Below are 54,903 nucleotides of genomic sequence, written 5' to 3' on the forward strand. Positions count from 1 at the left end.
GGAACAGGGCGGACATCGATTTGAACTCACGCAGAAACCCACTGCGCAATTTCAAATTCGAGTCTTCTTCTAGCCCGGGAAATTCGCCCGGACAAGAAGAATTTCGCCCTTGAGCATTGTCAGCCGGCCCCTACAGTCGGAAACCCGCTCGAATGGCGGATGAACGGCCACCTATTTGGGTGCAATTGACCACTTAATATTAGGTGGCTTGTCCTTCCAGAAAGCTCTTAATCGGTATCGATGATGATTTATGGCATTTAGTTACTGAGAAGATTATCTAAATATTATTCGCCCATCGCAAGATTACAAATTTCAATGTTAACTAGTGTTGAAATTTGTAGATAAAATGACCTTCGTTTAGAATTCGAGACTTTCCTATCTCAGGTGACTAGAGAAAATTCTGACAATTTCAGTGAAACTGCGTGTCCGAAGTATTAAATCATGGTTTAGGAAGCTGAGCAATCGGTAGAAACCATTCTGATTGTTGAATGTCAAAATGACTGTCTACTGAGAACCAACGACCATGTCATCAAAAGTTGGGTCCACACATGTCTGCCTTTCGAATACCATCCCGGCTGGAAGGTGTTTCTGACAATGCTAAGCGTTTTTCAGAGTGTGAGGTTCAGACGGGTTGGGACTGAGGATTAGCCTAGCTAGAGCGTTAAGCGGTGAACTTCCGCTTGGCGTTCTGGCGTAGCTAACCGGAAGTCCCAGTTTGACCCGAGCACGTTTCATCCATACTGCAGCTAACGTGAAAGACCAGTATTTAAGACGTGGTTTGTCGGCTTAAATCTGTGTCCACCACGTTCCAGCGTTGTCAGAAATGCCTGTAAGCCGGTGTAGGACGCATCCACCACAGAAAGTTTACGGGAACTCGCACCGTTTTCAGCGGTCTACAGCTGGTAGCATTTGAACTTAGAAAATAGCATGATTTAATCATGATTCAGGTCAAATTTGCCTGGCACAATATAATATAAATCGTCATTAGCCGTTTCAAGTGTCCTATTCATTGTTAGGGGTGTATTCGTATTTCGGACCATCGTTTGCTTCGTCAAAGTCGACGGTTAGATCATAGCCCGTAAAGAACCACTCGTCACGGTCATTGACATAGTAGTTGACACCGTCTTTTTCGGTAATTGCAATCGGTTGGTGAGGTTCGTCGTCGCGCATGATACCAATGGAGAAGCCACTGTGAACCGCCGTTTTGCCATAAGTTTTGCCATAGAAGCGGACCCCGTTTCCAGTCGTCACACCCATGTCATCATGAAACCACTTGCTTGCTGCATCCGTAATCGTTATTTTCATATTTGCCACCTCATTATTGGAATCGTTTACAATCATTGTGCCCGTTTTAGCGACAAAACGCAACATTGACAGTCAGTGAGCAAGGTAAAAACCACTTGCGCCGACAAAATGACCACTGGGGGAATTTTGATTTACAGCACGTAAGGTTTGTGGTGTACTTAGATTACTCAAGGAGGTGAAACCCATGAAGGTGCATCTTATCCAGAACTCAGAAATCGACGCACCCAGGATCACGTTAGAAATTCCTGATGACTATCCTGATTCTGATGCGTTGCTGGCGGCACTAGAAAATCTAGTCTCGACGGTGGTCACGTTAACCGTTTCACAACGTGGTCAGTTAATTCAACTGCCAGTCACCGACATTCTATTTATCGAAGCCACGGGTCACCAGGTCGCGGCGCATACGCGTACCGGTGTCTACCGCGTCAACCACTCCCTAACTGCGGTTGGTGACAAATTGCCCAGCGAATTCATGCGAGTCTCAAAATCCGCCATCGTGAACACCCGCCAAGTTTATGCCCTAACGAAAACGTTGACTGGCAACCTGATTGCGTTTCACGATTCTCCCAAACAATTGTATGCCTCACGTCGATACTATTCCCCTCTGAAGTATCGGCTTGAACAGAAAGGACTGTTATAAATGCGAAAAAATTGGTTTTGGCCGATCTTTCTGATTGCAAGTGCGGTGATTCTAATCACCAGCCAACTGGGCCTGTTCAGTTATCATCTCAGCCTGTTGACCGTCTTCTTCACCTTGATTCTGGTCGCCTGCTTAGGAAGTAGTTTACGATACTTAAACATGTCCGGAATCGTCTTCTCAGTGGCGTTTCTCGCCATCATCTATGCCCGACCACTGGGCATTACACGGTTAGTGCCTTGGACGATTCTAGGCGCCGCCCTCCTGCTTAGTATTGGGCTCAGCATGTTGATTCGTCCCCGGTACTATCGTTATCATCGTAGCCATTACCACCATCATGAGCATCATCGAGACACCGAAGAGAACGTCGGGACCATCAATGACGACCACGTCAATCTGGATATCTCGCTGGGCAACAGTATCCGCTACATTCACAGCGAGCATTTCAAGTCAGCAACCTTAAACGTCTCAATGGCGGGTGCCAAAGTCTACTTCGATGATGTCAATATCCAAGACAACCAAGCCACAATTTCAGTCGATGTCTCACTAGGGAGTTTGGAACTCTACCTACCAAAAACTTGGCAAGTCCAAGAAGCTATTAGCAATTCAATGGGCCACGTCTCCACTGAAGGCACCCCCTTAACAGCTGGGCCAGGTGTGACAATCAATGGGAGCGTCTCGCTGGGTGAATTACGGATTATTTATATCTAGCTCGTTCATTGATCTGGCTTCATGAATAAAACGGTGAGCTTACGTTCGCTAGCTAGCACACGTAAGATCCTACTGGTAGGCGTTAGAGATAACATTAATCAAGCTAACCGATACGTGCTCGAACAATTGTCAATGAGGCTATGCTAGTCGCTTTTGGGGGTTAAAACCGACAATTAGTAACTGATTCTTCGTTCATACAATCGAATTGCCGCAAGCTTTCAGTCGGCAAAAAGTCTTAATACAACAACATATTGCGATTACCAACTAATTTTCGCTCCCGCTATTTTGAGTAAGTTGCATGTACCAAGCATCCAGACAAACTGTCCAGAGCATTATTCTGCAATTACGACCGCCTCGTACAGACTTATCTGTGCTAGGCGGTCGTTTCGTCACTAACGCTTCATTCATATGCGACCAGAATAACTGTTAGCCGCTTATTCTGATCTTTTGGTTCCCGAGTCAAAAAAATTCCCAGTGCCCGCCAATCATTGGCTTGCACTGGGAATTTTACGCATTAATTACGCGTTTTCAACTTTTAAAATCTTGACCGTCATCGTACCAGCAGGGATATTGATGGCCACTTCTTCATCGACGTGGTGACCAATTAGACCCTTGGCAATTGGTGAGTCGTTTGAAATCTTACCCACCATTGGGTCTGCTTCAGCGGCACCCACGATGGTATATGATTCTGGTTCTTCATCCGGTAATTCTTTGAAAGTCACAATCTTACCAACTGAGACTTCAGTTTCATCAATCTTATCGCTATCAATGATTTCAGCGTATTGAAGCATGTGTTCAACCGTCTTGATCCGGTTTTCTAACAAACTCTGTTCATTCTTAGCAGATTCGTATTCAGAATTTTCGGATAAGTCGCCGTAACTCCGAGCAATCTTGATCCGGTTGATAATTTCTGGACGTTGGTTAATCCGAAGGTCTTCAAGCTCCTTTTCAAGCTTGACCTTCCCTTCTTCTGTCATTGGATATGTTTTTTCTTCAGCCAATGTGTTTCACTCCTCGAATAGAAAATATAGTTATCAAAAACCAGCCTACCATTTCGAATTTTAAATGTAAACGTTAAAATTCGAAATGGTGCTGGTTTAGACGTTATTTTTATAAAATAGAACGGACCTTAGTCGTCAGCAAGTCAATCGCGACTTCATTTTCCCCGCCTTCAGGGACAATTAAGTCTGCGTAACGCTTAGTTGGCTCCACAAACTGATGATACATTGGTTTGACCGTTGCTAGATACTGATTAATAACTGAATCAAGGGTTCGGCCACGTTCCTTAATATCGCGCTGGATCCGACGAATGATTCGAATATCATCGTCGGTATCAACGAACACCTTAATATCCATCAAATCACGGAGACGTTGGTCATCTAAAATCAGCACGCCTTCCACGATAATCACATCACGCGGTTCTTGATGAATCGTCTTCGCGCTCCGCGTGTATTGTTCATAATCATAAACCGGCTTTTCAATCGGTTGATAGTCTAGTAACTGTTTGATTTGCTTAATCATCAAATCAGTGTCAAAGGCCAAGGGATGGTCGTAGTTGACAGCGTGGCGCTCGGCCATTGTCATCTCACTCTGATCATTGTAGTATGAATCTTGCTGTAAAATCAGCAATGATTGACCAGATAATTGATTGTAGATTGCGTTACTAACCGTCGTTTTGCCACTACCTGAACCACCCGTTACCCCGATGACTACGGGGCGGCGATGTTTATTTTCCGTCATTTAAGTGTCGCCTCATTCTTAGTTTTCAGCGGCTTCGTTGTGTTTCGAAACCTTTTTGATATTTGCTGCATGCCCAGCTGCGGTCTTCGCGTAGTAGACGTCACCGGTCTTCAAATCAGCGACAAAGTACATGTAACCCTTACTACGTTGCGCAGGATCAAGCACATCCTTGATTGAAGTCAAGCTTGGACTGTTGAATGGTCCAGGACCGTAACCCAAGTGTAGTCGCAAGTTATATGGTGAATCATTTTGCAAGTCCTTGTTCGTTAACGTCGACTTGTTAGAATTAATCGCATAGAACACGGAAATATCTGAATCAAGTCGCCATTTAGCGGCTAATCGATTCAAGAAGACGCCCGCAATCAAACGGCGATCCTTCGTCGTACTACCTTCACGCTCAACCAATGAAGCTAACGTCATCACTTCTTGCACGGACATCTTCGACTTCTTGATCTTCGCATAGTATGGTTCTAGCTCGTCATTAGTCTTAGAAACCATTTGGGTGACTAACTGCTTCAACGTGGTCTTCTTACCCACCACGTAAGTTGCAGGGAACAAGTAGCCTTCAAGGCGATAACGTACTTTTTTAGCACTCATCGCTGAGCCCAACAGTTGCGGATATTTCTTAGCCAATGATTTGATGAATGTTTCATTCTTCATCAAGGCCAAAAATTCTGCCGACGTGAAGTCAGTTTGCTTCTGAACCGTCTTGGCAATCGTCTTAATCTGACTACCTTCGACAATTAAGACCTTACCGCTGGAACTTTGCAGTGGTTCAGATGAACCACCCTTGTTCAGTGCCTTCGCAATTTGCGACAGCGACATTGATGGCTTCAACTGATAATAGCCGGCGTGGAAGTTCGACAAGTTATGCGCTTTGGTCCAATATTCAAACACAAAGCCACTCTTGATCACTTTGTCACGCTGGAGGATATCGGCAATCTTCTTACTACTTGCGCCGTACGGGATATCAACTTGGACGACCCGATTATCCTTGCTATTGTAAGGTTGCGTTGCATTATCAAAATACCGGTAACCCAGCACCCCGATAATGACTAACAACGCGATTAAGATACCAACGACACCACCAATAACGCGCTTGGAGAACTTTTTACGTTCTTCTTGATCGACACGATTTGGCTCACTTACCCCATGATCCTGTTGATCATTTTGATCTTTTTGATCCTGGTTATCCTGGTTGTTATTCAAGACTCGCCCCTCCATTTATTGATTAATCCTATCAATTATACAAAACTGACGCCCAGTTTGCACTAGTTCGCGACTAGTTTTATATTTTTTTAGGTTCTGCACCTGTGTTGTGCTCGTTATTATTGGGTATTAACGATGATTGAAAGGTGCCATTTAGCCGAATTACTGTTTGTCAACCAAGCGCGTCGTTCTATTCCGACCTCCGGGGGCTGGCTGACAATTGCTGGAACGTAAGCCGAAAGTAGCCCACTTCCGACTAAGAATAATTTGGCTACTGAGCATTGTCAGCCACCCCCTCCAGTCGGGAAGCCGGCCGAATGGCAAATGAACAGCCACCTATTTAGGTACAATTAACCATTGACTATTAGGTGACGGATTCTTCATGCCAACTTAACCATCGGAATACGTTCTCCTGAATCACGAAACGCCGAATGACCTTAAATCATTCGGCGTTTCATCGCTTGAGCAGCTAACTAACGAATCTCGGCACCGAGTTCATCTGTCAGTGCGTTCAGCACTTTTTCAAAAGCAGTCGTGACGTCATCATCGACCAAAGTGGCATTCTGGTCTTGATACGTCAACGTATAGGCCAACGACTTCTTGCCAGCTGGTACGTGGCTGCCATGATAAACATCAAATAGCTGTACTCGCCGCAAGTGTGCGCCGCCCTTCTTGTTGATCAAGGCAACTACCGCAGCGTTGGTGACATCATCATCGATCAACATCGCCACGTCACGCGTGATACTTGGGAACTTCGAAATTGGTTGATATTGTTGCCGCGCCTTTGGTAAGGCAATCAGCGCCGTCAAATCCAATTCAAAGACGTACGTTTCACGAATCTTGTAAGCCTTAGCCGTCGTTGGGTGAACTTCGCCAACGAACCCAACCAATTGATCACCAACATAGATGTCAGCGGTCCGACCAGGGTGCATCTCTGGATGGTCAGTCGTTGCGACGTAACTCACAGCATCTTGTAAGGCTAATGACTTCAAGTAGCCTGCCACGATACCTTTAATTTGGAAGAAATCAACGGGCTGTTCGGCCACGCCCCAGCTCTTTTGAACCATTGAACCAGTAATGGCACCCGCAATATGCTCAATTTCCTTAGGCCGGACTTCCTCAGGTTGGCTGTAGAAGACGCGTCCTTCTTCGTATAACGCCACATTATGTTCTTTACGAGCATTGTTGTAAGCTAAGTCATCTAACAAGCCAGAAACCAGGCTTAACCGCAGCGTCGTACGTTCTGAACTCATTGGGAAGTCCAGCTTGGTCACATCACTAACATGTAACGCAAAGGCACGCGCTTTGGTTTCAGTCGTCAGTGAATAACTGATGGCTTGCGTCAAGCCGGCACTTTCCATTAACTTGCGTGAATCCCGAATCACTTGTTGAGTCTCATTGAGTTTACCAATCGTTGGTTGACCAGTTGGTAAGGTGGCTGGCAAGTTATCATAACCATAAAGCCGAGCGACTTCTTCAATCAAGTCAGCTGGAATATGAATATCCCACCGCCGTGAAGGAATCGTCACCGTGAAGGTCTCGCCATCAACGGTCGTTGGGAAATCGAGGCGTTTGAAGATGTCAGCAACCGTTTCAAGGGACAACTCAGTGCCTAAAACATGGTTGATACGAGCCAAATCAATTTTGACCGTTTCAGGTTGAACGTCTTCATCACGCCCAATCACCATGCCACTAGCAACCGTTCCGTCGCCCAATTCAGCAATCATCGCAGCGGCGGCATCCAAGGCCGTCGCAGTCATACCGTGGTCAATGCCGCGTTCATACCGCATCGAGGCTTCACTATGCAAGTCGTGGTTATGCGCAGTTTTTCGAATCTTAACTGCATCAAACACGGCCCCTTCAAGAGCGATCGTCGTGGTTTGATCGGTTACTTCGGTATCCAAACCACCCATCGTCCCTGCCAAACAGATCGGTTGGTCGTCACTACAAATCAACAAATCGGTTGGCAACAATTCGCGGTCTTCGCCGTCGAGGGTCGTCAAATGTTCCCCGGCTTTGGCTAACCGCACGTTGATGTGACCGTTGTTTAATTGGTCAAAATCAAAGGCATGTAGCGGTTGACCGTATTGCATCAAAATGTAGTTGGTGGCATCGACCACGTTGTTGATTGGCCGCATACCAGCATTCCAGATGCGAATCTGAAGCCATAGTGGACTTGGTTTGATCGTCACATTTTGAATCAGACGCATCTTATACATTGGCACGTCATGTTCATCCGCATCAACGCGAACCTGCAATGCGTCTGCGGCAGGATGAGCCGTGTCTTCATGCAAGTCGACCGTTGGCATCGTTGGTTGTTGGTCGTAAATCGCTGCCAGTTCATGGGCCGTCCCGTTCATACTCAGCATGTCACCGCGATTAGGCGTCACTGACATATCGATGATCTCATCGTCCATTCCCAGGTATGAGAAGACTGGTTCGCCCGGTGTGGCATCAGCTGGCAAAATAAAGATACCATCTGCGACTTCCTTAGGCACTAATTTTTCATCAAAGCCTAATTCGTCTAACGCGCACAACATCCCGTTTGACGGTACCCCGCGCATCTTGCTCTTCTTGATCTTGGTGTGGCCACCGATCCAAGAATTAGGTAAAGCAACGATGACCTTCTCACCCGCAGCGACGTTGGGTGCACCACAGACGATTTGCAAGGGGTCGTCTTCACCGACGTCAACCTGACAAACGTGCAGGTGGTCGGAGTCTGGATGGGGTTCACACGTCAATACATGCCCCACCACGACTTTTTTCAAGCCTTCGCTCGGACGAATCACACCGTCAACTTCAACGGCCGTCCGTTCAATTTTTTCTGCTAATTCATCGACTGGAATGTCCAGCTTCAAATAATCGCGTAACCATGTCGTAGAAATTCTCATGTGAACGCCTAACCTTTCCTATAGAACTGTGACAAGAACCGCACATCATTGAGATAGAAATTGCGGATATCGTCAACACCGTACTTCAGCATTGCAAACCGGTCTGGTCCGAGACCAAAGGCAAAGCCACCGTATTCTTCAGGATCAATCCCAGACATTTCTAACACGTGGGGATGCACCATCCCTGCGCCTAAGACTTCGATCCAACCCGTTTGCTTACAGATGGCACAGCCCTTGCCGTTACAGTTGAAGCAGGTCACATCAGCTTCAACGGACGGTTCCGTGAATGGGAAGAAGCTTGGCCGCAGTCGTACATCAAACTGGTCACCAAACAACGTTTTGGCAACTAAAATCAAGGTGCCTTTCAAGTCAGCCATCGTGATATGCTTATCGACTACTAGCCCTTCAATCTGATGGAATTGATGGGAATGGGTCGCATCATCCGTGTCACGCCGATAAACGCGGCCTGGTGAGAGCACTTTTAATGGGCCCTTTGAGAAATCATGATTTTCAAGTGAACGTGGTTGGTCCGCAGAAGTTTGCGTCCGTAAGAGCACGTCCTTGGTAATGTAAAAGGTATCCTGCATATCACGTGCGGGATGGTCCTTTGGTAAATTCAAGCGTTCGAAGTTATAGTAATCCTCTTCAACTTCATCACCATCAACGATTTGGTAACCCATTCCCATGAACAGGTCTTCCAATTGGGTGATAATTTGCGTAATCACGTGTGGTTGTCCTTGTGGGACTTCACGACCTGGCAAGGTCACATCCAACTTTTCAGCGGCCAATTGTTTATTGACTGCTGCTTGTTCAAGTTCTTCTCGGCGTTCGTCAATTGCAGCTTGCAGACGGTCACGAACTTGGTTGGCATAGGCCCCAACCTTAGGCCGTTCTTCTGGACTCAAGTCGCGCATCCCACGCAAAACTTCCGTAATTGGTCCTTTTTTCCCAAGCAAATCAACTTTAACTTGGTTAACCTTCTTCAAAACGTCAGCTGATTTAATATCAGCCAAGCCTTGATCGCGTAATTCGGTTAATCGATCTTGTAAACTCATATGCTACCTCCAATTTATAATCACGTTGTGGACAAAAAAAGACCCCATCCCAAAAAAGGGACGAGGTCATCGCGGTACCACCCTTGTTTGCATCGCCGAAGCGACACACACTCATACCCGTCATAACGGTCGGGATACCGGAAAATTATTTGTTTTCACAAACGCCCAATTTCAGCTCGGAGAGTGAATTCATTAATCTTGGTCGTCGGGGTGCTTTCAATCGGTGACACCCGTCCCTGTGACGCCATAATCAACTACTATTTCTCGTCAAGGCTTTTATCTACATTGTCAGTTTATGGCAAAGTTACGAGCACGTCAACCCCGTGATTAGGATTCAGCTGGACTAAACCACTTATCCGACCAGTCATGAACCGTATCCATCACTTGCCGTAAATCCTGACCCTTAGTGGTCAAACGGTACTCGATCAGTGCCGAATCACAATGCGTGACCCGACTAACAATGCCGTTTTCTTCCAATTCCTTTAAGCGAACGACCAAGACCCGATCGCTGCACTTAGGAATCCGCCGTGCCAGGTTCTTAAACCGTTGCGGCCCATCCTCAAGTAAAACGTCGATAATCAGTCCATTCCACTTCTTACCTAGAATTGAAAACGTCTTTTCAAATTTTGGACACAGCTCAAAATCCACGTTGGATTCTGTTACCGTGTCAGCTAGCATTTCTGACATGCAATGACCCCCAATTATTGAATTAACCGGCGGAGACCTTGCCTCGGAACCGATCTAGTTGTTTGGCCACCTTCATACGTAATGGTCCAAAAAATTCATGTTCTGCTTCATAATCATCAACCAAAGAGACGAGCAAACTTTCCCGATATTTCGGCATCGCTAACGTTGCGCCGAACATATGCTTCAAAATGATATCCTTTTCCATTGGCGTCAATTTCGTCAACTTTTCGGCGTTACGTAACGCAACCCGTGGATGGATGAATGCGTGTGATCCGAGATCAAACTTGGTTTCACGCCAGTCATAATAAAACAAATCATGCAATAATCCACCACGCGCCACTGCCGTCGTATTAAGATGCCATTTCTTCGCTAAAACATAACTATCATATGAAACTGCAATCGAATGATCCAATCGATTCGAATGGTGGTGTTGTGTGAATTCAGCTAACCGCTGAACAGCTGGCTGTGCTAATAAATCTTCGACAATTGCCACGTATTCGGAATCTTGTTGCCACGCATTATTAGTTTTCATCAAAAGCTCCCTTTGCTAATATCTACGGATATTCTACTAAAAAGTAAGTGAATTTGAAAGTATTTTACCTGGATTTTAGCATTTTCTTACTAAATGTAAGTCAGCGATACAAACCAAACATCAAGATTCCCGCCGCTACTGCAACGTTCAGTGACTCAGCTTGTCCTTTGATTGGAATATATAAATTTTGGTCCGTTTGTGCCAATAATTCTGGACTCATCCCATTACCTTCGTTGCCCATAATCAAGCCAAAGGCGGCTGGCGCATCGACATCTAAGTATTGCGCCGCTTGTGGGTTCAGTTCCGAACCGTAGACCGGTGCGCCCTGTGCTTGCAATTGTGCGACTAACGCCGTTAAATCCGTGCTAATTAGTTGCAAGTGAAATTGGCTGCCCTGCATCGATCGTTCGACTTTCGGTTGATGAATGTCAACCGTCCCAGTCCCAAAAGCGACACCAGTAAAACCCGCGGCATCCGCTGTCCGGACCATTGTTCCAATATTACCAGGATCTTGCACGTTGTCCAACAATAACCACGGGCGTGTCAAATCAAGTTGGGCCAAATCTTCAACGACTGCTGGTAAAGTCGCTACGGCAAAGACGCCTTGGGGGGTAACGGTCGCACTAATATGCTTGGCGACTTCCTCTGAAATTTCGATTACCGCCGGAAAGTGGGTCAAATCCGGCTCAGTCGCCAACTGTTTGCTCGTAATCAGCAATGTTTGAATGGCCACGTGTGCTTTGACTGCTTCATTGACTAAGTGCCAGCCGTCCAATAAATATTGGCCCTGTTGTTTGCGGCCCTTCTTCGTCTGTAACTTTTTCCACGCCTTGACGTGCGCGTTTTGTAACGAATTTATTTTTTCCATTTTGAACTTCCCCATCCTGTCTGCAGGTTATTGATTCCAAGTATAGCATATCGCTGAATGACTAGTTCCATGCTATGATAAGGGGTGAAGATTGTTGTGAGCGGTTTCGATTGCGTTGCCGGCTGAATCAGGTGCCGGCTCAAAATCTGGTACGGCTAGGATTTAAATTGCCGGTAGTCGTCTCAATTTTAGAAGCCAACATTAACGAAGCTCGCATCCTGGTCCATTTGGATGCAAACGGCTTCGGATGAAGCTACCGTCTGTCGGGATTCCAGTTTGACTCAAACGGTCGCAAATTCAGTGGTCGTTTGCTCGTCTCAGCGGACATCCAGCCGCTCGCAACGCAGAAAATAAGAGGAAGTGATTTTATGCGTGCAGTCACGTTAAAAGCAACCGGTCGCGTTCAGGGCGTCGGCTTTCGGTGGGCAACCAAGGTCGCAGCGGATAAATGCGGCGTCAATGGTATTGTTCGCAATCTGATGGACGGCTCCGTGTTCATTGAAGCAGAAGGTGAAGACCAGCGCGTGCAAGTCTTTATTGACGTTGTCCGCCAGTCGCCCACTGATTTTGGCAAAGTTAAGCACCTCGAAGTCCATGAAGTCGAGCCACAAAACTATCACGATTTTCGGATAACCAATTGAATTCCCCCGACATCTTTAGTATCATCATCATTATATGAATTTTGCAAAGGGGATTAATAACTAGTGAAATCAAAAAAAGGCCTTACGCTCACGGTCACCCTGGGAACGCTCGCGCTATTCTTGAGCGGCTGTGTGCAAACGACCAAATCTGGTAAACCATACGGGTTTGTCTACGACTATTTAGCCAAACCTGGTCAAACGGTGATGGAATGGCTCTCACAATTATTTGGTAACAACTATGGCTGGGCCATCATCGGTTTGACTGTCATCGTGCGGTTAGTCCTATTGCCAATGATGATCAACCAACAACGTAAGTCGACGTACCAACAAGAAAAAATGTCGGCCGTTCGACCACAGATGACTAAGATTCAGGAACGGCAAAAAGCAGCGAAGACACAAGAAGAAAAAGCAGCCATCAGTAACGAATTGATGCAACTCTATCGTGACAATGGCATTAGCATGACGGGTGGGATTGGCTGCCTGCCCCTGTTGATTCAATTACCAATCTTCTCGGCGCTGTATTATGCCATCCGTTACTCACCTGAATTATCCAAAGCCACCTTCATGGGTATCTCACTAGGGAAATCTAGTTTGATCCTAGCGATTTTAGCCTTCTTGTCTTACCTGGCACAAGGTTACTTATCCATGATTGGCTTGCCAGAAGAACAAAAGAAAACGATGCGCTTGATGCTGATCATGAGTCCGGTCATGATTTTGTTCGTCTCCATGTCAGCACCCGCTGGATTGGGCTTGTACTTCTTCGTTGGTGGGTTGTTTGCCTGCTTGCAAACTTTGATTATCAACTTCTTCCGACCACGTATTCGCCGGGAAGTGGAAGCTGAACTCAAGAAACACCCCATCAAGACACCGACTCCAGCTGCAGCACAACCAAAGCCGGTCAAGGCCACGGAATCCCATCCAACTAACCGACCACGTAACAACAACGGTGGTCGCGGACGGAATGCTGGTAAACAACAACGGCATCGTCACTAACATCAGCTTGTAAACTGGTTTTAAAAAATAATCCGAGCCATGAAATCAACATGATTTCTGTGGCTCGGATTTTTTATTTGTCGTAATTCGGATCAGCCCTACCCTTGAGCTGAAAATAAGTGTACAAACAATCGGTCCAATTTGTACGGCACCGTGAAATTCTGCGTGACATTGCGCTGACCTGACTACTTCCACACACCTTTACAACAATTTCCGGCTTAAACGATAAGAGTAGCCAAAAACAACCAATGTTGACAATATCAGTAGGGTCAGAAATACGGTGAAGAACAATGCTTGATTGGCTCGACCGAAGAATAGCAACGTCAAATAGCTCATCGCTGTCAGCAGCCGTGCACCAAACACATTCGTCTTCCGCCAGTTTTCATCCGACGCGAAAGTCAAAGGAATACGGACCCCAATCAAATTATTACGCGGCACATAGGCTTCTGGCACCCCGACGATTGAGACGATTAACGCAATCGTCAGAATACCGGGCGTGACGATCAAATTGAAATCCACCAACAATAAATAGCAGAACACCACTAAGTTCAAGTCCAGACCAGACTGCACTAATGCTGGATTGACACTTAATCGCCAACCGCTCACAATAAGCAAACAGCTGATTAGAAATAGCCCAGTCAAACTAAGTAGTGTCATGTTATTCATGGCCCAAACTGGGCGTGAACTAGCAACATATCGTGCGAATAACACTAGCAAATTAATAAAATTAACCAGCACCAACCATTTTAACGCTGAATGCGTATACCAAGTTTTCGGTAACATTCGTGATTTCCCCATTCCACCGGGCCGTGTGCCCGTCGTAGCTTGTATCGTTTCATCCTCAAATTAATGTTTTAATGACAACGCTGAAAATTGACTTAGCCCACTGGTAGCCGCTGTTTGGCATTGGTTGACTAAGCTAAGGTGATTATAGTGCGTTTGGCTGGTAAGGCGTATATGTTGTCTTAGTCTGGTTATTATCCTTACTAAGTGAGATTGCGTGACAATAAAAAACTAGTACTACATGCAATTCACATGCAGCACTAGTTGATTTAGAAAAAATATATGTTAATACGCGTTGTGCTATTTAATTTGTCATGAATCCTGATTAAATCGTGCCAGTTGTTGGATTCCTGTTCGTCAGTCGATGTGCGCCTTATTCCGACTTCCGGGGCCGGCTGACAACGCTGGAACAGGGCGGACATCGATTTGAATTCACGCAGAAACCCACTGCGCAATTTCAAATACGAGTCTTCTTCTAGCCCGGGAAGACCACCCGGACAAGAAGAATTTCGCCCTTGAGCATTGTCCGGCAGTCCGGACAGTCGAGAACCCACTCGAATGGCGGATGAACCGCCACCTATCTGGGTGTAATTGACCACTGTATATTAGGTGACTGGTCCTTCAGATAAACTCATAATCAGCAATGACGCTGATTTGTGGCATGTAAGTCCTGTGAAGATGGTCTAGAGATCATTGATAGGTATTACTGGTAACTAGCTTTAAAATTCACCGATAGTATTGCCTTGCATCTAGGAATCAAGGTTTGTAATTTCGGTCGACTAGAAAAATAACAATGCTCAGTGATGCTATTGGTTTATAACGTTCAAATACAAGTTAGGATAACTTAGTGAAAATCAGTAGCTCACCTTACAGTTTGACTGCTCAAAATAACCGTATGTTAAGAATCAATGACCAATCTATCAAAAATTGAGTTCGCACATGTCCGCCTTTCGAATACCATCCCAGGCTGGAAGGTATTCGGGGCAAGGCCCAGTGCTTCTCAGAGTGTGAGGTTCAGACGGGTTGGGACTGAGGATTAGCCTAGCTAGAGCGTTAAGCGGCGCATTTCCGCTTGGCGTTCTGGCGTAGCAAACCGGAAGTCCCAGTCTGACCCGAACACGTTTCAGCAATATTGTATAGAACGTGAAAGACCAGTATTTAAGACGTGATTTGTCGGCTTAAATCTGTGTCCACCACGATTCCGGCCATTGCCCAGAATGCCTGGAAGACGCCACCACTGCAAGTTTGCGGTAACTCGCATTGTTTCCAGCGGGTCTCAGCTGGCAGCTCTTGAACTTAGAAAATAGCATGATTCAAACATTTTTAATGCTAAATCATGACTATCACAACGCGTATATTACTCAATCCCAGCTAACTTCTTACAAGCTTCTGTGTAATGCTAAATTGTGGTGAGACCTTATCACGTTGTTACTTTAAGTGCCGGATCCAACTTTCTATCTCTGGCTGTGTCTTCAAATCACCATTTACAAATCGACCAATTTCTTGGCCATTATTAAACGCAAGAAAACTTGGCAAGCCACGAATGTTCAAATCCAAACAAAGCTGGGTGTTATCGTCACGGTCTACTTTGATGAAACGATACTGTGAGAAGTTATTTTCAATTGCCGGGAGCTTTGGACGGATATACTGGCATTCTCGGCACCAATCAGCGCCGAAGTAGATAATAAAACGACCGACGCTAAGTTTTTTCAAAAATTCATCTTTAGTTTGTGTTTCAGCTTTTTTCATCAGTTATGAACTCCCCTTTTATTTAAAATAAGCCCTGGTATAGTCGGTTTCGCCAGCTACATGATAAGCAACACCCTTTAATTTGTGGTTGACCAGATGTGTTTCGCGAACATAGTATAACGGAATTAAGCCTGCTTGACTGTGTAACCGTTTGGCAGCCTTTCTTAAATACTGCCAATACTGTGTTTGACTGCTCGTTTGATTGGCCTGAGTGAGCAGACGGTCATAGGTTTTATCATTAAATTGACCACTGTTCATACTATTGGTAGATTGAAGCACACCCAAGTAATTAATTGGATCGGCAAAATCTGCAAGCCAGTACCATTGACTAAGCGCAAACTTCCCACCACTTTTCAGACTTTGCAACCCTTTATCAGGAACGTTTTTAATGCTGACTTGGACATGACTCAGATGTTGTTGCACTTGTTGTTGAACAAATTGCGCGACATTTTTGGTGACATCCTGATCATCACCAATCAAGGTCAAGTGTACTGTTCCCTTGATGTTGGCTTCTTTTAAGCCAGCAGTCCATAACTGTCTGGCCTTGGCAATATCTACCTTGGTAGAGAAACTAGTCTCAGCACTAAAATCACGATTCGTGGTGGGGTCAACGGCAGTTCCAGGGCTAACAAAACTCGACGCTGGCTTTGAGCCGTCTGCTAAAACAGTCTTGGTCAGTTGTTTTCGATTGATAACAAGTGAGAGTGCTTGCCTTAATTTCTTATTCTGAAGCGGCTGACCTGAACGTTGATTCACTTGTAAATAATAAGTCCATGCGCGGTCGACATGTTTGACATTGGCATTATGCTGCAAACTTGTTGCTGTTACACCGGAGATAGTCGCGTCATCCAACTTCCCATCAGCAAACAAATTATGTGCCGTATTCGCATCCTTAACGGTTTGATAACGAATCTGTTTTAATTTGATTGCCTGCTTATCCCAATAATACTGGTTTCGTTTTAAGACATAAGAATCGTTAGAGCCACTCCAGCCGGTCACTTTAAAGGCACCGTTCGAAACCGTCGTTGCCGAGTTAGTACCATACTTGTCTGTTCCGACTTTAGTCACAAACTTTTCATCCTGTGGTAAGAACACCGGTACGGTCACAAGCTTGTTAAAATAAGTCATCGGGTGATCTAACTGAATTCGTAAGGTTCGTTTTCCAATCGCCTTAATTCCCAAGCTCTTATAAGACTTCTTTCCGTTATTGATGGCATCCGCGTTCTTGATACCACTAAAATTGTAAGTATAAACTGGCTTGTTAGCTGGATTCATCGCACGCTTCCAAGCATACTCAAAGTCACTTGCTAAAACGGGATCCCCGTTACTCCACTTGGCATTTTTTCGAATATGAAAGACATATTGCGTGCCGTTTTTGGTCGGTTTAACAATCTTAGTCGCCATCGCGGGAACTGGTTGATCCTTGCTGTTCAAACGATAAAGGCCTTCAGTCGTGTTGACCAAAGTATTAAATTCAGGTAGCGTCGCTTGATTCGTACTGTCCAGTGTCGTGAGCGTTGCTGTCTGCATCAGATTCAAGGTTCGTTTATTTTGATCAGAAGCCCCACTTGAGTGTCCACATCCTGATAACATTAGCAGTGCCCCACCAACAATTAGACTAAGTTTCAATACCCTTTTTTTCACATTTCCGCCTCCCGACAAAAAAATAATCCCGTCCTTAACATAAGGACGAGATTTCCCGCGGTACCACCTTTTGTTGAGCTACTAGCACATAGCCCCACATACAACATGGTCGTTAACGAGACCAGCCGTAGTTTCAACTTTCACCAAAACGATGCTCCGAGTTCATCTTCACCAGTCATCGAATTCCATGCTTTCACTATCCATGGTCGCTTTGAATTATATTCCTGGCTACTCTTCTCATCATCGCTTAATTCTATAATTTAATATTAATGTTAAGTATCGAAGAATGCAACCCTGAATTTATCTGATTCGCATAGGCTAAGATTTATCTTTTTTGGAAACCAATCATCGCTTTAAAAATCCACAAAGCGTCAGTAACAGCCTCTGGCTAACTTTATGGATTTGATTAATTATTAATTTAGCGTACTCATGTCAATGACAAACCGGTAATGCACGTCACTATTTAAGATTCGTTCATATGCTGTTGGGACATCATCAATGCCAATCATTTCAATTTTGGGGTGGACCCCATTTTCTGCAGAAAAGTTTAGCATTTCTTGAGTTAATGCAATCCCACCAACATTGGAAACTGTTAATGTATTTTGACGATTAAACATTGATTGCAAGCTGAATTCTTGATTCTCCAGTGGCAACCCGACACTGCAAGCAGTCCCTTTAACATCTAATAATTTGAAATACTGATTCCAATCCAGCTTAACCGCCACAGTACTAAGTAGAAAGTCAAAATGGCCATTCAAACGATCAAAATCTGCTGGTGTTTTAAGAATTTCGTAGGCTTTAGCCCCAAATTGTTTAGCTTCATCAGCCTTTGATTCAGAATGACCAATCACAGTCACCTCAGCACCCATTTTGCTGGCAAATTGAGTTGCGATATGACCTAATCTACCTAAGCCCACAATAGCCACTCTTGATCCTGCTTTGATGCCATAGCGTTTCAACGGATTATAGGTCGTGATACCGGCGCACAGCAAAGGACTGGCTTCAGCTAAGTCTAATTTATCAGGAATTGATAAAACAAACCGATCTTTCACAATAATTGATTGGGAATAGCCACCCTCTGTAGGATTACCATCATAATCGTCACCGACAAATACCGAAATAACACCCTTTTCACAGAACTGTTCTTCGCCGGCCCTGCAATATTTACACTTACCGCATGAATCAATAAAGCAACCGACACCCACTCTGTCGCCGACCTTAAAGTTATTCACATTCTGACCAATGGCACTAACCACCCCGGATATTTCATGACCTGGAACGAGTGGACGCTTAAACAGCGTATCTATCCCCTCGACAATAGAAATATCTGAGTGACAAATACCACAATACTTAATATCAATTGCAACATCATCTGGCCGCAACTCACGACGTTTAATAACCGTACGGTGAAAGGTGCTGAAATCTGATCCTGTTGCTTCTAGTGCCTTAACTTCTGTTCTTGCCATTTTCCTTCCTCACTTTCGATTTTTAAATCTCATGTTCTGATACAAAATCATAATTCAGTGACTGCAACACGCCTCAGTGATATCTTCTAGTGCTAATGACTAATTTCGGTAACTTTATAAACAGCACAACCTGTTGGTAAATCAGTAACGACAGCTTTTAGCTAATTTTCAGAACGAACACCTAGTACAAATTTGGCACCTTATCGCACCAAGAAGTTGATCGTCACTGCACCGATTCCGCTAGACGCGCCTGTAATTACAACGACTCTATTTTCAAAACGTATTGCGACGTATTGCTATTATTCATCACCTCTTTGTGACTGCCTATAGTTTAAGTCTACTATTGACTTTCGACCAATACTAAAAAGCTATCTATTGTCATAACTTTTTAGTATGGTCCATGATCAAACCGGCCTATAAATTCTTTTGGCTGGCGTTCTTGCAACGACCCTATTTGACGGAACATCCCGTGTATTCGTAGCCCTACTTTTGATGAGCTAGTCGTTGGTCCTTACTATCAGTCATGTTGGCATCCAACTGGCAGACTTATTTTCACTAATCTCCAAGCTGCCTTACTCGTGTTTTAATTTTGCGGACCATCAGCGTCACTGAGCTTGTCAGAATTTTCTTGAGTATATCAAGATAGCAAAGCCTGGCATTAGCAAAGTGGCAATTTTATCGTTCAAGTTCAAGGGTGACCATCTATGAAACTTCCAAGACCATTTTTCTGTATTTAAACGTCAGAATTTTTATCGTACTCGATAATTAAAAGCTTGCTCCAGGATTCAGTCTCTTAATATCCAATGAGCCATTTTACTTTTAAAATGTACTCGTTCATCTGCCATTCATGTGAGTTTCTGACTAGAGGGCCTAGAGTATAGCACGCACTAGCGAATGAACAGTAGGCCAACTAATGGACACGTTTTGATCATAATTGATGACAACTGAGCTACCACATATGATGCGGCCGCTTTTACGTTAATCAGTTTTGACCGTTCTACCGCGTTCCCGACCCACGTATTTTTACCAAAATATGCGATAATAGAACTCAATGATTCAATCATTTAAGGGAGGACCTCACATGAAGTTACTACATACGGCTGATTGGCATATCGGTCGCACACTTAACGGCTACTCGTTGCTGGACGAACAGGAGGCCGCATTCAAACAACTCTTGGCGATTGCACTCGCTGAAAAGGTGGACGGAATCGTCATCGCCGGCGATATTTATGACCGGGCGGTTCCGAGCACCGATGCGGTCACGTCGCTTGACCACATGTTGCAAGCGATCAATATCGAACATCACCTACCGATTTACGCGATTGCTGGGAATCACGACGGCGCCAAACGCCTCAATTACGGACGTGAATGGCTAGCGTACACCAATTTCCATCTCAATACATTACTCGCTGAGGCCTTTACACCGATTGAAACCCCTGAGGCCCAGATTTTCATGTTGCCATTTTTCGACCCGATCGATGCGCGGGTCTATTATCAGCAACAAGGCTTACCCGAAAAACAAGTCAAAGCGATTCATACGATCAATGACGCCATGCAGTTGGTACTCGCAGACTTGGCTGCCCAATTTGACCCAACGAAACGCCACCTGCTGATCACACATTTCACAGTCACACCGAAAGCCGACGACGACTTGGAACTGACAAGTGAAACGACGTCCAAGGTCGGTGGTTTGGCAACTTTAACGACCGATTTATTCAGTGATTTTGACTATGTCATGCTCGGGCACATTCACACTCGGCTGGCCTCGCCGGACCCCGACCGCATTCGTTACTCCGGGAGTCCCGTGAAGTTTAACGTCAAGGAAGCTAATCCTAAGTTTCATGGAAAAGGTGTCGAAATTATCACCATCACCCCAGACGATATCACCCACGAGTTTAAGCCCATTCAACCTAAGACGGATTTAGTGAGTCTAAAAGCACCGTGGGAAACCCTACTCGACCCGGAATTCTATCAACAGCAGCCTTTAAAACAGGCGTGGTTCGCGATTACGGTCCAGGACTTCGACCGTAGCAAACATCTCAACGTCCGGGCTCAGCTAGAACAAATTTATGGGACGATCGTCGAACTTGATTACGAAACACACCATCAAGCCGCAATGATGAACCATGCACAAGCGCTCGACACGTTATCGCCGGATGCGATTGTCGGTCAGTTTTTCAATGATATTACTGGTCAGCCACTTTCGAAAACGCAACAGCAGCTTGTCGATCAAATTTTTGTCAATTTAAGAAAAGAGGATTAGCCGTGAAACCCGTCTACTTAGACATGACCTATTTTGGTCCCCACGAACACTCCATTATCGATTTTAGTAAACTTGAAAGCACCCCGATTTTTTTGATCAGCGGCGATACTGGCGCTGGTAAATCAACGATTTTTGACGCCATGACCTTCGCGCTGTTCGGGACGACAACTAACGATGGCACCGATGGCCGCGCCGCTAAAGACATGCGCAGTCAGTTTGCCCCGGCTGACCAGCCGACTAAGGTCATCTTCTACTTTGAACAAGGCAATCAGCTTTACAAAATCAGCCGGACGCCGGAGCAGTCACTAGCTAAAAAACGTGGCTCCGGAATGACCCAGCGGGCTGCGACTGCCAAACTGGCAGTAGTTGACCGCGTTGGTGGCGTAGAAATCAATTCAATTGCGACGAAACCAGCCGACGTTGGTCCGGAAATCGGTCAAATTCTAAACTTGACTGCCGACCAATTCAAAAAAATCATTCTATTACCACAAAACGATTTTTCAGAATTCTTGAAATCTAAGACCGACGATAAGGAAAAAATTCTGAAGAAGATTTTTGGAACCCAGCTTTACAGTGACTTTAGTGCGGCCCTTAAAACCGAATACCTCGCCGCTCGCAAAACTGGCGAACAGTTTATCACGGATTTACGGGTCGCTCTATCATCGACCACTTGGACTGACGATGAACAAGCGCAACTCAAGGCCACGCCCGATGATCAAAAAGTGTCCCTGTTGACCCAGTTCGTTGCCACTCGTCAAACGCGCCTTGAACAAGCGCAACAGGCCACTGAAGCACTTGATAAGACCGTTAAGCAGGCAGAAGCTGTCAACCAGGCCGGCCGTGACCGTCAGCAGCAATTCAAACGGTTAGCGGATGCCCAAACAGAGTACCAGACTCAGGTCCAACAACCAGCAACCGAAATGACGGCGATGCGGCAGCACATTCAAGCCCTGACTTGGTCCGAGGGCTTGCAGTCGACTGCTCAAGACCTGCTTCGGCGCCAGCAAGAACACAAACAGCTGTCAGAAACCCAAGCCCGGATTGCAACCAACGTCAAACAGACTGAGGCTAAGGCTAAAACTGCTCAGGCCGCCCTTAAACAGTTGGCGGCACAAGGTGAAGACAACCAGAAACAGCAACAACGCATCACCCAACTGACGACGTTGATTCCACAAGCAAACCGGATTGAAAGCTTGACGACCCAACTAGCAACGTTGACCCCGGAATTTGCTAAACTCCAGCAAACAAAGCAGCAACAACAACAGCAGCTTACTGATTTAGATGAGCAAATTAAAGCAAAGCAAACCGAGTTGCCAGAAGTCGAACAATTGCGGGCAACCAAGGATCAGTTAAGCCAGCAACGGTCCACGTTTATTGAAACGCTAACGCCGCTTGACCATCAGTGGCATCAAGCCAAAAAAGCGGCCGCCGACGCAAATGGTCTGCTGACGAAGCACAAAACTGCACTCACCGACGCACAACAAAAATTCGAAGCAGCCCAACGTTCGTTTGCCCAACAACGGGGCCGTCGCCAAGAACTCATGATTGCCCAGTTGCAACAAGAACTGGTCGACGGTGAGCCCTGTGCCGTCTGTGGTTCAACCGACCACTCGCACATGGTCGCAACCATCAGCGCGAGTGAAACTGAATTGCGACAATCAATGACTGCCGTGGATGATGCCCAGAACGCCGTTGCCAGTACCCAACAAGCGGTCAAGTCGGCACAACAACAAGTTGAAGCTGCGCAAAAAAGCGCTGAAGAAGCCGCGGCTCAAGTTGAAGTGGCTGCCAATGAGATCAAAATCAACTATCAACAATTGGTGGTAAGTGCTGGACTAGAATCAATTACCACCTACAATTTAAAGAAAATTACAGTCAATTTTGACACACAGCTACACGAAATCAGTCAACAATTGACGGCCGCTCAAGAACTTAGTATCGCGATTGATAAACTTAAGACAAACCGGCAAGCGCTCCAAGACCAAGTCACGGCCACCAAACTTGCGGTCACGCAAAAGCAGACCCAAATCGACGCCAAAACGACTGACCTGCAGCACGCCCGAACAGAAACGCAACTTAAGGCTGATGAGACCAGCCAAACGCTACGTCATGAAAAGCAACAACTTGAAAAAGCTGTTGCGGATTATCAAAAGCAAGTTGATGCGGCCAAGGACGCGGTTCAAGCCAGTGAAGTGGCCCTATCAAAAGATCGGATGCAACAAACTGATTTGGCAGAACGCTTAGACGCAAATCAACAAGCAACGGTCGAACTCAATCAGACGTTAACGACTGCGCTAAACGCCGATGACGCGCCCACCCATGACACCGCCGTTTTAAACGCTTGGTTAACGGAATTGTCAGCTGGACAACTCAGCAAATTGCAGGTCACGGTTGCTAAATACGACGAAACTAAATCACGTTTGACCCGCGAGATTAAAGAATTACAAGCCGCACTCGCTAACGTTGAACAGCCCGATTTACCGGCACTTCAAGCCCAGCTGGAAGCACAGCGGCAACTGCGTGACCAAGCCATTCAGCAACAAACGGTCGCTAAACAAGCGTTCACAGATGGCGATTCCTGTTTGCAACGTGTCCAGAAAATCATGCAGCAACAAGGTAATTTTGCCAAACGATTCGCCGAAATCACCGGCTTATATAACATTATCACCGGTAAAGACGGCAATGAATCCAAGCTCAAGCTGGAGACCTATGTCGTTCAACATTACCTCCAGCGAGTGCTCAACTATGCCAATGAGCACTTCATTAACTTGCTGTCGAACAACCGCTATACGTTCGAGTTAGCGGATGAAGCCAGTGACAAGCGCACCGACCATGGTTTAGACATTAACGTCTACGATAACGAAACGGGAAACTCGCGCTCCTCTAAAACCTTGTCTGGCGGTGAAACCTTCATTGCGGCGCTGTCAATCGCATTGTCGCTAAGTGAAGTCGTTCAGTCCTCAGCCAACGGAGTCCAAATCGACGCTCTCTTTGTCGACGAAGGCTTCGGCTCGTTAGATGATGAAACCCTTGAAAAGGCCATGCAAGCGCTCGAAACCATTGGCGAAAATCGGATGGTTGGCGTTATCAGCCACATTGAATCGATGAAACGCACGATTGGTCAACAAGTGCTGATCAAAAAGCTCGGCGACGGTCGCAGTACGGTTCGTCTGATCAGTAAATAGTGTCGAGCAATTATTATTGAGTCACAATTTTCCGCATAAACAAAGGACCTGTATCCAGTCACCTATTGAAGTGGTGACCGGATACAGGTCCTTTTTGACGATTGTTTTGAGCAATTGAAGTTAGTGGTGCTTTTGATAGTTCTATCAATTAAGAATGGTAGAACGTCTGAAGATGCATCAGTGACTCATCTAAAACGCTAAAATAAGATGCCTAAAATCAAGCCTAGTAGTTGCATACCTTGAAACAGCATCAAATTTTGTGGCGCCGTGTTGAACGTGGTTTCCTTGACTTGAACTGCATTGAAGGCCCGAATATTCTTCAAAATTTTAGGCAACACAAGCAACACTAATAATTGCGTGATGGGTAAAATTTGTAAGGCGACGCTAATCAGTACCGGGATGTAGCCCAGTAATGCCAAAGTATCATAGACCTTCAGTGACCAGCGATGCCCGATATAATACGGGACGGTGTAACGCTCGTTGCGAATATCCTGCTTTAAATCGGAAATGTTATCCGCAAGCATGATATTGGCAACTAAGAAAATGCCAGGTAAGCCCACTAAAATCATGACAAGGATATTTTGCAGGTTACCGACAATCGCAAACTGTGGCCAGTCAAAAGTCAACCCTGCCAAGACGGGCGTCGCAACGTTCATGTAGACGCTCAAAAAGAAGACGCCAAAGCCTTCAACGCAGCCTGACAGTAGTTCACCGAGTGGAAAGCGGGAAAATGGGACTGGTCCGTAAGTGTAAAAAATTGCGACGCCAATCGCCGCGGCACCCATGAATAACAATAACCAGTTTGTCAAAAAGACTAGCACCAGGCCCAAAATAATAGCTGTCGCTAGCATCACCAGCATCAATCGCAAAGAACGGCGCGGTGACAAATGTTCACGCCCCACGATGTTATAAGTATCGCAATAATGCAAATCCTTAGCTAAATAATAATCCTGCACGTTGTTGAATCCCGTTACAAACAACGCAATCGCAACTTGTGCAATTAGATAAATTAACGAATTAATCCAATTGAACGCGTGAAAATAATAAATTGAAAATAGCACCCCGATAAAATACGGCACCACGCTTGCCGCTTTGGCATTCAGCCGGATAAACTCCAAAAAGATTTTGAAAGTCATCGGCCGATAAGCCGGTTCATTGGTCAACAATCTCGACCCCCCTGATAAAATTAAAGACGCTTGCGCGTTGCACTGTGGATGGTTAAAATCGATAAAAATAATTGTGACAACTTCGGTTCAAAAGATCAAACCGTCTGCTGAGAACCACTCGCCTGCACTCACCACCCCATTGTCCCCAATGAGGTGGATATTTGATTGCGACCGAATCATAAGTCGGATTCATGTCCGCGAAACACCAAACGACGCACAATCAGCTTTTATCGTAACCTGACTCACAATGCCTCCCCTTCCACTATATCAAAGAAGTAGACTTGTGAAAACCGTTTCAAGTGTAAAATGTCACAAATCAGCACGATTACACGTGCTAGCCATAACCATCGACAGGCATTGTGCTTGTTATTACTGCCGTTATGAGTTGGCCATAGCGAAAATTAACATGTGCACTAGTTATTCGACCGTCAGCTGACGCGTGTCACATCAAACGTTCCAATTACGACGTGCTAGGCCAAAATAAGCGCCTCCACAACAAAACGACACTGCCAATGCAGACAAGCGTGATGCTTGCATTCATTAGCGGTGTCGTTTTTCAAAGACTAATTAACACGATTTTAAATTGCAACCTTCACGTGATTTATTGCGCATTCTAGTTAGCAACGACCTTCATCAATTCCGGTCCCTTGTTGGTTAACAAATACCCGGTGTTACTGGTATGTTGCCAAACGAGGCCTTCAAATTCACGTTTGCCAGAGAAGTTGCTGCGACTGACATCTGCGGTGCTCAACTTACCCAGTTTGTTAGCTGGTACCGAAAAGATACTCTCGTCAGAAACTAAGTATAAGCGACCGTTATTCGAATTGTAGCTCATTGATTGCAAGACCTGCCCGGGGGCCTGACTCAAGCCCTGTTTGACCAAGCTAAAGTGGACGCGGTTGACCCCAAGCGTCCCCTTGTAAAACTTGACCGAATTCACCGGTGCGGTCGGCCAAGCGGACTTGGTCTGGGTCCAGAAATAGGCATTCCCGCTGTTATCAAAGCTGAGAACGCTGCCCATGTGGACCGTTGACTTCAAGGTAAAGTTGACACTCGCATTCGGCTTCAAAGTAGACATACTCAATCGTTGAACGGTCGCGGTCGTACTATTCTTATAAGCCTTGATAAACCACAATTGATTCGTTTTCGGATTCAACGCCAATGACTGCACGTGGCCAGCTTTGAACTGCGGACCGACTTTCATACAAGCGAGGACTTGCCGGTCCAAGGCAGTCGTTGTGCCTCGATAGTAACGATTCGTTGCGCGCCGAATCATTGATAAACTACTCCCACTAGCATTCAATAGCTGGTTTAATTTGGTCCAATCATACCGAATCACCCAACCAGTCTGATTTTCATCACTCGCCTGCTGATTATCGTTGTACATCACATACAAGTAGTGATCATCCTTAGAAAACGCGGCACTTTGTGGATTACCGAGGATCGATTTACGACTAAAACCTGGATAATCGATTGGCAGGTAGACCGCCGTCTTGAAATGATATTTACTATAAGCATCGTTGGTCGACTTGGTTAAAGGTAACGTATGTACAGCCGTCTGAAAAGAATTCGTCGTACTGTAATCTGAATCATAGGTGTAAGTGATTTTACCCATCGTGTATCCGCTGCTGTTGACGGTTGAAAAATCTTGGGACCGATACGGCGAGAGGACGTTGCCACTCGTGGCGTAACTGGTCAGCCCATTGGCCTTGGATGTCACCTTAGTCTTACCAATGCTACTTTCACTGACAATATCGCCACTTACGGCCCAGCCATGCGTCGACCCCGCAGTCACGTAATTATACGTATACGCTCGGCCGCGCTTGTAAATCACCCGTGTTTTCGTCCGCGTGTACACCAGATTAGCGTTCAATGACGTCTTCGCCTTAAGTTTCACATAATTATTAGTCCCACTGATTTGATAAATTTTACCCGTATGACTAGCGACTTTATCGTATGCGCTCGCAGTCGTTTTTTTAGCAGTCTTGGCCTGATAATCTTTTCCAGCTTTCAGGTAACTGCTGGCGACCCAGCCAGTCGCACCATTCTTAGCGCTTTTGACATAATAATAACGAACTTTACGATTGCCCTTATAAACATACGCCTGTTTGGTGCGCGTCCATGTCGAATTATGATAAGACTTGAGCGCATGATTAGCGTGCATCTTCGTCTTCTTCAGCGACCCGCTAAACGTATAAGTTTTGCCCGTATTACTCGTTGTATAATACGGTTTACTAGCCACCTTAGTCGCTGCTGTTCGACGGTAGGTTGCCGCCGAGGCGTGGGTCGGTTGACTCACGATGGCCGTAAAACTGCCGGCACTAACCAATACCCCGATTCCAGCTTTGATTGCCCAATGCATCTTGACCACTCCCTTTTTTGTTTATTGCATGAATAATTATGCTAATGTTATTTTAGCACAAGATAAATCTATTTATTAATTTTTTTATAAGTTAATTAGATCACTTGTTATATCTAGTCCCTGCTACGCTTCATTATCATGTTAGTCACACCCAATCGTGAAAAAAAACACACCTGTGAGTCGGCGGTTTGCCGCTCACAAGTGTGTGATTAGAGCTGATTAAATTTGCAATTACTTTTCGTGTTCGTGATCATCCAACGGTGGTTCGTCTTCATCACGAGTTGCGGGTTTGATCCCGGCTGGAAGTTCCGACTTTGCAATTTTCTCCACGTCATTGGTTTCAGCTTCAGCTTTTTCCAACAATTTGGCATCGCGCAAAATCGGTAACTGGAACCGGAAAATCGACCCTTGGCCAACCACCGACTCCACACTGATATGGCCATGGTAGCCTTCGATTAAGCGTTGGGCGATAGACAAGCCCAGGCCATTTCCGCCCTTATCGCGACTACGCGCCTTATCGACCCGATAGAAGCGGTTGAAGACGCGGTCCAAATTATCCTTAGAAATCCCCTCACCGAAATCTTGAACGGCGACTTCCACATACCGGTAGTCGGTCGATAACGACAAGTGAATTTCCTTACGACGCGTCGAATACTTGACGGCGTTGTCGAGCAAGATAATCAAGACTTGTTCGAGATGATTCCGATAGATCTGCGCGTACACCGGCTTTTTGACATCATCATCAAACGTAAAACTAAAGTCTGGATGAATCATCTTGAAGTCGTTAAACGCTTGTGTGACCAATTTTTGGACGTCTGAAGTCTCATGACTGAAGTTGATTTCCAACTGTTCAGCACGTGACAAGTCTAACATTTCTTGAACCAAACTCTGCATCCGTTTGGTCTCGGATAAACTGGCCGCTAATGATTCGGATAAGACTTGTGGATCATCCTTGCCCCAGCGATTCAGCAGTTCCATGTGTCCCTGAATAATGGCAACTGGCGTCCGCAGCTCATGGGAAACGTCCTCGACGAACTGCTGTTGCTGCGTAATGTAGCGTTGCATTTGGTCCAACATGTCATTAAAGACGACTGCCAAATCGGACAATTCATCATTGCGTTTGAGGTCTGGCACCCGTGAATCGGTCTGGGGGTCGTCATTGACGGCATTAATGGTCTGCTTGATTTTACGCATCGGTCGCAACAGGAAGGCCGCCAAGAAGTACCCTAACAAGGTTGCGCCAAAAATCGTAATCATCGTCATCACGATGAAGATCCAAATCAAGTTTTGCGTTGTCGCATGGTATTCGGATAAGTTATCCGTCACCTGGGTGTAACCAATCAACTTATGATTGCTGGCGGCATAAATTGGTGCCCGCCCGACCAATTCAGCGTTGCTCCCGTGCCCGACTAGTCGAACTTGGCGTGACCTGTTTTTCGAAAATTCATGAGCATCCTTGCGTGACAAATAGAGCGTGTTGCCATTTGGGTCATAAACGGTCACGGCTAAATTCGTCCGCGATAAGGCTGTCAGGTCAGAATCGGTAAAAATCTTGCTTTGAAGGACGCCGTGTTTACGTTCACTCATACTATTGGCCGGCTCAACACTGGCTTCCGGCTGCAATTTGGCCGCGACGGATTTAATCGTCAATCCGGAGCTTTCGGTTCGTAATGATTGTTGGACTGTCGTGACAGCACTAGCCACGTTCCGTTGCTCTTGGCGCAATAAGAGGTTCGTGAAGCTCTTATAGACCAATAAAGAAAAACAAATAAAAATGAGCGCGGACCCAATTGCGGTCCCGAGCGCCCATTTCCATTTTAATGACCAACGGCGCCGTGGTTTAGGCGTCACTTGTTTGGTATCAGTCTCAGCCATTAAGAACGAATCACGTATCCAGTCCCACGAACAGTTTGGATGTAACTCTTTTCACCTGGTCGGTCAATCTTGTTACGTAGATAACGAATATAAACGTCCACGACGTTGGTTTCAACTTCAGATTCATAGCCCCAGACCTTGTTCAACAAGACATCTCGTGCTAAGACCACGTTAATATTTTCCATTAAAGTCAGTAACAGTTCATATTCACGTTTGGTTAAATTGATGACCTCGTCACCACGCTTAACGACTAGGTTTTCCTTTTCAATCGTCAAGTCCTTGTAAGTGACCGTCGTTTGCTTGGTACTTTGTTGTTCGCTTTCCAAATCAATCCGCCGAAGTAAGGCCCGTAGCCGTGCTAATAATTCTTCGATGGCAAATGGCTTAACGATATAGTCGTCAGCACCATGATCAAGTCCAGAGACCCGGTCGATCACAGAATCGCGAGCCGTCATCATAATGATTGGTGTATTCTTGACTTCACGCACCCGCCGACAAACTTCAAGTCCATTAAGTTCTGGTAACATTAGGTCTAATAGGATGGCATCAAAATCTTCAGCTAACGCTGCGTCTAACCCCTTACGGCCGTTATATTCAACTTGAATATCATAGCCTTCGTGTTTTAATTCTAATTCAACGAAGCGTGCGAGGTTTTTTTCATCCTCAATAATTAATATTCGACTCATTTACTTTTAGTCACTCCTAATATTCAACTTTATCTAAAAACCGTACGAATCAGTGATTCATCACCACTAACCTGCGTTAAGCTAGTACAACATGTTATTTTAACATGAAAACGCTGAATTTCCTACACCCCAACCAGTCTCTAGTCCTCACTCAAATCTAATTTTAGCGAATTCTCATTAAATTGCAATTTTTATGTCTCGTCATCTGGCTGGTCATTCGACTGGTGTTGCTGGTGCCACTGACGAATTGCAGCCAGCCGTTGTTGCCAGGCTTTCTCTTGTCCTTGGCTGGTTGGCTCGTAATAATGATGCGTACTCAACTCGGCTGGCATCGTCGTCATGGTCGTTAATTTATCGGCCGTATCATGTGCATATTGATAATCGGAACCATAACCTAAATCTTTCATTAATTTTGTGGGCGCATTACGAATCTGTAATGGCACTGGCAAATTCCCCGTCGCCTTGATGTCAGCTTGTGCGGCTGATTTCGCTGCATACAGCGCATTGGATTTTGGCGCGAGCGCCAAATAAGTGACTGCTTCGGTCAGGTTGACGTCACACTCTGGCATCCCAATCATCTGGCAGGCTTGAAAGACCGCGACCGTCAGCGGCAAGGCTTGCCGGTCCGCCAGGCCAATATCTTCACTGGCAAATCGAATCAGCCGGCGCGCAATGTATAATGGATCCTCACCACCTGCGAGCATCCGCATCAGCCAGTAAATGGCAGCATCCACGTCACTATTCCGCATCGATTTATGCAAGGCAGAAATGATATTATAGTGTTCCTCATCATGCTTGTCGTAGCGCAATGACTTGGTATTGATCAGCTGTGATAATCCAGCCGTGGTGATCGTCACGTTTTGTCCATCACGGTCACCATTGAGCACGGCCATTTCTAACGTGTTGAGTGCCATGCGGGCATCCCCGTTCGCGAATTCCGCAATTAACTGGAGCGTATCAGGTTGCAGATGGATGGTTAAATCTGGAAACCCATTCGGATTGTCCAGTGCGCCCTGCAAGACTGCCACCAATGCGTCCGTCGTTAAGGCTTTTAAGACTAACACTTTACACCGTGAGAGTAACGCCGCGTTGATCTCAAACGATGGATTTTCAGTTGTCGCCCCAATTAGGGTGATACTTCCCCGTTCAACATACGGTAGAAAAGCGTCTTGTTGGGCTTTATTGAACCGATGAATTTCATCAATGAATACGATCGTCTTTTCACCAAAATCGCGGTTGGCTTCGGCCTCATCCATAATTTCACGAATCGCCTTGATGCCACTAGTGACCGCGCTAAACGTAATAAAATGCGACTGTGTCTGCTGGGCAATGATTTCAGCCAAGGTCGTCTTACCGACCCCGGGTGGTCCCCAGAAAATCAGCGACGGTAACTGGTCTTCAGCAATCAGCTGCCGCAATAGTTTACCTGGGCCTAATAAATGGTCTTGGCCTTTGAAGCCATCCAAGTTCACTGGCCGAACCCGATAGGCCAATGGACTCGCGCTGGCCTTGTCGGGATTAAATAATGATTCTTGCCGCATGGCAATCCCTACTTTCACGAGAATACTTAGTTCTATTTTAACGCAAACGTATGTTCTTAGCCACTAAAACCCTCGTTTAATCAAACTTGCACTCGTTTTGATAAAATTCATCTCACGACAAAACAAAAAACTGCGACCAACAATCAAAATTGTCAGTCACAGTTCATTTCAATTAGCTAAACTTTATTGTTCTTCGTACCAACTGTAATGGAACAAGCCTTCACGGTCAGTCCGTTCGTAGGTGTGGGCACCGAAGTAATCCCGTTGTGCTTGTAACAAGTTAGCAGGTAAAACTTCTGCACGGTATGAGTCATAGTATGACAATGCCGCACTGAATGAAGGTACTGGTACACCAGCTTGGATGGCAAGACTCAATACTTCACGAGTTGATTGTTGATACTTAGCTGCGATTTCAGCAAAGTAGTCGTCCATCAACAAGTTATTTAAATCTGGCTTCTTATCAAATGCATCGGTGATGTTTTGTAAGAATTGGGCACGGATAATGCAGCCGGCACGCCAGATTTGAGCAAGTTCACCGAACTTCAGATCCCAGTTATAGTGTTCAGAAGCAAACCGTAATTGTTCGAAGCCTTGCGCATAACTCATGATTTTACTGAAGTAGAGCGCTTGACGAATCTTTTCAACCAATTCTTCCTTGGCTGGTAATTTAACGTCAGCAGTTGGGCCAGCTAACTTCTTAGAAGCAGCAACCCGTTCGTTCTTCATCATTGAGATGTAACGTGCATAAACGGCTTCAGTAATTACTGATTGTGGGACTTGGATGTTCAACGCATCTTCGGAACTCCACTTACCAGTCCCCTTGTTGTTCCCACGGTCTAAGATCATGTCAACGATTGGCTTAGTCTTGTCTTCGCCTAAATCATCTTTACGTGACAAGATATCAGCGGTGATTTCGATCAAGTAGCTGCTTAATTCGCCCTTGTTCCAATCAGTAAAGATATCGGACATTTCGTCAACCGATAACCCAGCAACGTTACGCATAATGTTGTAAGATTCGTCGATTAATTCTTCGTCCCCGTATTCGATACCGTTGTGGACCATCTTGACGTAGTGACCAGCACCATTCGGGCCGATGTAAGTGACGCAAGGTGCGCCGTCTTGAGGGGCCTTAGCAGAGATCTTTTCCAAGATTGGGGCAACTAAGTCATAAGCTTCCTTTTGGCCACCAGGCATCAATGATGGGCCTTGTAAGGCGCCTAATTCACCACCGGAAACACCCATGCCGATGAAGTTGATTCCTGATTTGTCCAAACGAGCGTTACGAGCCATCGTGTCGTTAAAGTTGGTGTTCCCACCATCAATTAAGACATCGCCCTTATCTAGTAATGGTAATAATTCATCAATCACAGCATCAGTTGGCTTACCAGCTTTGACCATCATGATGATTCGACGTGGTGTTTCAAGTGAAGCGACAAAGTCTTCAATCTTGTAACTTGGAACGAGTTGCTTGTCAGCGTGGTCCTTAACGACCTTTTCAGTCTTAGAACCCGTCCGGTTAAAAATCGCAACTTTGTAGCCGCGGCTTTCGATGTTCAACGCCAGGTTTTTACCCATGACGGCCATCCCAATGACACCAATTTGTGGTTTTTCATTACTCATTAGTTTATTGCCTCCCAATTTTTAATACGCAACTATCGTACCAGAAAAAGTGTTCTTTATAAAGTAAATGACCGCAAATTTCAAAATTAATTTCATATAAGTCATTACAGGACGAAATTAATTTTCATGAATCATGCTATTTTCTAAGTTCAAGACTAGTTACCATTGAAATTCGTGGCATCAAATCGAACAGTCCGCGTTATCTCGCTTAAAACGGCCCATCACCCTCTCTGGGGCAACGCGCCGTGTATTTGCGCATATTTATTATCGAGCTTCTGAGAGCGCATTGGGGTCACTCACAGGCCTTTTCGCGCGGATACTTTCAGTAAGAACCTTTTCAATTGCGTGACTCATGACTGGTTGATTCATCGCCACTGTTTACTGACAACCAAGTGACCCTAATCGTCATGTTCAGTTTTCAAAATACTTCCTTCCTGGGCGTCAATCTTAATCTCAACTTGTTGTTTTCCTTGATGCACCTGGACTTCCCAATAAGTCGTGCCGTTGTCCTTATCCAATTTGAGCTCACTGGCATAACCGCCATTACGATCATGGACAGCAATCGCAACCGCTTTACTAGGACTGATGACCTTTTTCAAATTGAGTCGGTCGTTCTCAACCTCAGCTTGGTCGTCCTGGTCCAGCCGTTCGGAGTGTTTGCTGATGACCTTTCCCGTCCGCCCGTTCAGCTGTAATTCGTGCTCTTGAGTGCCACCGACACCTTCCAGCGTATAAACGGGGCGGCCGAGTTGATCTTCTAGCTCGATACTCGTCAAACTGGCATCCGGATATTGTTGTTGAAATGCCTTGATAGCCGCGTTTAAGGACACCTTTGTCGTATCCGTCACACTTTTCGTCGAACTACTTTGACTACTACGCGACTGGCTGGTCGCCTCGTCTTTTTCCGACTGCCGGGTCCCACACCCCGCTAACAAGATCACACTTAGCAGTACCAGCCCGACGCCACTTCTTTTGCTCATCATCGCCATAACCTCCTTGTCGCTGCGTCAGTAACAATCGTCATGGGACTGTGCCCATTTGTTTCCCTTAGTATACGGAAGTCTGATGAGGTCTCGCAATCAATATGCAAAACGGCCCGGTTGACCATGTGGCGTCGCAATTAGGCTGAAGGAACTGGACCAATTCAAACCAAGGAACATCTGCTGGGTTTCCTCAACCTAGCTGGACAAGGCCGCCCTTGATTTTCCGTCAACTTTGCTTAACGAAATGCTAAGCAAGACTGCTTAGAGCAAGTTCCCAGTCAACGCCAAGATGGTCACACACCCAGTCACGCCATAGTCATTCTATCAACCAACTCCACTTGACGAAGGTGGTTGCTGAAAAACTAAATGACTGATTTTTAGTTCACCACTCCAAAGCAAAGTCAGCCCTCAAAATGGGAATTAATCTCCACTTTAAGTGCTGACTTTGTATTTTGAGGAATGTCGACAACGTAATTTGATCGTTCGACAGGTTTTTCAGCAACCTCTGACCAAGAGCCCTGTTTTGGACGAAGCTCCCCAAAATTCACTTTATTGAAGACACTAAAAAAACCCGCCTAAGCGAGTTTTTTAAGATCGTATTATGGTAACGAAAAGTGCCATGCGCCATGGCCGCAATGTCACTGTTCACCAACTAACAATTAGTTGTTTACTTTTACGACTTGCTTGCCGTTGTAGTAACCACAACTTGGGCAAACACGGTGTGATACACGTAATTCGCCACAATTTGGGCATGGTGCCAAATTTGGTGTAGCCAATTTAATATGACCACGACGGTTGCGTTTACGCATCTTAGATGTTCTTCTTGCTGGTACAGCCATCAACCTACACCTCCTTCAAATGAATTCACATAATGTGATTTTTGATACGCTTAGCTAACTTAATCCTTGTCTTCCTGATCAGGGAACAGGTCTTTTAACTTAGCTAAACGCGGATCAACAGTTTTAAGTTCTGCAGCCTGCAACGCTTGGTCGTCCTCAGAGAGAACTTCCCAGCCCTTACCTGTTGGCATTGGGGCCCCGTCTTGCTCAGCTTCAGAAAGAATCTGCATGGGGATGTGAATTAAAATATTATCCTCCACAGCGACATCAAAATCTAAAATATCATCTTCAGGTAAAATAATTACCGTATCGGTCTCCTCGTCAAAGCGACTGAGATCCGTTCCCTGGGGAACATAATATTCTGTCATCTGAAAAGCCAATGGCACATCCACTGGCGTTAGCGACCGACTTGACGGCAACGTTAACGTCGCGTCAATCTTCGCAGTGATCAACACGTTATCCTTGTCATAACTGGCCAAACCCGTTGCGTGAACGGATTTAACATCGATAATTTCAGGATAACGGCTCATCAAGGAGTGTTTTAAGTCCAATGCTTCATCAAACTGGAGTGGCGTTTCACGGTACGTTTTAAGCTGTGAAAGTGACCATTTCATTTAAAAACCTCCTAATGCAACGTGATAAATTATACCTGTGTGAAAATCCTTTGTCAATGTTTTTTCCTTGACAGGTCAAAATGCCCGTCATCAGTCCTAACCATATCAAGAAAGTTCTGGTTGGTCAACTGAAATTGCTGGCATTCGCCAAGGTCGCCGATATAAATCTTGAGACTGTCCATTAATTAATTCATAGACCCGTCCCGCTCGGTAATCAAGATTAAGCGCATGTTGTCGTAAATCTTGATTAATTTTGGTATACAGTGGTAGCGGCAATTGTTTTTTGACCTGATGCAAGTAAGCCTGACCCTTAGGGGTAAACCCGAGCAACCGTAAATACGGTGCTGCTTGGGCGGCCTGCACCTCCTGTTGCGTCAGTTGCAATAAAGCTGCCGTTGCCACGCGTTGGAGCCGCGTATACGTGTACCGTTTGGACTTGACAAGGTGCATAAAGTTATCAAAGTCCGTCGCTTGTTGGGCCATCGCTTGCATGCGATACTCGAGTCCTTCTGCCATTTGGTCGTATTGCCCGCTATGAGCCACGTCGACCGTTAGTAGTTGATAATGCAGCAACGGCCAAAAGTCTTGCCACCGCTGCAACCGCTGGCTCTTTAACGCCGTCAGTGTATCGCTCGGTACGACTGGCGCGATTGCAGGCCAATCCTGCGCAAAAGCTGCCTGACGAATCGCTGTGCCACTCGCGTACGCTTGTCCAGCCGTTATCGTCGGCGTAGCATGGTCGGCCTGTTGGCGCTGGATGGGATACAACTGCATCGGGTGCGCCAAAGCCTGATTGGCAGTGTAATAACAAAAGCTCAGCATGTCATTGGCCGCCGTTAATGTCACCCCAGTCGCCGCTTTTAAGGCAGCGTTGAACTGCGTCGCATAGGTGGCGTTGTAGTGACTAAACGCATCTTGATGGCCTTCAATCTCAGCCGTCAACCGTTTAAAGTCTAAATCTGGGTGTTCCGCGCCAAAAACGACACTCGTACAGCCCAGCGCACTCAACAACCGAATGCCACCCTCAGCGAATAAGTGGGCCGGCTGCGTGGCATAAAACACCGGCAATTCAACCACCAAATCCGCCCCGTTTTCCAAGGCTAGCTTAGACCGGGTCCACTTATCCAGAATGGCGGGTTCACCACGCTGTAACCAATTGCCGCTCATGACGACTACGACACAATCGGCACCAGTCAGCCGTTTGGCACGCTGCAAGTGATAGCGATGACCATTATGCAATGGATTATATTCAGTTATTAACCCGACTGCTTGCATCGACTAGGCCTCCCAACACTCACTCACTTTATTTACGACATTTGAAGAACCAGCGCGTCGTCTGGGCATCCGGTTGTTGCCGACCAAAATCCGCACTCACCGTCACTTGACTGAATCCAGCCGCCTGCAGTGCCTGCTGGTAATCAGCTAACACATACGTGCGTTCTTGATGTAATTCGCTGACTTCATCGAAAGCTTGTTTGTCTTCATTGTAGATAAAAAACGTCAAATCATGCTCGGCACTGTGCGGTTGTTCCCCGGCATAACTGGTCCACATAAATGCCCGGTCTTCATCACGATAATTATACATATAACCTGGATAGACCTCATCCGTTTGATACGGCGTAATCACGTCGAAGAGGAATTCGCCACTCGCCGTTAAGTGCTGCGCAACCTGCTCAAAGGACTGCTGCACCGTCGCGATATCAGGCAAATAGCAAAATGAATCGGCAAAACACGTGACAGCATCAAACTGGCCAATGGCTGATAAGTCCAGCATGTCCCCTTGTAAGAGTGGTAAGGTCACCGCCGCCTCATCCGCATGGTTTTGAGCCAATGCCAACATATTGTCTGATAAATCTAATCCGGTCACTTGATAACCATCCTGTGCGAGCAACACGCCCAAGCGACCCGTTCCACAGGCCAATTCCAGCAATTGACCGTCCTTATGAGGTAACTCTCGACGGACAAAATCCAGCCATTGCTGGTACATGGCTGGATCAAAAAGTTCATCGTAAAGTTCGGCAAACGTCTGATAAATCATGCGTTGACCCATTGATCAACGTCTACCAATGGGGCGTCGGACCACAACTTTTCAAGGTTGTAGTGTGCGCGCGCATCCTTTTGGAAGACGTGTACGATCACGTCACCGGCATCGATCAAGACCCATTCACCGGCAGTCCGACCTTCGACACTCTTCACGTCTGAACCCGCCTTGCGAATAAATTCAACGATGTTATCCGCGATGGCTTGGACTTGCCGTTTAGAATCAGCTGATAAAATCACAAAATAATCAGCCATCAAGCTAACTTCAGCGACGTCCAATGCGACAATGTCATCGGCCCGCTTGTCATCAGCAGCCTCAACAGTTAATTGTAAAAGTTCTTTGCTATCCATAAAACTCTCCCTTAAATTTAGTTGGCATATTCAGGTGCAACGCCACCGACCCAGGCATTATAAGTTGCTAACGTCTGCGGATAAACGGGCGCACCCTTTTGAATTAAATAAGCTAATGTATGTTGAATCTGGAAACGGACTCCCGCTGCAAGCGACTCAGCAGTCGCCTTGCGCGCTTCATCAACGCCAGGGAAATCTCGCGCCGGTTCAATAAAATCAGCCATAAAAATAATCTGATCTAATTTCGTCATGTACGGCGCCCCAACGGTGTGCAACCGCACCGCGTTGAGAATCGCCTCATTATAAATGTGTAGTTCGTCCTTGATGAGTTCAGCACCAACATAGCCGTGCCAGACCCCGTTACCATATGCCACCAAGTCTGGTGCCATCCCCCGCGACTTAATCAGGTCAATAAAGGTCGCGTCGTCACGCTGCTTGGCATAATCATGTAACAAGCCCGCAATTCCAGCTAATTCAACGTCCACGCCGTTAGCTGCAGCTAACTTTCGCGCCGTTTGTTCAACACGTAAGCAGTGCTGATAACGGCTATCAGTCAACTGTGCCGCGACTTTGGCCATTAACGCTTCGTGGCTATATGGAACAATGTCTTCAGTATACTCAATCGTTTTGCTCATACAAATGATGCTCCTTAATATAAGCGGCCACGGCTTCCGGCACTAAATAGCGAACGGAATGGCCATGACTGATTTTTTGACGAATCTGAGTCGAGCTAATGTCAATCAGTGGTGCATCGACCCAGATGACGGGATATTGACTCGTCGTCGGATACCCGGTCCGTTTGATACCGACAAAGGTGACCAGCTTCACGAGATCCTCGATATGGTACCATGTGTGCAAATAATCGACCATATCCCCGCCGATAATAAAATAGTACTGAGTATCTGGATGTTTCGCTTTGAGTGCCTTCATCGTGTCGTAAGTATAACTCTTACCACCCCGCTCAATTTCGGCAGTTTCCAACCGAAAAAGCGGATTATCGACGATCGCTTCTTGGACCATATTGGCCCGGTCCTCGACCGCAATCGTCTTTTTTTCATCAACGTGTGGTGGCTCAGCATCCGGCATGAAGCGAACCTCATCCAGACCAAGCTGGTCACCAACTTGTTGGGCCATGATCAAGTGCCCTAAATGCGGTGGGTTAAACGTGCCACCTAAAATACCAACACGGCGTCGAGGTCGATTCGTCACCGTTTCCGTCAGAACTTTCGTCGCTGTTTGATTAACCGTCTGCACCCGTCATTCCTCCTATAACTTTGCAACTTCTAATGAGTAGTGCCGGTCTTCCTCATGACTTGCTGGCAAGTATAGGACCAGCACCCGGCCAATGGTTTGAACAACCGTGATAGCCGTATTTTGTTCGATGGCCGCCTTCACATCCGCAGTCGTCACATCGGCATTTTGTAAGATGTTAACTTTGATGAGCTCGCGTTTGTCGAGTGCACCAGTCAGCTGTGTCAACCACTCATCAGTCAAGCCATTCTTACCCACGGCAAAAAGTGGCCGCATGTGGTGGGCTTCACCACGTAAATAGTGCTTCTGTTTTCCACGTAAATTTTCCATTAAATTTGATTTACTCCTATATTATGGTTAGTTTGACTGGCTGAACTCGCTGTCGATCCGTGGCGGGAACAGTCCTAGTCATTAATTAGCGTTTGTTGATCATCGCTGGCCGTGTGAGCACAGCAACACCCTTAGGCGCCCAGCCAGCGACCCGCGTATCCGCAGCGACGGTGACCCATCCTAGGCCTTCAAACACGATGTCACTCGTTTCAGTGACCTTGAATTCGTGCCGAACTAACGGTGGAAAGTCTGCGACTGCCGCGCCAGTTGGTGGTGTGATCAACTCGCCGACATGTTTCGTATAGAAATTATCGGCATTTTCTGTCCGGGTCCGATGTAACGTCAGATTGTTGTCAACGTAAACCGTCCCAGTTGGTTTCAGTGTATCAACGATGTCCAAACGGGCGACGCCACCTAAGAATAAGGTCTGACCGTTGCCCAATTGAAAACCTTTGGGCCGAATTTCTTTTTGCGGTGAGACCAACTTCAAATCATCGCCAGACAACACGTGTGCCATCTGTTCGGGATGAATAATCCCAGGCGTGTCAACCATCTTGTGGCCATCGTCCAACGGAATTTCGATTTTATCCAACGTCGTGCCAGGGAACCGCGACGTCGTGATCAAGTCCTTCAAACCGGTATTATTGGCAATGATTCGATTAATCAAGGTCGATTTACCGACATTCGTGACCCCAACGACATAGACATCCCGACCGCGCCGATATTTTTCAATCATCGCTAATAAGTCGTCGATGGCATGGCCCTTTTTAGCACTTGTCAATGCCACATCTACCGGTTTGATGCCTTGCTCCCGAACTTGTTGGTTCATCCATTCACGCAACTTAGTCCGCCGTAATTGCCGTGGCAAAACGTCTTCCTTGTTACCGACTAACAAGACAGGATTATCACCAACGAACCGTTGCAGTCCCGGGATAATGCTCCCATTTAAATCAAAAATATCAACCACGTAGACGACTAGCGCGTTGGCATCTCGAATTGTTGCCAGTAAGCGCCGAAAATCATCATCCGTTAAGCCAACTGGCACGATTTCGTTGTAGTGCCGCAGTCGAAAACAACGTTGACAATATAAGTCCTGCGCATCGCTTGCTAAGGATTTTTGCAGCGCACTATTCGGGGTATACCCCGCCGCTTTGGGGTCCGTCGTTTGAATGGCCGCCCCACAGCCGATACAATATAAAGTTTCTTCTGATGTTTCACTCACTTATTTAAGTCCTCCTGAAAATGCATTTCTGGATAAACATGTGCTAATCGTAATTTAATAAAGCGTTCAAAGAAGCGGTTGATGCGCGTATTCCAGGCATCCGTCGTCACGATTGGCTTGACCAGAATACTTGGCACACCGGCTAAGTGGGCACTCCACATGTCCGTGATGTATTGGTCACCGACCATCACCACTTCATTTTTGTGTAAGCCTAAATCGTGCCGGGCCTTATTGAGTCCAATCGGTAACGGCTTCAACGACCGCGAAACGAATGGCAAATCTAACTGCTCCAATGCCTTGGCGATACGTGCTTCCGAGTTATTCGAAACGACGACTAACGGAATCCCAGCGTCTTGCAACGCATGCAGCCACTTTTTCAGTTCCGGGGTGCCATCTGGATTATCCCAGGCAATCAACGTGTTATCAAGATCGGTAAAAACGGCCTTGATACCTTGCGCCCGTAGCTGTGCTGGCGTCACATTATAAATTGCTGGTATCATCCAAGTTGGTTTAAATTGATTAATCATCGTTATCCCCTTCACTTCTCACTGGATTATTTGGTTATTGATCTAACCCCACTAGCCCATTTTATCATACTGGTTCACGAAATACCGGACCAAATCAGGACTGGGACCGGATTCCATGACGATTACGAGCTAATTTTAGTCATCATTATATAATAATTTGTTTTTTGAAAATAAGCAACGAAAATCCACCCATATAATGACAATATCCTGAAAATGAAAGTATCAGTTTGCTGAAGATGGATGCTGCGATTAGCTGATGCTTGTGGTTCAGTTGGTATGGCACTGACGTAAATAGTCACTAAATTAGTTGGATGGCTGGTGGAAATTCATTGCCAATGAGTGGGCATCAGGACGCCCTCGTTATCGACACCCGTGAACATGACTTGAAAAGTTAGTCGCGATAAGAATTCTGACATTAACTCTGTCAAAGGTGATAATGGCGCAGTGATCAAGCCTAGAATTAGTCAGATGATGCCACAAGTGAACGAATCGTGCTGGTTCATCCTGCTATCCGCATCTAAATGTGAATCGGCCAAATCCGTCAAAATAGATTCACAAATGGCGTGCTTGAGCGTATATTTGAAGTGTGATGTCGCGCGTTTGACTTATGCCATAATACTGATGTGCATATTCGTTGCATGCAACTGCAATCCTCGTGTAAGCTTATGATTATGGTCAAAGGGCAAATCTGAGTTGAAACTGTTTGGCGCAGTTTCAGTTCAAGATAACCCTGGTCAATAATCAGCATTTAAACGGTTGCCATCAGTCAAGAAATAAATTAATCGCACCCATTGCGAGTTATCAAAATACTTATTATGGAGGTCTGTTTATGGAGAAAAAAGATGTGATGAAACAATATGTTACCGACAAATACTTTTCGAAGGGGCATTGGTGGACAAAAATCTGGCAAACCCTCGTCGCCATTGTCGCCTGGATTTGCGTGGCTGTTCCAGTCTACTGGACGATTTCGTCAACATTATTGGCCAACAACCCGCGCTTCATTCACGCTTGGAAGTACGAGGAAGGTAAGACGCTCTTCTACTTCTTTGACCGGTTCTTCATCTTTGCGTTCATTTTGATTGCCATTATTGTGATTATTTCCACGATCCATAACAATCACCGGGTCAAACAACATATTAGTAAGGAACGGCAATATGATGAAGAGCGGTTGGATGTTCGTAAGCGCCGTTTGAATAATTTTTACACGCAACGCTTTGGACAAGCCACCTTCCGTCAACACGTCAAGCACTACACGGTTGATCCGGAACAAAATCTCGACGTCAACGAAATTCACAAATTATACGAGGACTAATCTATGGAAATTATGCAAACACTTAAGCCCTTCGAAAGCATCTGGAACTTTGTCCTGCTGCTACTGGTCTCCTACCCAATCCTAGGGGCCTTCGCGTGGTTCATCGGCGTGCTCTGTTACCAATTGGTCTACCGGCACCGCCACAAAGATGATGTTGAATTCAAGGAACTCGCGCCTGCAGAACAACCTTTTATTACCATCATGATTCCAGCGCACAACGAAGAAGTTATGATTGAGCACACCATCAACTACTTAATGAACAATTTAAATTATCAAAACTACGAAGTGCTCGTTACTGATGATGGTTCCACTGATGAAACGCCGGCTATTCTGGAACGGCTCCAGACCGTTTATGATAACTTGCGGGTCATTACGATCAAAAAGAATCAAGGGAAAGCGCACGCCTTTAACGTCGGCGTTAGTTTTGCCCGCGGCGAGTTTATTCTCAGTAACGATGCTGATTCGATCCCGGAACCTGATGCACTGTGGAAATACATGAGTTATTTCATGGGCGAAGAACACGCCAACACCGCCGCAGTTACGGCTAACATGGACGTTCAAAATCGAAGTACAATTATTGCCAAGTCACAAACCGTCGAATTCTCAAGTATTGTCGGCGTTATCAAGCGGAGTCAAGTTAGCGCGCTGGGTAATATGTATGCCTACAGTGGTGCCAACACGATGTATCGCCGCGATGCTTTGATTGACGTCGGCTTGTTCCGGCAAGACCGTGCCACTGAAGACATCAGTATTGCCTGGGATCACCAATTGAATGGTTGGACGACCGTCTTCTCGCCAGACATTTTATTCTATATGAACGTTCCTGAAAATCTGGACGCGCTCTATCACCAGCGGAAACGTTGGGCTAAGGGTGGGACAGAAGTATTGCTGACCAATTTTAAACGGGTCGCAAGCCATCCTGGCAAGTACCTCAAGCAATGGGCGTTCATTACTGACCAAACCTTGAGTATTATCTGGTCCCTATTCTTCTTTGTCTCAACACTGATTTTTTTAATTTCACTGGTCACTTTCTTCTTCACCGGCAACTACGAACGGGTTTACCACATGTTCTGCATGGCCTTCATCTTCGTGACTTTCGAGATGTTTGCCGGTATCTTGCAGCTACTGTCAGCCCTGATTGTCGATGACCGCGGTCGTAAATTCAAATACTTGATTTTCATGCCGCTTTACATGCTGATCTACTGGCAAGTCAACGCACTCGCCCTCGTTACAACACTGATTCCAGCCGTTAAAACGATTCTTGGTTACGGTAGCGGAACTTGGGTCAGCCCGGTTCGGAAACATCATACGGAATAGTATTATGAGTGATAGAAAAGCGAGTCCCTTGGTTGGGGGCTCGCTTTTCTGTATCGGAATTTCTAACTTGTACAAGTTTGCAGTGCGTGACATACTCATGAAATTCACCGCATATACGGCAACGTACGGTACATAGCTCACACCATACAACTAGTTATTCTGTCGGAATTACGGTCATCAATCCCATACCGAATGCTTTTTCACGTCCTAGCCCCTTGGTCAGAGTCTGCTTAAAAGTGTCAGCATCTTGCACACGCAACATCCCTTCAAAGGTGACTCTGCTAAGTCGAACACTCCGTCCTTTGCGTCGATGAAGCGTGGGCCAGTCATGACTCACAACATCGAATGCTAATTTTTCCGTCTCATCAGCAGCTGTGTCTGCACGTGCGACTAACTCAAAGCCCGCTCGAAGCGCCCGGTCTGCCAACCATTGTTTCTGCTGCTCAATGGTCACATGCGGCACGACTCGACCCTTAGGATGGTTAGGTTCGATAATTGAATGCGTCGGATTGGCCGTCAATCGAAACCGCAACACCATGCCCGCTTCTATATGGTCTAACCAAGTATCGTATGACTTGGTTAGTGCAGTTCCCTCAACACCATATTGTTCCAGTTGTTCAAGCTTAGGCCGGTCCGCACTTAATACCAATAAATAATCTTTGCCGTTCAACCGATCAATTCGCCACAGATGCCGACCACGCTGATTATTTTCGATTTCTTCAGGAAAGCTCTGTTCAACCCAATTGTGATAAGCGCCTAAATGAGTTAAATCTCTAGTCTTATAGCGATTATCTCGATCAATTTCAACTCTTGATAAATACATCAGCGTTGGTCCTCCTTCCAGAGAAAAGTCATCATATCGTGATCTGTCTCAGCGGTACGATCAGGGTGATATGGATTCTCTAATGGCACCCGATCAATAGCCACAGCCCGAAAACCATACTGACGTTCTCGTTGATCAAAGGTAATCACGTTGTCCTTGACCATCGAGCTTCGGTGATTGGGCAACAATGCCGCATCAGCAATCAGCTCTGCCACAAAGGTAGGGCTTTTCGTTTTCTTCATATAAAATCTCGACGCGTGCCAAGATAAAGACTGCAATACTTGTGTTGGATTGGACCCCGAGGCGATCTTGGTCATGATTGGACCTGCTGGCACATTGGCACGTCGACCTAATGACAGCTGAAAACGCGGATGATGTAATGCCCAATCGATCCTGTCAATAAGTGCATCATCTTCACTTCCAACTGCGGCCAAGAAGACCGCGTCTTGGAGGTAATCCCGATAGGTCAGTTTACGTTTGCCGCGCTTCCATTCAACAATCTGAAAATCTGTGAGTGGTTCCGCTGGTTGGTCAATTCGCACTGCGTAGTCAAGCTGATTCAGCGTTTGAATCCGGGCATCTGTTCTCCGATAGCCCAACGCTGCTGCAATCAGTCCAACAATTGCACTTTTAGATGGATAATCATAGCTCGTTCGACGATCGAAGTTAGCTTCATCACCGTAGGATTGCAACGGCGCTGTCAGTCTAATCGTTACCGTTTTCATCCTTGACCACCTTCGTTAATTCCGTCGTGACTTGTCCCAACAGATCCGTTAAGTTTTCAGCTGGCACTGCAATTGCTGACGCATCAGCACCCAACGCAACATTTAGCACTGGTTTCTCGACGAATTGCAACGTCTGTTTATAAGCAGCATTCAATTTCTCAATCGATTGCTTAACATAGCCCTGCTTCGAAGTGACCGGGTCTTCAAAGCCTGAGACCAAGTTCACTGGCGTATCAGTACGCAATGTCAACATGACATAACTTGGCAGTGTTTTGTTGGCGAACGTATTTTGCTTTCCTGTTGGCATGGACAGTACAAAAGCTTTGACAAATTCACGCGCACCGTCAACCGCTGCAGCTTCACCTAAATTTGCAATCAGGTCATTCATATTGATATTGGCATAGCGATAGAGGGTCGCTGAATTAAACTCTAGTGTGCCAAGCATGGCGGCACCAGTTGTATCGTCTGGTTGTAAATCATCCAAGGCCGTAAAATAGTCAAATTCTGGAACGACTTCATGTGTCGAGATTGCGTGGGCGACCTGTGCTGCAGCTTCGACGTTCAATTCAGGATTATCTGCAACCATCCGACCAAATAAGGCTAAATCAATCGACTGATTACCCTTTAACACCGCTTTGATGGTCTTTTTATCTAATTCGCCGTCTGCGTTATCTTTGACATACTGAGCCAATTGATCAATTTGACCAGGACTAAGCATTAATAATGCACTGGTTTCTTCATTTTTATCCAACTTAACACTGGCTGCCTTAAAGACCGCATTGACTTGTTCCCAAGCGTCATCATCACTCAAATCTGGCGTTAATTTTTGGAGCGCGTCCTTCAACAGCTGGGCCGCTGTTTTTGTTCTGTAACCTACCGTGATCGTGTCATCTTGGAAACTCTGACGAACGGCGCGTTTCCAACTTTGCGAGGAGACTCGCGACCGGCTAACGCCACCGTATAAGGCAGTTTTAGGCGCACCAGTATCATCGCGGTTAATATTTGAAGATGGTACGGTTTGAATCACATGAATATCAAGATATAAGTTGTTGGTCGTCATTAGTTTTTCTTCCCTTCAGGTTTCTCTGTAGCGTCTTGTGGTCGATAATATTGTTGTCCCCATTGTAAGCGCACCTGGCTCGCACGCTCATAGCTTTGCTGCAACCAATAGAGATCTTGCGCTAAACGGGCATAATCGATTTTTTGTTGTTGATTAGCGGCTTTGAGCATACTGACCAAATGAGTTAATGCGTTAATCGCACTTGCGACATTGGTCGTCGCGAGCAGCGGTTGCATGCGTCGATCCAGTGCGACCCGCGTCTCCTCGTTGCGTCGTAACTTTGCAAGTGCCTGAAACAATGGGATTCCTTTTTCGGTATCATCCGTTTGCGAGTTAGCTGGGCCATAAACTAAGACCTCGCTGCCTTGTTGCTGAATCGCATAGAACCGGACCGCCGTATACACGGCCACTTCGGCTGCTGTTGGGCGTCCATCACGACTCAGCATCTCGTCATCTAACTCAGCCATCATGATTGGCCACAGCGCCTGGGCTTGTGGGCTATTCAGTACTGTTGCGTGCCGGACACTGGCTAAAACACCCTTATTGAGATTACCGTGATTATAAAGCTGCCGAATGATACTGGCAGTGACCTTCTGAATTTTATTTTTCATCTGCAACCTTCACCTGCTTTCCTTTCAACTGTGTAAAGACCAGTCGCCGTAGCTGATTATTAGCCGTAAAAACGTTGATCTGCCGGGGCACATTATTCTTATCATGATCAACAATTCCGCGCACATCACGTGACGAACTCGTCGCCATCATCGTATTTGCTGCCTGCAGCGTAATTGTTTGTAACGTTTGTTTCCATTCATTGATCTTGGCTTCCCGGTCATCATTTCCAGTGAGACTCGCCAACCATGCCTTAAACGGCCGATTTAGTTCGGCGTAAAATTGTGCACTATGACGTTGCCCAAATTGTTTGGCATCAATGTTCCGAATCTGGCCGATTGTTGCGGCAAAGCGATAATAGCCGTCACCTATTTTTTGCGTGATGTTAATTGCATCTTCAATTCGAACTGGCCAGTAATCCGCGGAGGACTCATCAAACAACACGTCGGCTTGAATCTGCATGTCGTCATAAACCTCAGTGGCAGGCATCTGTGACGACATGTTGCCATCATTCAATAACGCTGTGGAAGCTAACCATAATTGCTGTTCATCCGGCACCAATCCTTGTGCCTTCAAATAATGTAGCCAAGTGACAATGCCAGCTTCATGAATATCATCACGACGATTAACATTGACATACTGACCAAAGTTGCGCCACATGGCTTTACCTGTGTACTTAATACTAGCGACCGCCGGCTTGAACTGGCTGGTCTTCTTATCTTGCCGCCACAAGGTCATCGGCTCAATCAGCGCGCCCACGTTATCGAACATTGGAATGCCCGCAGTAAAAATCAGCGGTCGCTGTTGATCATCCCATTCGATATGCAGTAACCGTGACCACGTGGTGTAAAGTGCCGCAAGATTATCTGGCACTAGTTTTCGTCGACGTTCCTTGAGGTAGTCAGCCAGACCTGTGTACTCCCATACGGGCCGTTGAACGAGATACCGCACATCTTCATCCATTGGCACTAAGATCAAGTTCAGCATCAAAATTTCGAATAGTGACCGGCCATTCGCATAGACGGGATTAAGCTGATATAGCCACCCCGCGCCGTTAGAGAAGGTCTCGTCACTCTTGATTTTTGTCTTATCGGTCACACCAGTATAATTTTGATACATAATCAACCACCGAGCTAGCTCAGCGTGCGTCAAGTCATTCTTGGTTTCGTTGACTTTCGGCGCGAATAATGCCACCGAATTGCCACTCTCGGAAATCCGTCGATTCATTTGGCGGATAGCCACTAGTCCAGTCGGCTTCCCCGTTTTTTGACCATGCGCAACGCTCTTGTTTTCAGGCACGACAGCGTCATATTCCGAAGCCGTCACTTGATAAAATGGTTGGTCACCAAACAAATCAAATCGGTTGGCATACTGTTTTAGATAATCAGTCACGATTGTTGTAAACTGACCACCTTCATACAAGTCCTGCCAGGTCTTTTTCAAATCATCGTGAATTTCATCAGAATCGTAGTCCTCATCGACACTCACCACTTTAAAATCATCAGCTATAGTCAGCCACTCATACCCTTGGTTATCCGCATCGTACCGGGTATAAACGGTCGTTAAAATTGCGAGCAACAGCCTTAACACAGCTAAATCTTGTGTCCGCATGTCACCGGCTAACTGGCGATAATTTTGTGCATTTTGAAATAATTCAATTAGTGAGACTGATACCTGTTGGTTCGTCTGTGCGTCGATGACTTCAATCCACGGCTCAGTTGTCAGATTAAACGTTTTTTCCACCTGTTCATTCCTCCTTTGAATAACTTAGTCCCAGCTGTGGCGAGTAGCTGACTTGCCACCCATTAAATGTCGCTGTCAGATTCTGGTCTAGTGGTAGTACTAAAGCCCCGTTCAGCCAGACATCATCCTGCCACCGAAGATGATAGGGTCGCGTTAAATCTTCTAGTTCGGTAATGGCCGCCGTGATATTTGGCGTAATTGCGGCAGGTATTCGCAGCGTTTGCTGGGCAATTGCGGCAGAAGCAACCTCGGCCAATTTACGCCCATCAAGTAGAAAGTCACCATCCGTCGTATGTTGAACCAGAATCACTTCTAATGTTTCCTGAATATCACGAACCGCTGCGCTCGCCTGTTGGTCATTTACCACGTCTGTGTGATCTCGATCCAACCAGCCATGCAGCGTTTTCCCCTGCTTTAGCTGTGGCGCTTTGACTTGAAAGACGCCCGCCTTCTGTTGTTCGGCTTTCAAATCGGTCTCAAATTTCTCCGCAGCAGATTCAATTTCTGGGACTTCCGCATCCGTCGCAGCATCATAGACGCGCTGAACAAGGGTGGAAATATCGCCAGGTAGCTGAATCTTATCAGGCAAAAAATGATCCGTCTTCATTAGTAAATACTTGCCATAGACCGCTTCATTGCCATCACCGTAGTCACCAAAATCATTGATTCCCATCACTTTGAGCTGTGGCTGTCGAAATTGTTTAGGGCGTGTAATTGTCTGATGCCGGTGTAGGCGCCCCGCACGCTGTAAGATCAAATCAATTGGCGCGATATCCGTGTATAAGACATCAAAATCAATATCCAAGGATTGCTCCAACACCTGCGTTCCAATCACGACTAGTTTTGCTGGTCGCTGACCGTGTTTGCCAATCGCTGCTTGCAACTTTTCTTCTTGTTGTGCCCGGTCTGGCGCTAAAAATGCAGAGTGTAACACCATCAATGGGACATCCGCGGGAATCAAAGCTGCTAATGCCTGGGCGCGCTTAACCGTATTGACAATGATTCCAGCCACCCCACCAGCATCCAACTGCGCCAGCAACGTCGCAACCAGGTCTTGATCATCCTGGTTAGTACGCTCGACAGCTAACGTCAGCGGGGCTTGATCACTCTGTCCTTCAAAATGCGTGACTTGTTTAATTTCAGGACCGTCCAACACACTCAGTAATGGATAAGCCTTCGTGTCTTCCCAGCCAGCCGGCGCTAATTTTAACAATTGATGGAACTTGCGACCGTACTTACCTTTTAAATACGCTTTTAAGAGCTGATTCCGTTTTATTTTTGGCAAAGTTGCCGACAAAATGACGATGGGCACATGATAAGCACCCAGCCATTCGATTGCTCGAAGTAAATAAGCATTCATATAGGCGTCATAGGCATGGACTTCATCAATTACGACGACCTTACCCGAGAAACCGAGATGACGTAAAAAGAGATGCTTCTGTTTCAATCCCATTAGTAACAAATTATCGATCGTCCCGACTGTAAACTTGGTCAGGATCGACTTTTTCCCACTGAACCAACTATTTAAGGTCACGGCACCGTGGTGTTCATCCGTTGAATTAACGTTGCTTGCATTAGGCAAGGCCGTATAAGTCCGATTAAATTGGGACTTGCCATGCATTAGTTTAATTGAGAGATGGGCTTCCTGTTCATCCGCAACACTCGCCAGCCAGTCGTTCACACGTGCAAACATCGCATTCGTGGTCGCTTGTGTTGGCAGACCCATGTAAACACCGTCACGCCCTGTCATTCTGGCCAACTGCTCCACGGCAATCAAAGCAATTTCCGTTTTTCCTAATCCCATCGGTGCCTCAATAATTGCCATTCCAGGATCAGTAGTTGCCCCTAAAGCACGCGTGATTGCTGCTTGAACCGGACGTGCATGAAATCCCCAACGTAACTGATACGGATCTTGATCCTGACTCAGTGGTGCTGGCACCCATTCATCATCTAGTCGCCAAGTCATAATTGCCCGTTGAAACCGTGTCTGTACATCGATGGTTTCTACTGACTGCGCGGTATTTACTAATGGAAAAAGTGGCTTGCTAGCGTCGCCATCGAAACATTCGCTGGAAGCGAGCCAGTCCGCCATGATTAATAATCCCGTTAATATTACGGCTTCTGGTTGATTAATGGCGGGAATCTCAGCCGCACGTTGATAACCGGCACTGTGCAACCCGTATTCCACCAATTCACGCTGAACCTGTTGCCACTCAACTTGCAACTCAGGTCGATTATCACTCTGAAAGTAATTAGCAGTATAGTCTCGAATTTGATGAACCGGCGGCTCGCTTTCGGGTTTGCCATGGTGACCGCCAATGATTGCACCTATCGTGGGATCTACACCATACGCCGTCAAAATTGCCTCACCAGCGAGCGCGTGGGGTGAACGCTGTGCAGAAGACAAATTAAGGACATCTAAATCTTTAAACCCACTTCGCATGAGCTGTTCTATTAGAATCTGATCTAGCTGGTTATCACCGTTATATGCTGGCTTCATCTGAAATGCAGGTGTCGCTTTTCCGCAGTCGTGGATAAAACCGAGAAATTTTACCAGCTTCTGTACATCCTCCTCAGAGGTCGCCGCGGCTAGCTGTTGACGCTGACCATCACTTAACCAGTGATTGAATAACCAATTAATCGTATTTTCGCAATCTTTTAAGTGGAGGATTAGCGGCAACCAAAGCCGCTGTCCGTCACTAGAACGCTTCTTAGCCCATAAGCTCTGCGCTAATCGTGAAAATTCTGCCATCGATTTTCACCTTCTTAATATGTTTATACTATTAGACTGCCGGGGTATTTATAATTCATTGCGCACTAATTTTCGCCACAACGCTAGTAGCAGGAAAACTATTGAAAATCGCTTATCCGGCGTGAAATATATGGCTAGTTTGATAAGCTGGTATATATCCATCTTTAAAATCAGAGTAATACCGGATGCTCCCCCCAAAAAATATTCGTTAGTTATTCATTACTACAAACGCTCAATCAGTAAGACCGATTAATTTGCGGGTAGCAAGCTATTGGATGGATTTTTTAAAATTCCGGATATAGATCAAACATTCACGCCTATTAAACGTTGTTATAATCATGTATATCTTATATTAACATTTAGAAATCAGAAAATCATCTACAGATTTGTTGCGTTTCATTGCAGACATTCATCTTGCTTGAAATCCCAGTTTCTTGTATAGTCCTAGTTGTAGATGTCAATTCAGCAAGTTGATGTAAATTTTGGATTTACTGATTTCATATTGTTGATATGACGGGATTTGTTTAGTCTGTTCCCCGTGTATGCGGGGGTGATCCTTAGTGGCGTTGTTGAGCGATTGCGTTAGTTGGCTGTTCCCCGCGTATGCGGGGGTGATCCTGTGATGCTGCAAGGCTGGCGGTTCAAGTTCCACTGTTCCCCGCGTATGCGGGGGTGATCCCTTCAATCTGTGGACGTTAACGATCGCCCAATTCTGTTCCCCGCGTATGCGGGGGTGATCCTAAGGAGGTATTCCAGATGTACGCAGTTAAGACCTTTTCCCCGCGTGTGCGGGGGTGATCCTATTACTGCGTCCCGATGGCAAATTATTGAATTTATTTGGATCATACCTTATAGTCAAAACACTAGCACTTCGACAAGTTGACCCAGAAAAGTCATTTTTATATTTTGGATTGTTGATTTACCGGCATTTGATTAGTCTATTCCCCGCGCATACGGGGGTGATCCTCCAATGTGACTAACTGAAATTTCTACGCTAGTCTATTCCCCGTGCATACGGGGGTGATTTTTATACAGTTTTTAGGAGGGCAAGGATAATGGTTGAAATTATCGCGCATGTTTTAATACCAACCAATCGAGGATTTTTGATTTTACAGCGTACCCGAAAAGAATACGGCAATAAAAATGTATACCCTGGATACTGGGATATTCCTGGTGGTTTAGCCATCAATAATGAGATTCCAAGAGAAACAGCAATTCGGGAATGTATGGAAGAAACTGGGTTAAAGGTAAAAATTAGCAGAATTATCTGGGAAGATTCAGTCCTTGATAAGGACAAAAATCACGTGTTTACAAGATTAGTTTATCTGGCACATGAGATATCAGCTGATCAGAAAATTTATCTAAATCGAGAAGAACATTCTGAATTTGTTTTTGTAAATTCACGGCAAATTTTGAGTAAAAGAAAAGTCATACCATATTTAGAGAAAGTCTTGTTACAGTTTCTATAGATAATGAGAACTGTACCGCGTGACCTTTACGCTTGAAAGTGCAAAGAAAGAATTTGTAGCGTTACTGACGTGTAGCATCACTAGCGATTATTTTTGCATCAACAGTCACTCGATCGAGCAATAATTAACGAACTCCAATCGTTTTAAAAACGATTCTCCACATATAAATGGTGATTCTGAGCATACTGAATCAGTCAGATCATTTCACACAATCCAAATATGCACGCAAAACAGCATACCTACTGCGAGATACACAGTAAGTATGCTGCTTATTTTTATTAGACAGCCTAACACACCCCACTCATTTATTCACCGACTGTGTACGTTGCTCCCAAAGTAACGTGGTCTTAACCGATTGCGCGCGGTATACTGCAGCTTTAGCCAGTTCCTGCTGAGCATCAATCACTTTTTCAGACATAAAGGGATTCGTGGCTTGTGCTACAGACAACTCTGTGCACCCTAAGATAACGGCGTCACAGTGTTCAACGTTTAGCAATTGCGCAATTAACCCGTGAAATTTAGCTTGATCCACAAAACTGTGCTGTTTAATATCGTGATAAATTAAATCCATGAGTTGAACTTGCTCCGCTTCATTTGGGACGACTGGAATATGTCCGTCAGCGTGGATGATGTCCTGATAAAGATGAGATTGTATCGTTCCGGTCGTTGCCAGGATACCAATTCTTAACGGCAAGTCACTGTGTTGCTGACTTACGGCTTTAACTGCTACCATAGGCATATTCAAAATTGGAACGCGTGAAATTTTAGTTAGCTCAGGCACGAAATAATGGGCCGTATTGCACGTCATCACTATAAATTGAACAGCCAATCTATTGAGTAGTCGTACATCTGACTTCAACGCAGGCAATGGACTGGCGCGATGATGATCCAAAATATAAGCTGTTCGGTCTGGAATCTGAGCGTCGTTTAGCACCACATAGTTCAGATAATCTTGGTCACAATGAGCGTTGGTCAGCTGATTCACTGCATGTACAAAACTCTCAGTTGCCATCGTGCCCATCCCGCCAATAATTCCAAAACATTGTTCCATAACTGCACCCCCATGAATTGTTTCTGGCCTTCAATTCCTAAGTTGTTAATTATTATCCATCGATTCCCTATTCGGAAGCAACTGATTTGCAACCAATGTTGAACTTAATACGTTATGCTTACTATGTCTCGCAAATCAAACGTGCACTCACATGAAAATTCCAGCTTAATGACTAATAAATAATATCTATCACTTTCAGGCAGTACCAAATTCATCGTTCAAAAAAAGACCGCCACCCCACAGGATGACGGTCTTTCAACATTAGGGTCTAACATT

The 54,903-nt window shown here is 45.8% G+C and carries 46 protein-coding genes, 1 CRISPR repeat array and 2 other annotated features; of the genes, 9 read left to right on the plus strand and 37 right to left on the minus strand.

What is annotated here, in order from left to right; genetic code table 11:
• Positions 1–1,002: 1,002 nt before the first annotated feature.
• Positions 1,003–1,305 (minus strand): HesB/YadR/YfhF family protein, encoded by a 303-nt coding sequence (locus KGF65_RS12345; protein ID WP_050338799.1) that lies wholly within the window; start codon positions 1,303–1,305, stop codon positions 1,003–1,005.
• Between the two features lie 184 nt (positions 1,306–1,489).
• Between KGF65_RS12345 and KGF65_RS12350 the strand changes: the two genes are divergently transcribed.
• Positions 1,490–1,945: a LytTR family DNA-binding domain-containing protein gene (locus KGF65_RS12350; RefSeq protein WP_105923930.1), complete on the plus strand. Its 456-nt coding sequence runs from the start codon at positions 1,490–1,492 to the stop codon at positions 1,943–1,945.
• The gene (locus KGF65_RS12355) at positions 1,946–2,653 is read left to right on the plus strand and encodes a hypothetical protein (protein ID WP_050338801.1); all 708 of its coding nucleotides are present in this window, start codon (positions 1,946–1,948) and stop codon (positions 2,651–2,653) included. It begins immediately after the preceding gene.
• Positions 2,654–3,171: 518 nt separating this feature from the next.
• On the opposite strand, the gene greA is transcribed toward KGF65_RS12355, so the two are convergent.
• From greA to KGF65_RS12395, 8 genes are all read right to left on the minus strand, one after another.
• Positions 3,172–3,654 carry a transcription elongation factor GreA gene (gene greA, locus KGF65_RS12360; RefSeq protein ID WP_003638567.1) on the minus strand — a complete coding sequence of 161 codons (483 nt, stop codon included), beginning with the start codon at positions 3,652–3,654 and terminating at the stop codon, positions 3,172–3,174.
• A gap of 109 nt (positions 3,655–3,763) precedes the next feature.
• Positions 3,764–4,393: a uridine kinase gene (gene udk, locus KGF65_RS12365; protein WP_003638566.1), complete on the minus strand. Its 630-nt coding sequence runs from the start codon at positions 4,391–4,393 to the stop codon at positions 3,764–3,766.
• An 18-nt stretch (positions 4,394–4,411) separates the two neighbouring features.
• Complete coding sequence (mltG, locus tag KGF65_RS12370; protein WP_216748061.1) at positions 4,412–5,617, minus strand: endolytic transglycosylase MltG; 1,206 nt, start codon at positions 5,615–5,617, stop codon at positions 4,412–4,414.
• Between the two features lie 458 nt (positions 5,618–6,075).
• Positions 6,076–8,493, minus strand: a complete 2,418-nt coding sequence (gene pheT / locus KGF65_RS12375) for a phenylalanine--tRNA ligase subunit beta (RefSeq protein ID WP_105923931.1) — start codon at positions 8,491–8,493, stop codon at positions 6,076–6,078.
• Between the two features lie 8 nt (positions 8,494–8,501).
• The gene (locus KGF65_RS12380) at positions 8,502–9,548 is read right to left on the minus strand and encodes a phenylalanine--tRNA ligase subunit alpha (protein ID WP_105923932.1); all 1,047 of its coding nucleotides are present in this window, start codon (positions 9,546–9,548) and stop codon (positions 8,502–8,504) included.
• Between the two features lie 53 nt (positions 9,549–9,601).
• Positions 9,602–9,828: a binding site (T-box leader), on the minus strand.
• Between the two features lie 47 nt (positions 9,829–9,875).
• On the minus strand, positions 9,876–10,235 hold the full coding sequence (locus KGF65_RS12385) for a helix-turn-helix domain-containing protein (protein WP_021336421.1): 360 nt from the start codon (positions 10,233–10,235) through the stop codon (positions 9,876–9,878).
• Between the two features lie 22 nt (positions 10,236–10,257).
• Entirely contained in the window at positions 10,258–10,767 is a 510-nt protein-coding gene (locus KGF65_RS12390) for an HD domain-containing protein (protein WP_003638561.1), read from the minus strand.
• Positions 10,768–10,867: 100 nt separating this feature from the next.
• Positions 10,868–11,635 (minus strand): RNA methyltransferase, encoded by a 768-nt coding sequence (locus KGF65_RS12395; protein ID WP_216748062.1) that lies wholly within the window; start codon positions 11,633–11,635, stop codon positions 10,868–10,870.
• A gap of 368 nt (positions 11,636–12,003) precedes the next feature.
• Here KGF65_RS12395 and KGF65_RS12400 point away from each other — a divergent pair, with 368 nt between their 5' ends.
• Together KGF65_RS12400 and yidC are read left to right on the plus strand one after the other, a co-directional pair.
• The gene (locus tag KGF65_RS12400; protein ID WP_003638559.1) at positions 12,004–12,276 is read left to right on the plus strand and encodes an acylphosphatase; all 273 of its coding nucleotides are present in this window, start codon (positions 12,004–12,006) and stop codon (positions 12,274–12,276) included.
• Positions 12,277–12,339: 63 nt separating this feature from the next.
• A complete protein-coding gene (gene yidC, locus KGF65_RS12405) occupies positions 12,340–13,269 on the plus strand; it encodes a membrane protein insertase YidC (RefSeq protein WP_105920896.1) in 930 nt (309 codons plus the stop codon).
• Positions 13,270–13,470: 201 nt separating this feature from the next.
• On the opposite strand, the gene KGF65_RS12410 is transcribed toward yidC, so the two are convergent.
• The 4 genes from KGF65_RS12410 to KGF65_RS12425 form a co-directional block, all read right to left on the minus strand.
• Positions 13,471–14,052: an SdpI family protein gene (locus KGF65_RS12410; RefSeq protein WP_181185349.1), complete on the minus strand. Its 582-nt coding sequence runs from the start codon at positions 14,050–14,052 to the stop codon at positions 13,471–13,473.
• Between the two features lie 1,428 nt (positions 14,053–15,480).
• Positions 15,481–15,801: a thioredoxin family protein gene (locus KGF65_RS12415; protein WP_050338806.1), complete on the minus strand. Its 321-nt coding sequence runs from the start codon at positions 15,799–15,801 to the stop codon at positions 15,481–15,483.
• An 18-nt stretch (positions 15,802–15,819) separates the two neighbouring features.
• Positions 15,820–17,445, minus strand: a complete 1,626-nt coding sequence (locus tag KGF65_RS12420) for a peptide ABC transporter substrate-binding protein (protein WP_313819568.1) — start codon at positions 17,443–17,445, stop codon at positions 15,820–15,822.
• A gap of 38 nt (positions 17,446–17,483) precedes the next feature.
• Positions 17,484–17,698 (minus strand) — a binding site (T-box leader).
• A 160-nt stretch (positions 17,699–17,858) separates the two neighbouring features.
• The gene (locus tag KGF65_RS12425; RefSeq protein ID WP_216748063.1) at positions 17,859–18,911 is read right to left on the minus strand and encodes an NAD(P)-dependent alcohol dehydrogenase; all 1,053 of its coding nucleotides are present in this window, start codon (positions 18,909–18,911) and stop codon (positions 17,859–17,861) included.
• A gap of 1,081 nt (positions 18,912–19,992) precedes the next feature.
• On the opposite strand from KGF65_RS12425, the gene KGF65_RS12430 reads away from it, so the two are divergent.
• Complete coding sequence (locus tag KGF65_RS12430) at positions 19,993–21,174, plus strand: exonuclease SbcCD subunit D (RefSeq protein ID WP_105923711.1); 1,182 nt, start codon at positions 19,993–19,995, stop codon at positions 21,172–21,174.
• Between the two features lie 2 nt (positions 21,175–21,176).
• Positions 21,177–24,359: an AAA family ATPase gene (locus tag KGF65_RS12435; protein WP_213472230.1), complete on the plus strand. Its 3,183-nt coding sequence runs from the start codon at positions 21,177–21,179 to the stop codon at positions 24,357–24,359.
• A gap of 197 nt (positions 24,360–24,556) precedes the next feature.
• On the opposite strand, the gene KGF65_RS12440 is transcribed toward KGF65_RS12435, so the two are convergent.
• The 17 genes from KGF65_RS12440 to KGF65_RS12520 form a co-directional block, all read right to left on the minus strand.
• The gene (locus KGF65_RS12440) at positions 24,557–25,525 is read right to left on the minus strand and encodes a UbiA family prenyltransferase (protein WP_216748064.1); all 969 of its coding nucleotides are present in this window, start codon (positions 25,523–25,525) and stop codon (positions 24,557–24,559) included.
• A gap of 613 nt (positions 25,526–26,138) precedes the next feature.
• The gene (locus KGF65_RS12445; protein ID WP_105923713.1) at positions 26,139–27,887 is read right to left on the minus strand and encodes a hypothetical protein; all 1,749 of its coding nucleotides are present in this window, start codon (positions 27,885–27,887) and stop codon (positions 26,139–26,141) included.
• Between the two features lie 231 nt (positions 27,888–28,118).
• Positions 28,119–29,762, minus strand: coding sequence for a HAMP domain-containing histidine kinase (locus KGF65_RS12450; RefSeq protein WP_105923714.1), 1,644 nt, complete (start codon positions 29,760–29,762; stop codon positions 28,119–28,121).
• Positions 29,762–30,448: a response regulator transcription factor gene (locus KGF65_RS12455; protein WP_003638551.1), complete on the minus strand. Its 687-nt coding sequence runs from the start codon at positions 30,446–30,448 to the stop codon at positions 29,762–29,764. Before KGF65_RS12455 ends, KGF65_RS12450 begins: the two co-directional genes overlap by 1 nt.
• 191 nt (positions 30,449–30,639) lie before the next feature.
• The gene (locus tag KGF65_RS12460; RefSeq protein ID WP_216748066.1) at positions 30,640–31,989 is read right to left on the minus strand and encodes a replication-associated recombination protein A; all 1,350 of its coding nucleotides are present in this window, start codon (positions 31,987–31,989) and stop codon (positions 30,640–30,642) included.
• A 183-nt stretch (positions 31,990–32,172) separates the two neighbouring features.
• Positions 32,173–33,609: an NADP-dependent phosphogluconate dehydrogenase gene (gene gndA, locus KGF65_RS12465; protein WP_088769627.1), complete on the minus strand. Its 1,437-nt coding sequence runs from the start codon at positions 33,607–33,609 to the stop codon at positions 32,173–32,175.
• A 398-nt stretch (positions 33,610–34,007) separates the two neighbouring features.
• Positions 34,008–34,592, minus strand: a complete 585-nt coding sequence (locus KGF65_RS12470) for a PepSY domain-containing protein (protein WP_105921374.1) — start codon at positions 34,590–34,592, stop codon at positions 34,008–34,010.
• A gap of 659 nt (positions 34,593–35,251) precedes the next feature.
• Positions 35,252–35,431 (minus strand): 50S ribosomal protein L32, encoded by a 180-nt coding sequence (gene rpmF, locus KGF65_RS12475; protein ID WP_003638547.1) that lies wholly within the window; start codon positions 35,429–35,431, stop codon positions 35,252–35,254.
• A 59-nt stretch (positions 35,432–35,490) separates the two neighbouring features.
• Positions 35,491–36,045, minus strand: a complete 555-nt coding sequence (locus KGF65_RS12480) for a DUF177 domain-containing protein (RefSeq protein WP_003638546.1) — start codon at positions 36,043–36,045, stop codon at positions 35,491–35,493.
• Positions 36,046–36,150: 105 nt separating this feature from the next.
• Positions 36,151–37,320 carry a nucleotidyltransferase gene (locus KGF65_RS12485; RefSeq protein ID WP_105923716.1) on the minus strand — a complete coding sequence of 390 codons (1,170 nt, stop codon included), beginning with the start codon at positions 37,318–37,320 and terminating at the stop codon, positions 36,151–36,153.
• Positions 37,321–37,348: 28 nt separating this feature from the next.
• A complete protein-coding gene (locus KGF65_RS12490; protein WP_105923728.1) occupies positions 37,349–38,083 on the minus strand; it encodes a class I SAM-dependent methyltransferase in 735 nt (244 codons plus the stop codon).
• Positions 38,080–38,436: a ribosome silencing factor gene (gene rsfS, locus KGF65_RS12495; RefSeq protein ID WP_003638543.1), complete on the minus strand. Its 357-nt coding sequence runs from the start codon at positions 38,434–38,436 to the stop codon at positions 38,080–38,082. The genes KGF65_RS12490 and rsfS overlap by 4 nt, the downstream gene beginning before the upstream one ends.
• Positions 38,437–38,453: 17 nt before the next feature.
• A complete protein-coding gene (gene yqeK, locus KGF65_RS12500) occupies positions 38,454–39,071 on the minus strand; it encodes a bis(5'-nucleosyl)-tetraphosphatase (symmetrical) YqeK (RefSeq protein WP_088769629.1) in 618 nt (205 codons plus the stop codon).
• Complete coding sequence (locus KGF65_RS12505) at positions 39,055–39,690, minus strand: nicotinate-nucleotide adenylyltransferase (RefSeq protein ID WP_050338818.1); 636 nt, start codon at positions 39,688–39,690, stop codon at positions 39,055–39,057. The genes yqeK and KGF65_RS12505 overlap by 17 nt, the downstream gene beginning before the upstream one ends.
• A gap of 12 nt (positions 39,691–39,702) precedes the next feature.
• A complete protein-coding gene (gene yhbY, locus KGF65_RS12510) occupies positions 39,703–40,017 on the minus strand; it encodes a ribosome assembly RNA-binding protein YhbY (protein ID WP_003638540.1) in 315 nt (104 codons plus the stop codon).
• Between the two features lie 85 nt (positions 40,018–40,102).
• Positions 40,103–41,239 carry a ribosome biogenesis GTPase YqeH gene (yqeH, locus tag KGF65_RS12515; RefSeq protein WP_105923718.1) on the minus strand — a complete coding sequence of 379 codons (1,137 nt, stop codon included), beginning with the start codon at positions 41,237–41,239 and terminating at the stop codon, positions 40,103–40,105.
• Positions 41,236–41,766 carry a YqeG family HAD IIIA-type phosphatase gene (locus KGF65_RS12520; protein ID WP_050338820.1) on the minus strand — a complete coding sequence of 177 codons (531 nt, stop codon included), beginning with the start codon at positions 41,764–41,766 and terminating at the stop codon, positions 41,236–41,238. The genes yqeH and KGF65_RS12520 overlap by 4 nt, the downstream gene beginning before the upstream one ends.
• Positions 41,767–42,595: 829 nt before the next feature.
• On the opposite strand from KGF65_RS12520, the gene KGF65_RS12525 reads away from it, so the two are divergent.
• Together KGF65_RS12525 and KGF65_RS12530 are read left to right on the plus strand one after the other, a co-directional pair.
• Positions 42,596–43,078 carry a hypothetical protein gene (locus KGF65_RS12525; protein WP_105921372.1) on the plus strand — a complete coding sequence of 161 codons (483 nt, stop codon included), beginning with the start codon at positions 42,596–42,598 and terminating at the stop codon, positions 43,076–43,078.
• A 3-nt stretch (positions 43,079–43,081) separates the two neighbouring features.
• A complete protein-coding gene (locus KGF65_RS12530) occupies positions 43,082–44,395 on the plus strand; it encodes a glycosyltransferase (protein WP_105923719.1) in 1,314 nt (437 codons plus the stop codon).
• Between the two features lie 154 nt (positions 44,396–44,549).
• Here KGF65_RS12530 and cas6e read toward each other — a convergent pair whose 3' ends face one another.
• The 6 genes from cas6e to cas3 are packed head-to-tail and all read right to left on the minus strand — an operon-like array spanning position 44,550 to position 52,107.
• Positions 44,550–45,218: a type I-E CRISPR-associated protein Cas6/Cse3/CasE gene (cas6e, locus tag KGF65_RS12535; protein ID WP_105923720.1), complete on the minus strand. Its 669-nt coding sequence runs from the start codon at positions 45,216–45,218 to the stop codon at positions 44,550–44,552.
• Complete coding sequence (cas5e, locus tag KGF65_RS12540; RefSeq protein WP_216748067.1) at positions 45,218–45,943, minus strand: type I-E CRISPR-associated protein Cas5/CasD; 726 nt, start codon at positions 45,941–45,943, stop codon at positions 45,218–45,220. Before cas5e ends, cas6e begins: the two co-directional genes overlap by 1 nt.
• A complete protein-coding gene (gene cas7e, locus KGF65_RS12545) occupies positions 45,924–47,003 on the minus strand; it encodes a type I-E CRISPR-associated protein Cas7/Cse4/CasC (RefSeq protein ID WP_105923722.1) in 1,080 nt (359 codons plus the stop codon). The genes cas5e and cas7e overlap by 20 nt, the downstream gene beginning before the upstream one ends.
• Positions 47,003–47,614, minus strand: a complete 612-nt coding sequence (gene casB / locus KGF65_RS12550; protein WP_050338825.1) for a type I-E CRISPR-associated protein Cse2/CasB — start codon at positions 47,612–47,614, stop codon at positions 47,003–47,005. Before casB ends, cas7e begins: the two co-directional genes overlap by 1 nt.
• Positions 47,604–49,355, minus strand: coding sequence for a type I-E CRISPR-associated protein Cse1/CasA (locus KGF65_RS12555; RefSeq protein ID WP_105923723.1), 1,752 nt, complete (start codon positions 49,353–49,355; stop codon positions 47,604–47,606). Before KGF65_RS12555 ends, casB begins: the two co-directional genes overlap by 11 nt.
• Before the next feature lie 4 nt (positions 49,356–49,359).
• A complete protein-coding gene (cas3, locus tag KGF65_RS12560; protein WP_216788203.1) occupies positions 49,360–52,107 on the minus strand; it encodes a CRISPR-associated helicase Cas3' in 2,748 nt (915 codons plus the stop codon).
• A 529-nt stretch (positions 52,108–52,636) separates the two neighbouring features.
• Positions 52,637–52,909: direct repeats of the CRISPR family, unit length 29 nt; unit sequence CTGTTCCCCGCGTATGCGGGGGTGATCCT.
• A gap of 253 nt (positions 52,910–53,162) precedes the next feature.
• Between cas3 and KGF65_RS12565 the strand changes: the two genes are divergently transcribed.
• A complete protein-coding gene (locus KGF65_RS12565; RefSeq protein ID WP_105923726.1) occupies positions 53,163–53,576 on the plus strand; it encodes an NUDIX hydrolase in 414 nt (137 codons plus the stop codon).
• Between the two features lie 301 nt (positions 53,577–53,877).
• On the opposite strand, the gene KGF65_RS12570 is transcribed toward KGF65_RS12565, so the two are convergent.
• Positions 53,878–54,627, minus strand: coding sequence for an aspartate/glutamate racemase family protein (locus tag KGF65_RS12570; RefSeq protein ID WP_105923727.1), 750 nt, complete (start codon positions 54,625–54,627; stop codon positions 53,878–53,880).
• Positions 54,628–54,903: the final 276 nt, after the last annotated feature.

Source organism: Lactiplantibacillus sp. 30.2.29 (assembly GCF_018991255.1).
In the GTDB taxonomy this organism is placed as follows: Bacteria; Bacillota; Bacilli; order Lactobacillales; family Lactobacillaceae; genus Lactiplantibacillus; species Lactiplantibacillus pentosus.

Bases quoted from the DNA above. Each gene is read 5' to 3' on its own strand.
- KGF65_RS12345 (WP_050338799.1), bottom strand. From the start codon at position 1,305: ATGAAAATAACGATTACGGATGCAGCAAGCAAGTGGTTTCATGATGAC.
- KGF65_RS12350 (WP_105923930.1), top strand. From the start codon at position 1,490: ATGAAGGTGCATCTTATCCAGAACTCAGAAATCGACGCACCCAGGATC.
- KGF65_RS12355 (WP_050338801.1), top strand. From the start codon at position 1,946: ATGCGAAAAAATTGGTTTTGGCCGATCTTTCTGATTGCAAGTGCGGTG.
- udk (WP_003638566.1), bottom strand. From the start codon at position 4,393: ATGACGGAAAATAAACATCGCCGCCCCGTAGTCATCGGGGTAACGGGT.
- mltG (WP_216748061.1), bottom strand. From the start codon at position 5,617: ATGGAGGGGCGAGTCTTGAATAACAACCAGGATAACCAGGATCAAAAA.
- pheT (WP_105923931.1), bottom strand. From the start codon at position 8,493: ATGAGAATTTCTACGACATGGTTACGCGATTATTTGAAGCTGGACATT.
- KGF65_RS12380 (WP_105923932.1), bottom strand. From the start codon at position 9,548: ATGAGTTTACAAGATCGATTAACCGAATTACGCGATCAAGGCTTGGCT.
- KGF65_RS12385 (WP_021336421.1), bottom strand. From the start codon at position 10,235: ATGTCAGAAATGCTAGCTGACACGGTAACAGAATCCAACGTGGATTTT.
- KGF65_RS12390 (WP_003638561.1), bottom strand. From the start codon at position 10,767: ATGAAAACTAATAATGCGTGGCAACAAGATTCCGAATACGTGGCAATT.
- KGF65_RS12395 (WP_216748062.1), bottom strand. From the start codon at position 11,635: ATGGAAAAAATAAATTCGTTACAAAACGCGCACGTCAAGGCGTGGAAA.
- KGF65_RS12400 (WP_003638559.1), top strand. From the start codon at position 12,004: ATGCGTGCAGTCACGTTAAAAGCAACCGGTCGCGTTCAGGGCGTCGGC.
- KGF65_RS12410 (WP_181185349.1), bottom strand. From the start codon at position 14,052: ATGTTACCGAAAACTTGGTATACGCATTCAGCGTTAAAATGGTTGGTG.
- KGF65_RS12415 (WP_050338806.1), bottom strand. From the start codon at position 15,801: ATGAAAAAAGCTGAAACACAAACTAAAGATGAATTTTTGAAAAAACTT.
- KGF65_RS12425 (WP_216748063.1), bottom strand. From the start codon at position 18,911: ATGGCAAGAACAGAAGTTAAGGCACTAGAAGCAACAGGATCAGATTTC.
- KGF65_RS12430 (WP_105923711.1), top strand. From the start codon at position 19,993: ATGAAGTTACTACATACGGCTGATTGGCATATCGGTCGCACACTTAAC.
- KGF65_RS12445 (WP_105923713.1), bottom strand. From the start codon at position 27,887: ATGCATTGGGCAATCAAAGCTGGAATCGGGGTATTGGTTAGTGCCGGC.
- KGF65_RS12450 (WP_105923714.1), bottom strand. From the start codon at position 29,762: ATGGCTGAGACTGATACCAAACAAGTGACGCCTAAACCACGGCGCCGT.
- KGF65_RS12455 (WP_003638551.1), bottom strand. From the start codon at position 30,448: ATGAGTCGAATATTAATTATTGAGGATGAAAAAAACCTCGCACGCTTC.
- KGF65_RS12460 (WP_216748066.1), bottom strand. From the start codon at position 31,989: ATGCGGCAAGAATCATTATTTAATCCCGACAAGGCCAGCGCGAGTCCA.
- gndA (WP_088769627.1), bottom strand. From the start codon at position 33,609: ATGAGTAATGAAAAACCACAAATTGGTGTCATTGGGATGGCCGTCATG.
- KGF65_RS12470 (WP_105921374.1), bottom strand. From the start codon at position 34,592: ATGATGAGCAAAAGAAGTGGCGTCGGGCTGGTACTGCTAAGTGTGATC.
- rpmF (WP_003638547.1), bottom strand. From the start codon at position 35,431: ATGGCTGTACCAGCAAGAAGAACATCTAAGATGCGTAAACGCAACCGT.
- KGF65_RS12480 (WP_003638546.1), bottom strand. From the start codon at position 36,045: ATGAAATGGTCACTTTCACAGCTTAAAACGTACCGTGAAACGCCACTC.
- KGF65_RS12485 (WP_105923716.1), bottom strand. From the start codon at position 37,320: ATGCAAGCAGTCGGGTTAATAACTGAATATAATCCATTGCATAATGGT.
- KGF65_RS12490 (WP_105923728.1), bottom strand. From the start codon at position 38,083: ATGATTTATCAGACGTTTGCCGAACTTTACGATGAACTTTTTGATCCA.
- rsfS (WP_003638543.1), bottom strand. From the start codon at position 38,436: ATGGATAGCAAAGAACTTTTACAATTAACTGTTGAGGCTGCTGATGAC.
- yqeK (WP_088769629.1), bottom strand. From the start codon at position 39,071: ATGAGCAAAACGATTGAGTATACTGAAGACATTGTTCCATATAGCCAC.
- yhbY (WP_003638540.1), bottom strand. From the start codon at position 40,017: ATGGAAAATTTACGTGGAAAACAGAAGCACTATTTACGTGGTGAAGCC.
- KGF65_RS12520 (WP_050338820.1), bottom strand. From the start codon at position 41,766: ATGATTAATCAATTTAAACCAACTTGGATGATACCAGCAATTTATAAT.
- KGF65_RS12525 (WP_105921372.1), top strand. From the start codon at position 42,596: ATGGAGAAAAAAGATGTGATGAAACAATATGTTACCGACAAATACTTT.
- KGF65_RS12530 (WP_105923719.1), top strand. From the start codon at position 43,082: ATGGAAATTATGCAAACACTTAAGCCCTTCGAAAGCATCTGGAACTTT.
- cas6e (WP_105923720.1), bottom strand. From the start codon at position 45,218: ATGTATTTATCAAGAGTTGAAATTGATCGAGATAATCGCTATAAGACT.
- cas5e (WP_216748067.1), bottom strand. From the start codon at position 45,943: ATGAAAACGGTAACGATTAGACTGACAGCGCCGTTGCAATCCTACGGT.
- cas7e (WP_105923722.1), bottom strand. From the start codon at position 47,003: ATGACGACCAACAACTTATATCTTGATATTCATGTGATTCAAACCGTA.
- casB (WP_050338825.1), bottom strand. From the start codon at position 47,614: ATGAAAAATAAAATTCAGAAGGTCACTGCCAGTATCATTCGGCAGCTT.
- cas3 (WP_216788203.1), bottom strand. From the start codon at position 52,107: ATGGCAGAATTTTCACGATTAGCGCAGAGCTTATGGGCTAAGAAGCGT.
- KGF65_RS12565 (WP_105923726.1), top strand. From the start codon at position 53,163: ATGGTTGAAATTATCGCGCATGTTTTAATACCAACCAATCGAGGATTT.
- KGF65_RS12570 (WP_105923727.1), bottom strand. From the start codon at position 54,627: ATGGAACAATGTTTTGGAATTATTGGCGGGATGGGCACGATGGCAACT.